The organism is Pantoea sp. ACRSC (genome assembly GCF_022346785.1).
Taxonomy (GTDB): Bacteria; Pseudomonadota; Gammaproteobacteria; order Enterobacterales; family Enterobacteriaceae; genus Pantoea; species Pantoea alvi.
The window spans coordinates 1-55987 of the sequence record NZ_JAKRNN010000020.1; the positions used below are offsets into that span (position 1 = coordinate 1).

The 55987-nt window shown below is 57.8% G+C and carries 55 protein-coding genes and 2 pseudogenes (1 of these 57 cut by a window edge); 30 read left to right on the plus strand and 27 right to left on the minus strand.

All coding sequences use genetic code 11. The annotated features are described in order from the left end of the window. Positions 1-448: 448 nt before the first annotated feature. The 3 genes from MHZ97_RS17230 to MHZ97_RS17240 form a co-directional block, all read right to left on the minus strand. The gene (locus MHZ97_RS17230; RefSeq protein ID WP_239315227.1) at positions 449-625 is read right to left on the minus strand and encodes a hypothetical protein; all 177 of its coding nucleotides are present in this window, start codon (positions 623-625) and stop codon (positions 449-451) included. A gap of 42 nt (positions 626-667) precedes the next feature. Continuing rightward, positions 668-925, minus strand: coding sequence for a hypothetical protein (locus tag MHZ97_RS17235; protein WP_239315228.1), 258 nt, complete (start codon positions 923-925; stop codon positions 668-670). Between the two features lie 97 nt (positions 926-1022). Next, positions 1023-1274 carry a bacteriocin immunity protein gene (locus MHZ97_RS17240; RefSeq protein WP_239315229.1) on the minus strand — a complete coding sequence of 84 codons (252 nt, stop codon included), beginning with the start codon at positions 1272-1274 and terminating at the stop codon, positions 1023-1025. 672 nt (positions 1275-1946) lie between these two features. Here MHZ97_RS17240 and MHZ97_RS17245 point away from each other — a divergent pair. Beyond that, positions 1947-2171, plus strand: coding sequence for a hypothetical protein (locus tag MHZ97_RS17245; RefSeq protein ID WP_239315230.1), 225 nt, complete (start codon positions 1947-1949; stop codon positions 2169-2171). A gap of 437 nt (positions 2172-2608) precedes the next feature. Beyond that, a complete protein-coding gene (locus MHZ97_RS17250; protein WP_103795945.1) occupies positions 2609-2935 on the plus strand; it encodes a four-helix bundle copper-binding protein in 327 nt (108 codons plus the stop codon). A gap of 48 nt (positions 2936-2983) precedes the next feature. Here MHZ97_RS17250 and iraP read toward each other — a convergent pair whose 3' ends face one another. The 3 genes and pseudogenes from iraP to MHZ97_RS22365 all read right to left on the minus strand — a co-directional run. Further along, positions 2984-3349 (minus strand): anti-adapter protein IraP, encoded by a 366-nt coding sequence (gene iraP, locus MHZ97_RS17255; RefSeq protein ID WP_239315256.1) that lies wholly within the window; start codon positions 3347-3349, stop codon positions 2984-2986. Positions 3350-3846: 497 nt separating this feature from the next. Further along, positions 3847-4002: a cold-shock protein gene (locus MHZ97_RS17260; RefSeq protein WP_103796182.1), complete on the minus strand. Its 156-nt coding sequence runs from the start codon at positions 4000-4002 to the stop codon at positions 3847-3849. A gap of 18 nt (positions 4003-4020) precedes the next feature. Continuing rightward, positions 4021-4177 (minus strand): annotated as a pseudogene (locus tag MHZ97_RS22365) (cold shock domain-containing protein); the annotation flags it as partial. A 411-nt stretch (positions 4178-4588) separates the two neighbouring features. Here MHZ97_RS22365 and MHZ97_RS17270 point away from each other — a divergent pair. Next, the gene (locus tag MHZ97_RS17270; protein ID WP_239315231.1) at positions 4589-4801 is read left to right on the plus strand and encodes a hypothetical protein; all 213 of its coding nucleotides are present in this window, start codon (positions 4589-4591) and stop codon (positions 4799-4801) included. 56 nt (positions 4802-4857) lie between these two features. Here MHZ97_RS17270 and MHZ97_RS17275 read toward each other — a convergent pair whose 3' ends face one another. After that, complete coding sequence (locus MHZ97_RS17275; RefSeq protein ID WP_103795948.1) at positions 4858-5067, minus strand: hypothetical protein; 210 nt, start codon at positions 5065-5067, stop codon at positions 4858-4860. A gap of 49 nt (positions 5068-5116) precedes the next feature. After that, positions 5117-6703, minus strand: coding sequence for a PTS transporter subunit EIIC (locus MHZ97_RS17280; RefSeq protein WP_103795949.1), 1587 nt, complete (start codon positions 6701-6703; stop codon positions 5117-5119). A 250-nt stretch (positions 6704-6953) separates the two neighbouring features. Between MHZ97_RS17280 and MHZ97_RS17285 the strand changes: the two genes are divergently transcribed. From MHZ97_RS17285 to pdeR, 5 genes are all read left to right on the plus strand, one after another. After that, entirely contained in the window at positions 6954-9257 is a 2304-nt protein-coding gene (locus MHZ97_RS17285) for an FdhF/YdeP family oxidoreductase (protein ID WP_239315232.1), read from the plus strand. A 122-nt stretch (positions 9258-9379) separates the two neighbouring features. Beyond that, positions 9380-11314, plus strand: coding sequence for an exoribonuclease II (locus MHZ97_RS17290; protein ID WP_239315233.1), 1935 nt, complete (start codon positions 9380-9382; stop codon positions 11312-11314). Between the two features lie 181 nt (positions 11315-11495). Further along, a complete protein-coding gene (locus MHZ97_RS17295; RefSeq protein WP_103795952.1) occupies positions 11496-13562 on the plus strand; it encodes a carbon starvation CstA family protein in 2067 nt (688 codons plus the stop codon). Further along, positions 13555-13839, plus strand: coding sequence for a YbdD/YjiX family protein (locus MHZ97_RS17300; protein WP_103795953.1), 285 nt, complete (start codon positions 13555-13557; stop codon positions 13837-13839). Before MHZ97_RS17295 ends, MHZ97_RS17300 begins: the two co-directional genes overlap by 8 nt. A 159-nt stretch (positions 13840-13998) precedes the next feature. After that, entirely contained in the window at positions 13999-15984 is a 1986-nt protein-coding gene (gene pdeR, locus MHZ97_RS17305) for a cyclic di-GMP phosphodiesterase (protein ID WP_239315234.1), read from the plus strand. A gap of 12 nt (positions 15985-15996) precedes the next feature. Here pdeR and MHZ97_RS17310 read toward each other — a convergent pair whose 3' ends face one another. The 3 genes from MHZ97_RS17310 to araD all read right to left on the minus strand — a co-directional run bounded on the left by MHZ97_RS17310 (position 15997) and on the right by araD (position 19020). Further along, on the minus strand, positions 15997-16863 hold the full coding sequence (locus MHZ97_RS17310; RefSeq protein ID WP_103795955.1) for a crotonase/enoyl-CoA hydratase family protein: 867 nt from the start codon (positions 16861-16863) through the stop codon (positions 15997-15999). A 140-nt stretch (positions 16864-17003) separates the two neighbouring features. Then, entirely contained in the window at positions 17004-17987 is a 984-nt protein-coding gene (kdgT, locus tag MHZ97_RS17315; protein WP_103795956.1) for a 2-keto-3-deoxygluconate transporter, read from the minus strand. Between the two features lie 331 nt (positions 17988-18318). Continuing rightward, a complete protein-coding gene (gene araD, locus MHZ97_RS17320) occupies positions 18319-19020 on the minus strand; it encodes an L-ribulose-5-phosphate 4-epimerase (protein WP_103795957.1) in 702 nt (233 codons plus the stop codon). Between the two features lie 351 nt (positions 19021-19371). On the opposite strand from araD, the gene osmB reads away from it, so the two are divergent. Continuing rightward, complete coding sequence (gene osmB, locus MHZ97_RS17325; RefSeq protein ID WP_103795958.1) at positions 19372-19587, plus strand: osmotically-inducible lipoprotein OsmB; 216 nt, start codon at positions 19372-19374, stop codon at positions 19585-19587. Positions 19588-19669: 82 nt separating this feature from the next. On the opposite strand, the gene yciH is transcribed toward osmB, so the two are convergent. The 5 genes from yciH to pgpB form a co-directional block, all read right to left on the minus strand. Continuing rightward, complete coding sequence (gene yciH / locus MHZ97_RS17330; RefSeq protein ID WP_103795959.1) at positions 19670-19993, minus strand: stress response translation initiation inhibitor YciH; 324 nt, start codon at positions 19991-19993, stop codon at positions 19670-19672. Continuing rightward, positions 19990-20712 carry an orotidine-5'-phosphate decarboxylase gene (gene pyrF, locus MHZ97_RS17335; protein WP_103795960.1) on the minus strand — a complete coding sequence of 241 codons (723 nt, stop codon included), beginning with the start codon at positions 20710-20712 and terminating at the stop codon, positions 19990-19992. The genes yciH and pyrF overlap by 4 nt, the downstream gene beginning before the upstream one ends. 204 nt (positions 20713-20916) lie before the next feature. Then, entirely contained in the window at positions 20917-22086 is a 1170-nt protein-coding gene (gene lapB / locus MHZ97_RS17340) for a lipopolysaccharide assembly protein LapB (protein ID WP_239315235.1), read from the minus strand. A 6-nt stretch (positions 22087-22092) separates the two neighbouring features. Further along, a complete protein-coding gene (locus MHZ97_RS17345) occupies positions 22093-22401 on the minus strand; it encodes a LapA family protein (protein WP_103795962.1) in 309 nt (102 codons plus the stop codon). Positions 22402-22529: 128 nt separating this feature from the next. Beyond that, positions 22530-23294 (minus strand): phosphatidylglycerophosphatase B, encoded by a 765-nt coding sequence (pgpB, locus tag MHZ97_RS17350; RefSeq protein ID WP_239315236.1) that lies wholly within the window; start codon positions 23292-23294, stop codon positions 22530-22532. A 229-nt stretch (positions 23295-23523) separates the two neighbouring features. On the opposite strand from pgpB, the gene ribA reads away from it, so the two are divergent. Continuing rightward, positions 23524-24120, plus strand: a complete 597-nt coding sequence (gene ribA / locus MHZ97_RS17355; protein ID WP_239315237.1) for a GTP cyclohydrolase II — start codon at positions 23524-23526, stop codon at positions 24118-24120. Positions 24121-24296: 176 nt separating this feature from the next. On the opposite strand, the gene acnA is transcribed toward ribA, so the two are convergent. The 4 genes from acnA to topA form a co-directional block, all read right to left on the minus strand. Continuing rightward, positions 24297-26978: an aconitate hydratase AcnA gene (gene acnA / locus MHZ97_RS17360; RefSeq protein WP_239315238.1), complete on the minus strand. Its 2682-nt coding sequence runs from the start codon at positions 26976-26978 to the stop codon at positions 24297-24299. Between the two features lie 632 nt (positions 26979-27610). Next, entirely contained in the window at positions 27611-27769 is a 159-nt protein-coding gene (locus MHZ97_RS17365) for a YmiA family putative membrane protein (protein WP_239315239.1), read from the minus strand. Between the two features lie 495 nt (positions 27770-28264). Further along, positions 28265-29239, minus strand: a complete 975-nt coding sequence (cysB, locus tag MHZ97_RS17370) for an HTH-type transcriptional regulator CysB (RefSeq protein WP_033746805.1) — start codon at positions 29237-29239, stop codon at positions 28265-28267. A gap of 198 nt (positions 29240-29437) precedes the next feature. Next, the gene (gene topA / locus MHZ97_RS17375) at positions 29438-32035 is read right to left on the minus strand and encodes a type I DNA topoisomerase (RefSeq protein ID WP_239315240.1); all 2598 of its coding nucleotides are present in this window, start codon (positions 32033-32035) and stop codon (positions 29438-29440) included. A gap of 371 nt (positions 32036-32406) precedes the next feature. On the opposite strand from topA, the gene MHZ97_RS17380 reads away from it, so the two are divergent. Next, positions 32407-32655 carry a YciN family protein gene (locus MHZ97_RS17380; protein ID WP_103795969.1) on the plus strand — a complete coding sequence of 83 codons (249 nt, stop codon included), beginning with the start codon at positions 32407-32409 and terminating at the stop codon, positions 32653-32655. A gap of 162 nt (positions 32656-32817) precedes the next feature. Here the strand turns inward: MHZ97_RS17380 and sohB are convergent, their stop codons facing one another. After that, a complete protein-coding gene (sohB, locus tag MHZ97_RS17385; protein ID WP_239315241.1) occupies positions 32818-33867 on the minus strand; it encodes a protease SohB in 1050 nt (349 codons plus the stop codon). A 174-nt stretch (positions 33868-34041) separates the two neighbouring features. On the opposite strand from sohB, the gene MHZ97_RS17390 reads away from it, so the two are divergent. Then, complete coding sequence (locus MHZ97_RS17390; RefSeq protein WP_103795971.1) at positions 34042-34803, plus strand: YciK family oxidoreductase; 762 nt, start codon at positions 34042-34044, stop codon at positions 34801-34803. Then, positions 34803-35393, plus strand: a complete 591-nt coding sequence (gene cobO, locus MHZ97_RS17395; RefSeq protein WP_103795972.1) for a cob(I)yrinic acid a,c-diamide adenosyltransferase — start codon at positions 34803-34805, stop codon at positions 35391-35393. Before MHZ97_RS17390 ends, cobO begins: the two co-directional genes overlap by 1 nt. 34 nt (positions 35394-35427) lie before the next feature. Here the strand turns inward: cobO and rluB are convergent, their stop codons facing one another. Continuing rightward, positions 35428-36312 carry a 23S rRNA pseudouridine(2605) synthase RluB gene (gene rluB, locus MHZ97_RS17400; RefSeq protein ID WP_239315242.1) on the minus strand — a complete coding sequence of 295 codons (885 nt, stop codon included), beginning with the start codon at positions 36310-36312 and terminating at the stop codon, positions 35428-35430. A 226-nt stretch (positions 36313-36538) separates the two neighbouring features. Between rluB and MHZ97_RS17405 the strand changes: the two genes are divergently transcribed. Together MHZ97_RS17405 and MHZ97_RS17410 are read left to right on the plus strand one after the other, a co-directional pair. Then, entirely contained in the window at positions 36539-37888 is a 1350-nt protein-coding gene (locus MHZ97_RS17405; RefSeq protein ID WP_239315243.1) for an MFS transporter, read from the plus strand. Between the two features lie 633 nt (positions 37889-38521). Then, positions 38522-39169 (plus strand): serine protease, encoded by a 648-nt coding sequence (locus tag MHZ97_RS17410; protein WP_199187320.1) that lies wholly within the window; start codon positions 38522-38524, stop codon positions 39167-39169. Positions 39170-39181: 12 nt separating this feature from the next. Here MHZ97_RS17410 and MHZ97_RS17415 read toward each other — a convergent pair whose 3' ends face one another. Next, the gene (locus tag MHZ97_RS17415) at positions 39182-39802 is read right to left on the minus strand and encodes an L-threonylcarbamoyladenylate synthase (protein WP_239315244.1); all 621 of its coding nucleotides are present in this window, start codon (positions 39800-39802) and stop codon (positions 39182-39184) included. 13 nt (positions 39803-39815) lie between these two features. Next, entirely contained in the window at positions 39816-40700 is an 885-nt protein-coding gene (locus tag MHZ97_RS17420; protein WP_239315245.1) for a PHP domain-containing protein, read from the minus strand. Positions 40701-40980: 280 nt separating this feature from the next. Between MHZ97_RS17420 and MHZ97_RS17425 the strand changes: the two genes are divergently transcribed. The 6 genes and pseudogenes from MHZ97_RS17425 to MHZ97_RS17450 all read left to right on the plus strand — a co-directional run bounded on the left by MHZ97_RS17425 (position 40981) and on the right by MHZ97_RS17450 (position 48001). Next, complete coding sequence (locus MHZ97_RS17425; RefSeq protein ID WP_103795977.1) at positions 40981-42543, plus strand: anthranilate synthase component 1; 1563 nt, start codon at positions 40981-40983, stop codon at positions 42541-42543. Then, positions 42543-44137 (plus strand): annotated as a pseudogene (gene trpD, locus MHZ97_RS17430) (bifunctional anthranilate synthase glutamate amidotransferase component TrpG/anthranilate phosphoribosyltransferase TrpD). The gene MHZ97_RS17425 and the pseudogene trpD overlap by 1 nt, the downstream one beginning before the upstream one ends. Positions 44138-44139: 2 nt before the next feature. Next, a complete protein-coding gene (gene trpCF, locus MHZ97_RS17435) occupies positions 44140-45501 on the plus strand; it encodes a bifunctional indole-3-glycerol-phosphate synthase TrpC/phosphoribosylanthranilate isomerase TrpF (RefSeq protein ID WP_239315246.1) in 1362 nt (453 codons plus the stop codon). A gap of 43 nt (positions 45502-45544) precedes the next feature. Continuing rightward, a complete protein-coding gene (trpB, locus tag MHZ97_RS17440; RefSeq protein ID WP_103795981.1) occupies positions 45545-46735 on the plus strand; it encodes a tryptophan synthase subunit beta in 1191 nt (396 codons plus the stop codon). Then, on the plus strand, positions 46735-47541 hold the full coding sequence (gene trpA, locus MHZ97_RS17445; protein ID WP_103795982.1) for a tryptophan synthase subunit alpha: 807 nt from the start codon (positions 46735-46737) through the stop codon (positions 47539-47541). Before trpB ends, trpA begins: the two co-directional genes overlap by 1 nt. Before the next feature lie 145 nt (positions 47542-47686). Further along, positions 47687-48001, plus strand: coding sequence for a BON domain-containing protein (locus tag MHZ97_RS17450; protein WP_103795983.1), 315 nt, complete (start codon positions 47687-47689; stop codon positions 47999-48001). 49 nt (positions 48002-48050) lie between these two features. Here MHZ97_RS17450 and ompW read toward each other — a convergent pair whose 3' ends face one another. Beyond that, entirely contained in the window at positions 48051-48683 is a 633-nt protein-coding gene (gene ompW, locus MHZ97_RS17455; RefSeq protein WP_239315247.1) for an outer membrane protein OmpW, read from the minus strand. A gap of 252 nt (positions 48684-48935) precedes the next feature. Between ompW and MHZ97_RS17460 the strand changes: the two genes are divergently transcribed. From MHZ97_RS17460 to yciA, 4 genes are all read left to right on the plus strand, one after another. Beyond that, the gene (locus MHZ97_RS17460; protein WP_103795985.1) at positions 48936-49352 is read left to right on the plus strand and encodes a YkgJ family cysteine cluster protein; all 417 of its coding nucleotides are present in this window, start codon (positions 48936-48938) and stop codon (positions 49350-49352) included. Positions 49353-49379: 27 nt separating this feature from the next. Next, positions 49380-50114, plus strand: coding sequence for a YciC family protein (locus MHZ97_RS17465; protein WP_103795986.1), 735 nt, complete (start codon positions 49380-49382; stop codon positions 50112-50114). A gap of 59 nt (positions 50115-50173) precedes the next feature. Continuing rightward, complete coding sequence (locus MHZ97_RS17470; RefSeq protein WP_103795987.1) at positions 50174-50713, plus strand: septation protein A; 540 nt, start codon at positions 50174-50176, stop codon at positions 50711-50713. 71 nt (positions 50714-50784) lie between these two features. After that, positions 50785-51207: an acyl-CoA thioester hydrolase YciA gene (yciA, locus tag MHZ97_RS17475; RefSeq protein ID WP_239315248.1), complete on the plus strand. Its 423-nt coding sequence runs from the start codon at positions 50785-50787 to the stop codon at positions 51205-51207. Positions 51208-51235: 28 nt separating this feature from the next. Here the strand turns inward: yciA and tonB are convergent, their stop codons facing one another. Beyond that, complete coding sequence (gene tonB, locus MHZ97_RS17480; RefSeq protein ID WP_239315249.1) at positions 51236-51985, minus strand: TonB system transport protein TonB; 750 nt, start codon at positions 51983-51985, stop codon at positions 51236-51238. Between the two features lie 201 nt (positions 51986-52186). Between tonB and MHZ97_RS17485 the strand changes: the two genes are divergently transcribed. From MHZ97_RS17485 to MHZ97_RS17495, 3 genes are all read left to right on the plus strand, one after another. Then, the gene (locus tag MHZ97_RS17485) at positions 52187-52483 is read left to right on the plus strand and encodes a YciI family protein (RefSeq protein ID WP_103795990.1); all 297 of its coding nucleotides are present in this window, start codon (positions 52187-52189) and stop codon (positions 52481-52483) included. A gap of 77 nt (positions 52484-52560) precedes the next feature. Continuing rightward, entirely contained in the window at positions 52561-52734 is a 174-nt protein-coding gene (locus tag MHZ97_RS17490; RefSeq protein ID WP_199187321.1) for a hypothetical protein, read from the plus strand. Between the two features lie 105 nt (positions 52735-52839). Continuing rightward, positions 52840-53907: an acyltransferase gene (locus MHZ97_RS17495; RefSeq protein WP_239315250.1), complete on the plus strand. Its 1068-nt coding sequence runs from the start codon at positions 52840-52842 to the stop codon at positions 53905-53907. A gap of 28 nt (positions 53908-53935) precedes the next feature. On the opposite strand, the gene MHZ97_RS17500 is transcribed toward MHZ97_RS17495, so the two are convergent. Continuing rightward, a complete protein-coding gene (locus tag MHZ97_RS17500) occupies positions 53936-54109 on the minus strand; it encodes a YciY family protein (protein ID WP_146053829.1) in 174 nt (57 codons plus the stop codon). 160 nt (positions 54110-54269) lie between these two features. Here MHZ97_RS17500 and cls point away from each other — a divergent pair, with 160 nt between their 5' ends. Continuing rightward, entirely contained in the window at positions 54270-55730 is a 1461-nt protein-coding gene (gene cls / locus MHZ97_RS17505; RefSeq protein WP_103795991.1) for a cardiolipin synthase, read from the plus strand. 45 nt (positions 55731-55775) lie between these two features. Beyond that, positions 55776-55987: the 5' portion of an HI1450 family dsDNA-mimic protein gene (locus tag MHZ97_RS17510; protein ID WP_033746744.1), read on the plus strand. Its footprint extends 112 nt past the window's final position; the window shows 212 of its 324 coding nt (coding positions 1-212); the start codon lies at positions 55776-55778; the stop codon falls past the right edge of the window.

Here is a 55987-nt window from a genome sequence, read left to right on the forward strand (position 1 = left end):
ATGGTGCGTGCGCTGAATAAAATAACGAAGGCTGGTATGCCAGAAAGCGTGCGTATTGCCTGAAAACCCGGTCAGCTACAGAGTCACTCGTCCTGAAGCTGATTTATTCAACAAAGCCTCGTTTTAATTGTATTTTCGCTTGGGAGGACCTTGAGACAGCCAAGTGGTTTCGTGGCTTTAGCAGATCTCCGCTATCAACCCCTATCTATGAGGTTCACAGCGATGGCAAAATTCATAAAGGGGATATGTACGTTTACAACGCTCAATGTGGCTCTAGCGAATTTACTTCTCGTCTAGATGCTTATTGGTCAAGCAGTACGCGCGCTGTTAACAATGGCCTTGGTCCTGCGTGGGAGATCTTAGTTGAACTCCCGGCGACAATTGGCAAGCGTGTAGCGTAAACGCCCGGCTCATATCTTGTCTTAGTTATTTGATAACTACCTCAAGATCACTGCGGCACGTATCCCATCTTAAGCACGTCATCCGGCGCGAGGTATACCCAAGCGCCATCTTCCTGAGCAATGCCAATGAAGCCGTTCACGATTTCTGGCTGTGACCGGTTCATCAGGCCAACATGCGTTTCACCTGACTTTGTGGTTACGGTGATGCGGTAGGTATCTGGCATATTGGCTCCAATAAAAAACCGCCCGTAGGCGGCTTGTATGACTTACTTGCCAAGGAAATGGTTCAGGCAAGAATCCTCTATGTCACGAAGAGTATTACCAGGAATGCGCTGGTAAGTGACATGAATTTTATGCCAAACCTCTATCATGCTGGCGCCAAGACCCTGAGATGTAGTGCTGGCAATATGAAAAATATCTGCATGATGCTCGGACGTGGCTAGGTCATAGTAGATTTCGTACTTAGCTGCATGCCCATTAGAGTTCACAAATTTTAGAGTGCTGACTAGCTTAAAACTGCTCATACATACTCCTTTTCCAATGTGATGGGGAGTATACACTTTGCATAACCTTTATTTAACATGGATTGTCAGGTGCACTAGCAAAAACGCCCTGTGATGATTACCTCATAAAATCAGGCAGCCCTTCACCTTTTCGCCACGCCCTGACAGTCGCAATGACTTTCTCAGGCGTTACATCATCATCATCGCTGTAGTAAATCAGATCAGAACCTTCAGGGTGCTCAGTTACTGCAATAAAGTTTTCCAGTAATTCATCCTGGTAGGCTTCACCACCTTCAGCGCTACAAATCTCACTGACTAACTGAGTGAATTCCGCTTCCGTGTAATCTTCAAATTTTGGTTTCAACTTCATCTTCGACCTCTTCCTTTGTAACGTCTTTAATATTACGGCTAAATAACTCGGCTAAACACGTTTTTTACTGCCGGTAATGCTCATATATTCATAAACTAGATTCATCCAAAGAGAAGTTTTTTTTGCTAAAGAAGTTGCGCTTTTCGTCGAAAATAGCGATTAGCAAAAACCATAAAAGCAGAGGAAGCAATGAAAAAGATGTTTTTAGGGATGCTGATGGTCTCAGTAGTAGTAACGTCTTTCACAGCAGATGCTCGCGGTCACCGAGGCGGGGGCGGTCATAGAAGTTACAGTCATAGTTCTGGCTACTCATATCATGCTTCTACGCCAGTAGCTAAAAAGAGATCTTCAAAACCCAGGCGTTCGGCTAAGTATGCTGTTGTTGGTGCCCTTGGGTATGGGGCTTACCAGGCACATAATTACACGACTTCTTATGTGCGCGAGAAAGGACACCAGGCTGCCAGAAGCTCAACACCCAGTAATTATCAGGATCAGCTACAGCCTCAACAGGCAAGCCAGAATACTCTACCAACCTGTTCACCTTTGGCGATGGCAAGTCAACCGGGTTAGACTAATCTCCCTATTTGTCAGGGTGACTTTAAATAGTCTTTCACTCCCGCATCGGCGGATTATCTTTAAGGTCAAAACCTGTTCAGAAAAGGACACTGATAAATGAGCATAATTTTTGTGCCTCCTCTTATTGCCGTGCTGCTCAGTAAAGAGATTGAGAAAGGATTTCCCCTGACTGAGGAAGAGGTGAACACTATTCGAGATAACGCCACAGCTATTGTGGTTGATGCCAATACCGCACTGGCTCTTGTTGAAAACCGTGGGTATCGTGATATCAATCCAGAAAAATGCTGGGAAGAATGGGTTGATTTCAGAAGGGATCGTTAAACTCTTACAGCTAATAGTCGATGAGGTTCACGGGAAGCGGAAGCGGCTAATAGTGCCAGCAGGAATTCCAAATGCATACCCTGATTGCGGCTCAGCTCATCCAGAAGAGCAACGAGGCCCCGCTGGAGTAAAGACGGGTAACTGGATTTGCTTCGATTGCGGAGATAGAGGGTGGATTAAAACTAAACCCTTAGACAAGCCAGTCAGCAAAAGCTGTTAAATTAATTAAACCTGCTCCGGCAGGTTTTTTATTGCCAAAAATCCATAAAAGAACGCATCTATGGCGACACCGAACCCACCCACATTGTCGTCGCTAATAAGACATTATGCGGATTGTTGAGTAGACGAAGCGCTGAAAAACTTATTTACGCATTCTGCATTTGCATAATCAGCCAGGTTTTCCAGGCTTAACAGGTGACTTCAGCCCAGGAGGAAATATGTCAGAAGAGTACAAAAAATGCATCGAAGCCTGTTACCTGTGCGCAGCGGCTTGTGATAACTGTGCGGCATCGTGCCTCGAAGAAGAAAATCTGGAAATGATGCGCCAGTGCATCAAAATGGATATGCAATGCGCAAATATATGCCGACTCGCGGCGCAATTTATGGCGTTAAAAAGTGAGTCAGCCAGCGCGATTTGTCAGATTTGTGCAGATATTTGCCAGAAGTGTGGTGATGAGTGCAGGAAGCATCAACACGACCACTGTCAGGAATGTGCGAAAGCCTGCCATCATTGCGCTGAACAGTGCCGACAGATGGCTGCATAAATAATCGTAACGTTAAAGGCCCGCAGGCTGCGGGCCCGATGAGATGCGTTAATTATTGTCTGACGGCAGTTGGTCTGCCGGTTTACTGACCCCAGCAAGCTCATTAAGACCCTCATGGTTTATTTTTTCATCGGCGCTATCTACAGCACGCGAAATAATAAGCAAATCCTGAAGCTCGCTTAACAGGAGTGCAGCATCTGACTTAAGCACTTCGTCTGAATCGGCAGAATCAATAACCGTATTAATGGCCTTGTTGGCGCCCTCGATCATCTCGGTTACGCCGCCCTGTTTGCTTACGGCCAGCACCAGCGCACTGATCAACAGAGACTGTGCCTCAACGCGTGCTGTGAGTTGTTTCGTGCTCGCATCTATTTGAGAAATTTTGGCAAGCATACTCAGTACAACGTTCTTCATGGCTTTTCTCCCTGCAAAGAGACCATCATATAAGCGTGATTTCGCGCCGGAAATATCAACATTCTGAAAACCGATAACGTCTTCAGGTGAAGCCGCCAGTGAAGCTGTTACGCAGGGCGAACCCGCGCAGCTTTCAGGGTGTGCCTGGCAGGACGCCGAGGAGAACATCAAGAACGTGCTTATAAACGCACCTGATTGTTAGCCGTTTATTATGAGCCGCTTTCGCTCCAGAGCCGGATAGCCCCTGGGGCAGCGCGCCGCTGTTTGCCGGCAAAAAGGTAATGCATCGAGAGGCTCTCCCCTTTTCCAGTACGCGGACAGCGAAGTGATCCCTTGTTTCGTATAACTTTCAGGCTTTTTGCTCAAAACTGAACGGAGGTGGTTAGCGGTGAGTCCAGCCCGCTTTTAAGCGGCAGGCTGAGTGTTTAACCAGAAACGTAAAAAGGCTACCCGGAGGCAGCCTTGAATGGGGAGAGGTTCGGATGAACAAAAGAACATCAGGCAGCCATCGGCTGCGGGTTTATTTGAATCATGGCCGATTTACAAAAAATACATTTAGCGCCAAGCGGGTTTTTGACGTTGATGTCATAAACGGAGCGGCGATATTGCGAGCCCTGACAGTGCGGGCAGCGAAGATAAATAATAGCTGAGATAATTTTTTTGCGTCCTGTGACGTTGGCAGCTGACGGACCTTTTTGGGCCATCCTGCACGGTGAATTCTACTTTCTGCCTCCTGTCTGGAGTGCGGAAATCGTTGCCTTCGATAGCAAAAAGATGCATGACCACATCCTTGCGGCCATCTACTGGCGAAATATAGCCGAAGCCTTTTCTGCGTTAACCTTTAGCCGTGCCGGGCATGTTATGAGAGATAACGTCCCGTTACTTCAAGCCTGTTAATAACTATAGCTGAATTGCAGCGACACATCGGTACGATTGAGATAAAACTCAAACAGGCAGGCTCAGGAGCGGCACTAACGTAAATGAGAGATACGACAGGAGCGAAGGATGAGGTTGTCTGCTGATCAGACCAGGTGGTCATTAACGCATGCATCGACCGCAATTGCAAGCGAGTAAAAAAGCGGAGCGTTATCGCTTTTGCGGCTGCTGAACGCGTAAGCAAATCGGTAAAGCGGAGCGCAAATGCTTTCGCACCACCGTGCTACAGCTTTGCTGTTACACTCTTTACGGCGTCCTGCACCCGGCTACAACTATGCATTGAGCATCGAGAAGGAGAAAGTGGTGAAAAGTAAAATTTATCTTCCGCAGTTCGATATCAGCGCCGACGTGGAGATATTTGGCAATAAGCTTCGGGTCCGCTATGAAGGAAACGAAAACTTTCCCAAGCGCCTGAAGGTTAAAGAGCAATATTTTGTGGTTATCGACGGCAAAGAAACGACGATGGTGCTGGAACGTAAAGCGATCGGTTCCTGGCAATTCTTCCTGCAGTCATGATGGGGTGATTCCCACCTTCACTTACTGACTCAGCAAGGTGGGAATGCGGCGCGGTGCTATTTCTTCTCGCGATCCTCGTAGGGATCTTTTTTGTCATCATTGTGATCGTCACGGGTGCGCGGGATCTCACCGTGTTCAGCGGGCGCATCGGCCGCCGGATGATCGTCCTCTTCATAGGCGTTGTGAACGTGCGGCGTGCTTTCGGGAGCGCTCTTGCTGACGTCCCCTTCCTGTTTACGTTCTTCGTTGGTTTTATGTTTAAACATTTCCGTCTCCTCGTTCGCTTCCAGTCTGTTAAGTGTAGACGTAAATCCTTCAGGCTACGCCAAGCGCGCTTTTTACCTCGTTAGCGATCTTCTCGACCTGCGGGCCATAGATAACCTGGATATCGTGCTCGCTGACGCGGTTAATGCCGTTGGCGCCGGTGGTGAGCAGCGTCTGATCCACCACCTCTTTCATATCTTTTACTCTGACGCGCAGACGGGTAAAGCAGCAGTCAACATCCTCGATATTGGCCTCTCCGCCGAGGCCGCTGATAATCACTTTGGTGCGCTCATCCGCCGCCACCTGCTGCGGCTTCTCATCCTCTGATTCGCGCCCCGGCGTTTCGACGCCCATGCGGGTGATAATAAAGCGGAAGGCGTAGTAGTAGAGCGGCGCATAAATCACGCCGAGCACCAGCGTCCACCACCAGTGGGTTTTACTGCCGCCGAGAATGCCAAACACCACCAGATCGATAATGCCGCCCTGCACGTTGCCGATCATCAGGTGCAGCATCGACATCAGCATAAAGGAGAGACCGGTCAGCAGCGCATGCAGCAGATAGAGCACCGGCGATACAAAGATAAAGCAGAACTCCAGCGGCTCGGTGATGCCGGTGGTGAACGAGGTCAGCGCGCCCGCCATCATCAGCGCCTTGACCCGCTGCTTATGTTCAGGACGCGCGGTGTGGTAGATCGCCAGCGCGGCGGCCGGCAGGCCGAACATCATCACCGGGATTTTGCCCTGGGCGAGAAACTGGGTGGCGTTGCGCAGGGCGTCGTCAGGCACCGAGCCGGGATGCGTCAGCGAGGCGTTGAAGATATTCAGCGCGCCCACCAGCATTTGCCCGTCCACGGTGGCGATGCCGCCAATCGGCGTAAAGCGCACGGTTTCATTAAGGATATGGTGCAGCCCGGTCGGGATCAGGATGCGTTCCGCCGTGCCGAGCAGAAAGGCGCCGTACTGCCCGCTTTTGCCGATCATCTCGCCCACCCAGGCGATGCCCGCGCCCAGCGTCGGCCAGATCAGCGCCAGCAGCACGCCCACCAGCGGCAGGAAAACCACGGTGACGATCGGCACAAAGCGGCGTCCGCCAAAGAAGCTAATGGCGGTCGGCAGCTGCTGCGTATAGAAGCGGTTGTGCAGCAGCACCGTCAGCAGACCGGCGATTACGCCGCCCAGCACGCTCATGTTGTAGGTAAAGATACCGAGCATCTGGATATATTCCGCCGAGGTCATCATCGCCGTGGTCTGGTCCATCCCCGCCTGCTGCAGCGCGGCCGGGGTGGTAGTCGCCGCCGTAAGCCCCTTCGCCGCCAGCGTGGCGCTGATGCCGACGTTCATCGAGATATAGCCGATCACCGCGGCGAAGGCCGCCGTCGGCTTTTCCGCCTTCGCCAGGCCGATGGCGCTCGCCACGGCAAAAAAGACCGGCAGGTTGGCGAAGAGCGCGCCCGCCACTTTGCGGATAAAGCCGATAATCAGCTGCGGCACCTGCATCTGAGCAAAGGCGTCGCCGGTAATCGCCGGGTTCTGCAACGCGGCCGCGAGGCCGAGGAAGATCCCCGCCGCCGCAATCACCGAAATCGGCATCATCAACGCTTTGCCAAACGCATGGATCTGGCTGGTGAGCTGTTTCATGGGGTGCGCCCTTTCAGAAGTGAAGGTGCAAGTATTGACCCGATGCGCCAGTAACTCCCGTTATCAACAGGTTGCCAGAGAGTAAAATTTGAACAGCATCACATTTTCCCGTCTCGCGCGATAAACGCCGGCTATCGCACCATTAAGTCAATCAATTAGACAACTTATGATTGCAGTCGCACACTTCCCTCACCGTCAGGATATATCCTGATAACAAACTTCCTACAAAAAACATAAGCCTGCACTCACCATGAAATTCAAACGTAAAATTAAGCCTTACCGCGCTGCGGCGGGCGGCTGGGGTTCGCTGGAAGCCACCACCCGTTTCGTTTTTGACAGCAAAGCCGCCCTGAAAAATATGCGCAACCTGATGCGTATGAACAAAGCGCGCGGCTTCGACTGCCCCGGCTGCGCCTGGGGCGACGATAACAAAAGCACCTTTAGTTTCTGTGAAAACGGCGCCAAAGCGGTGACCTGGGAAGCGACGCGTCGCGTGGTCGATAGCGACTTCTTCGCCCAGCACAGCGTGACTAAACTCTATGCGCAGAGCGACTACTTCCTCGAATATCAGGGCCGTCTGACCCACCCGATGCGCTATAACGCCGAGACCGATCACTATGAGCCGATCGGCTGGGACGACGCCTTTGCGCTGATCGCAAAGCACATCAAGGCGATGGATAACCCGAACCAGATGGAGCTTTACACCTCAGGGCGCGCCAGCAACGAGGCCTCCTGGCTCTATCAGCTGTTTGGACGCCTGGCGGGCACCAACAACTTCCCGGACTGCTCTAATATGTGTCACGAAGCGAGCGGCGCCGGTCTGAAGCGCAGCATCGGCGTCGGCAAAGGCACTATTCGCCTCGACGACTTCGACCATGCTGACGCCATCTTCGTTTTCGGCCAGAACCCGGGTACCAACCACCCGCGTATGCTGCACAGCCTGCGTCATGCTGCCGATCACGGCGCGAAAATCGTTACCTTCAACACCCTGCGCGAGCGCGGCCTCGAGCGCTTCGCCGATCCGCAGAAGCCGCTGGAAGTGGTCACGTCTAAAGCGGGCACCATCAGCTCCGCCTATTATCAGCCGAATCTCGGCGGCGATATGGCGGCGGTGCGCGGCATGGTGAAAGCGCTGCTGGAGACCCATCGCGCGCGCGTCGCGGCGGGCGAAAAAGGCCTGTTCGACGAAACCTTTATTAACGCCACCACGCACGGCGTCGAAGCCTATTTTGACGCGGTCGACAGCACCGACTGGATGCAGATCGTACAGCAGTCTGGCCTGAGTGAAGCGCAGATCCGCGAAGCGGCGGCGATTTACCAGAGCGCCGATCGCGTTATCGTTACCTGGGCGATGGGCATCACGCAGCACAAACACTCGGTGGACACGGTACGCGAGATCGTCAACCTGCAGCTGCTGTTCGGCCAGCTCGGCAAGAAAGGCGCAGGCCTCTGCCCGGTGCGCGGCCACAGCAACGTGCAGGGCAACCGCACCATGGGCATCGACGAGAAGCCGAGCAAAGCCTTCCTCGACGCGCTCGGCAGCCATTTCAACTTCGAGCCGCCGCGCGAGCACGGCCATAACACCGTTGACGCGCTGAACGCCATGCTGCGCGACGAGATCAAAGTGCTGATCGCGCTGGGCGGCAACCTCGCCGCGGCGGCGCCCGATTCGCCGCGCACCGAAGAGGCGCTGCAGCGCTGCGGTCTGACGGTGCATATCAGCACCAAGCTTAACCGCAGCCATCTGGTACCGGGCGCAGAAAGCCTGATCCTGCCGACCCTGGGCCGCACCGAGCGTGATACCCAGGCGACCGGCAACCAGTTTATCACCGTAGAAGACTCCTTCAGCATGGTGCACGCCTCCGAAGGCATCGGCATTCCGCTGGCGGAGACGCAGCGCTCTGAGACCGCTATCGTCGCGGGCATCGCGCACGCGGTGCTGGGCGATGAGAAGGTGCAGTGGCTGAAGCTGGCCGCCGACTACAACCTGATCCGCGACCATATCGCCGCCACGATCCCGGGCTTCGCCGACTTTAACGAGAAGTGCGATCTGCCGGGCGGTTTCTATCTCGGCAACGCGGCAGCAGAGCTGCGCTTCAACACCCCGACCCAGAAAGCGGAGTTCAGCAGCGCGGCGCTGCCGGCCTCGCTCTTCCCGCAGGACGTCGCGGAAGTGCCCTTTACCCTGCAAACCCTGCGCTCCCATGACCAGTACAACACCACGATCTACGGCCTCGACGACCGTTACCGCGGCGTTTACGGCCAGCGCGAAGTGGTGTTTATCAACCCGGAAGATATGCAGGCGCTCGGCTTTACCGAAGGTCAGCTGGTGGATATTGAGACCCTGTGGAACGACAATATTTCGCGTCGCGTCAGCGGTTTCAAACTGGTGCCCTACAATATTCCGCGCGGCAACCTCGCGGCCTATTATCCAGAAACCAACCCGCTGGTCCCGCTGAACAGCTTTGGCGATATCAGCGGCACCCCCACCTCAAAATCGGTTCCGGTGAAGCTGGAACTGTCGGTTTCCCTGCCGACTCAGCGCATCGCGTAAGCGCAGAGTTTCCTTAGTTAAAAGCCGGTTAATCCGGCTTTTTTACCCCTTTTTGCCTTGCCGCGCGCCCCTGATTCGCGTAAAACTAGCAGCCGCTCTTAGGCCACGAAACTAAACTGACTATGTTCCAGGATAATCCGCTGCTCGCGCAGCTTAAAGAGAAGCTCCACGCGCAGACTCCCCGCGCAGAAGGTGTTGTTAAAGGCACCGAAAAAGGTTTCGGCTTCCTTGAAGTCGACGCGCAGAAAAGCTATTTCATTCCGCCGCCGCAGATGAAGAAAGTGATGCACGGCGACCGTGTCTCCGCCATCATCCACAGCGACAAGGATCGTGAAAGCGCCGAGCCTGAAACGCTGATCGAACCCTTTCTCAGCCGTTTTGTCGGCCGCGTGCAGAAGAAAGATGACCGTCTTTCCATCGTCCCGGACCATCCGCTGTTAAAAGACGCCATCCCCTGCCGTCCGGAGCGTGGCCTGAGCCATGATTTCCAGGCGGGCGACTGGGCCGTCGCGGAAATGCGCCGCCATCCGCTGAAAGGCGACCGCGGCTTCTATGCCGAACTGACCGAATTTATCGTTAAAGCCGACGATCATCTGGCGCCGTGGTGGGTCACCCTGTCGCGCCATAACCTCGAGCGCGAAGCGCCGCAGGTCGGCTTTGGCGAGATGCTGGACGAACAGCTGACGCGCGAAGATCTTACCGCGCTTGACTTCGTTACCATCGACAGCGCCAGCACCGAAGATATGGATGACGCGCTCTACGTCGAAGAGAACGCCGACGGCACGCTGAGCCTGACCATTGCCATTGCCGATCCTACCGCCTACGTGCCTGAAGGCAGTGAACTGGATAAGCTGGCGGCGCAGCGCGCCTTTACCAACTACCTGCCGGGCTTTAATATCCCGATGCTGCCGCGCGAGCTTTCTGACGACGTCTGCTCGCTGCGTCCCAACGAGCGCCGCCCCGCGCTGGTCTGCCGCGTTACCGTGGCGCAGGATGGCTCGCTGGGCGACGACGTTCACTTCTTTGCCGCCTGGATCGAATCGAAAGCCAAACTGGTATATGACCAGGTCTCCGACTGGCTGGAAAACAGCGGCGACTGGCAGCCGCAGAGCGAGGCGATTGCTCAGCAGATCCGTCTGCTGCACCGCATCTGCCTGGCGCGCAGCGAGTGGCGTCAGAACCATGCGCTGGTATTTAAGGATCGCCCGGATTACCGCTTTGTCCTCGGCGAGAAAGGCGAAGTGCTGGATATCGTCGCCGAGCCGCGCCGCATCGCCAACCGTATGGTAGAAGAGGCGATGATCCTCGCCAACGTCTGCGCCGGTAAGGTGCTGCGCGAGAAGCTGGGCTTCGGCGTCTACAACGTGCATACCGGCTTCGACGCCACCAATGCCGAACAGGCCGCCGCCGTGCTGGCCAGCCACGGCATCGCCGTTGACGCCACCGCCATTACCACGCTGGAGGGCTTCCGCCAGCTGCGCCGCGAGCTGGATGCCCAGCCGACGCAGTTCCTCGACAGCCGTATCCGTCGCTTCCAGTCCTTCGCTGAGATCAGCACCGAGCCGGGCCCGCACTTTGGTCTGGGTCTGGAGGCGTACGCCACCTGGACCTCACCGATCCGTAAATCGGGCGATATGATCAACCATCGTCTGCTGAAAGCGATTATTCGCGGCGAGCAAGGCGCGCGTCCGGATGAGGCGTTAACCACCATTATGAGCGAGCGTCGTCGCCTGAACCGCATGGCGGAGCGCGACGTGGGCGACTGGCTCTATGCCCGCTGGCTGGCGCCGCACGCCGGTACCGACCGCAAGTTCAGCGCTGAGATTATCGACGTCTCCCGCGGTGGCATGCGCGTGCGCCTGCTGGAGAACGGCGCGGTTGCCTTTATTCCGGCGCCCTTTATCCACGCGGTACGCGACGAACTGGTGTGCAGCCAGGAGAACGGCACCGTGCAGATCAAAGGCGAAGTTGCCTTCCGCGTGACCGACGTTATTGACGTGACCATCGCCGAAGTGCGCATGGAAACGCGCAGCGTCGTGGCGCGCCCGGCCGTCTAAGCATCAAACCCTGCGGGATAATCGCCGTTATCCCGCATTTTCACTTCTCTCTTTACACAAATGTTATATTTGTTCCCCGCTTCACACTTCTTAACACATTAACTTTCACTTACATTCCATTACATTACCTTTGACTCGTTGTCTTTGAACGTCCCTTTCGGTTCATACAAGGAGTGAGGTCATGAAGAACGTCAAAACCAGCGTCATCTGGTTAGCAGTGGCGTTAGTCGGCGCGGGCGCATTCGCCATGCTGGCGTTAAATCGCGGCGAGCACGTTAACGCCGTCTGGCTGGTGGTGGCCGCGGTCGCCTGCTACAGCATCGCTTATCGCTTTTACAGCCTGTTTATCGCCCGCAATATTTTCGAGCTGGACGATCGTCGCCGTACGCCCGCCGAGCGTTTCAACGACGGCCTCGACTATGTACCGACCAACAAATGGGTGCTGTTCGGCCACCATTTTGCCGCTATCGCCGGCGCCGGGCCGCTGGTCGGGCCGATCCTCGCGGCGCAGATGGGCTTTCTGCCAGGCACCATCTGGATCCTTGTCGGCGTAATGCTGGCGGGCGCGGTGCAGGATTTCCTCGTGCTGTTTATCTCTACCCGCCGCGACGGCCGTTCGCTGGGCGAAATGGCGCGTCAGGAGCTGGGTGCCTTTGCGGGCGTGATTACCATGCTCGGCGCGCTCGGCGTGATGATTATTATCCTCTCCGCGCTGGCGCTGGTGGTGGTGAAAGCGCTGGCTAACTCGCCGTGGGGACTCTTTACCATCGCCGCGACCATTCCCATCGCGCTGCTGATGGGCGTTTATATGCGCTTTATCCGCCCCGGCAAGATAGCGGAGGTGTCGCTGATCGGCTTTGTGCTGATGATGGCGGCGATTATCTACGGCGGCAACGTGGCGCAGGATCCTTACTGGGGCCCCTTCTTTACCCTGAAAGGCACCTCGCTGACCTGGGTGCTGGTGATCTACGGCTTTGTCGCCTCGGTGCTGCCGGTCTGGCTGCTGCTGGCGCCGCGCGACTATCTTTCCACCTTCCTGAAAATCGGCGTGATCGTCGGGCTGGCAATCGGCATTCTGTTCGCCATGCCGGAAATGAAGATGCCAGCGGTGACGCGCTTTATCGACGGCAGCGGCCCGGTCTTCTCCGGCCAGCTCTTCCCCTTCCTGTTTATCACTATCGCCTGCGGTGCCATCTCTGGCTTTCACGCACTGGTCTCCAGCGGCACCACGCCGAAGCTGGTAGAGCGCGAGAGCCATATTCGCTTTATCGGCTATGGCGCTATGCTGATGGAATCTTTCGTCGCCATCATGGCGCTGATCTGCGCCTCGGTCATCGATCCCGGCGTCTACTTTGCCATGAACTCCCCGGCGGCGCTGATCGGCACCACGGTAGAGAACGCTTCGCAGGTGATTAACGGCTGGGGCTTTGTGGTGACGCCTGAAATGCTCTCTGGCATTGCGCGCGACGTCGGCGAGGCGTCGGTATTGTCACGCGCCGGCGGCGCGCCGACCTTTGCGGTGGGCATGGCGCATATCATTACCGACGTCTTTAACAGCCGGGCGATGATGGCCTTCTGGTATCACTTCGCTATCCTGTTCGAAGCGCTGTTTATTCTCACCGCGGTGGATGCCGGCACGCGCGCCTGTCGCTTTATGGTGCAGGACCTGGTTGGCACGGTGGTGCCGTCGCTGGCGAATAACCGCTCGTGGGCGGGCAATATGGCGGGCACGGCGGTCGCGGTGGCCGGCTGGGGCTTCTTTGTCTACCAGGGCGTGGTCGATCCGCTGGGCGGCATCAATACCCTGTGGCCGCTGTTCGGCATCGGCAACCAGATGCTCGCCTCTATGGCGCTGATCCTGGGCACCGTGGTGCTGTTCAAGATGAAGAAGCAGCGCTACGCCTGGGTAACGATTCTGCCGACCGCCTGGCTGTTTATCACCTCGATGACGGCGGGCTGGCAGAAGATTTTCCATGAGAAGCCCTCAATCGGCTTCCTGGCGCAGGCGAATAAGTTCCGCAAGGGGATCGACGAGGGGGTCATTATCGCCCCGGCGAAGAGCGTGGCGGATATGCAGACCATCGTCTTCAGCAACCAGATCAACGCCGTGCTGTGCGGCTTCTTTATGCTGGTGGCGGTCACCATGCTGATCGCCGCCTTCTTTGTGATTCGCCGCGCCCTGCGCAGCAGCGTGCCAACCACGCACGAGGCGGAGCCGTCGCTGCGCAAGGAGGTACGCCATGTCTGATGCAATTCATCGCGCCGCCCGTCCGGCGCGCCTCGAGGCCATTCACCGCTGCCGCCCGCTCGACGCCCCCCGGCGCTTTCGCTGGCGGACGCTGTGGCGCGGCCTGCAGCAAAGTTTTCGTCTGATGGTCGGGGTGCAGGATTATCAAAATTATCTTCAGCATATGCAGCGTCAGCACCCGGATCTTACCCCAATGAGCGAGCGCGATTTTCACCGCTACTGTCTTGATGCCCGGTTCCCCAGTCAGGCCGGCAAGCTGGGTAAATGTCCTTGTTAAGCCGGTAATTTAGCCCCGCGACGCGGGGCTTTTTTGTGCCATTGGTTACCAGACTGGAAAATATATTTGGCTGGCATCTTGTACTGAAGTGAGATGCCGAATACTGTTGATAAAATAATGAGATAACGCCAGCAGAGCACTCCCCCGGAGGACCTTTCCATGACCGATGAACAAGGGCAAACGTTGCTGTATACCTTGTTTGGCACGACCAGCCCTCATTGGCGCCTGACCACCGACAGCGATGCCCTGCATTTCGCAGAGGATGAAAACGCGCACACCAATATCGCCGTTGCGCTGACGCCCGCGCAGGCCAGCCTGCTGCGCGCCATGACGGTAATCACCTCCAGCGTGAACCTGACGCTGCCGCTGCACGGCACGCCGGTGCCGATGCACTTTGTCGGCCGCAAGGTAAACCAGTCGAGCTGGGCCGGCACCGCCTCCGCCTGGGGCGATACCTCCGCCGTCGCGCGCGATCTGACGCAGGGCCTCTCTTTCGCCGAACAGGTGGTATCTGAAGCCAACTCGGTGATTGTGATTGTCGATCAGCGCGGCAATATTCAGCGCTTTAACCGCCTCAGCGAGGAGTACACCGGCCTTAACGAGCACGAGGTTATCGGCCGCAACGTGTTTCAGCTGTTTATGACCAAACAGGAGGCGGCCGCCTCGCGCCGCAATATCGCCGGCTTCTTCCGCGACGGCAATTCCTATGAGGTGGAACGCTGGGTGAAGACCCGTAAGGGCCAGCGACTCTTTCTGTTTCGTAATAAGTTCGTTCACAGCGGCAGCGGCAAAAATGAAATTTTCCTCATCTGTTCCGGAATGGACATAACCGAGGAGCGACGGGCGCAGGAGCGCCTGCGGGTGATGGCAAACACCGATACCGTGACCGGTTTGCCCAATCGCAACGCGATCCACCAGCAAATTAGCCTGGCGCTGGAGCTGGCGAAAGAGGATGAGACCGGCGTGGTCTACCTCGATCTCGATAATTTCAAGAAGGTGAACGACGCCTACGGTCATATGTTCGGCGATCAGCTGCTGCAGGCGGTGTCGCTGGCGATCCTCAGCTGCCTGGGCAAAGACCAGACGCTGGCGCGCCTCGGCGGCGACGAGTTCGTGGTGCTGGCAGAGCACACCAGCCAGGCGGCGCTGGAGGCGATGGCGTCGCGCATTCTCGAACGCCTGCGCCAGCCCTTCCGTATCGGCCTGATTGAAGTCTACAGCGGCTGTTCTATTGGCATCGCGCTGGCGCCGCTGCACGGCGAGGACCGCGAGAGCCTGATCCGCAACGCCGACACCGCGATGTATCACGCCAAAGAGAACGGGCGCGGCAAGTTCTGCGTTTTCGCTGCGGAGATGAACCAGCGCGTGTTTGAGTATCTCTGGCTCGACACCAACCTGCGCAAGGCGCTCGAACAGGATCACCTGACGGTGTTCTATCAGCCGAAGCTCGATCGCGACGGCGCGGTGCGCAGCGCGGAAGCGCTGGTGCGCTGGAATTCGCCTGAGCGCGGCATGGTTTCGCCCGCCGATTTTATTCCCTATGCCGAAGAGTCAGGGCTGATTGTGCCGCTCGGCCGCTGGGTGATGCTGACCGTGCTGCGACAGATTCTGGCCTGGCGCGAACAGGGCATTAACCTGCGCGTGGCGGTCAACGTCTCGGCGCGACAGCTGATTGACCAGAGCATCTACAGCGATCTCAAGCTGGCGCTGATGGACAGCGGCCTGACGGAGTGCCCGATCGATATCGAGCTCACCGAAAGCTGCCTGATTGAGAACGAAGCGCAGGCGCTGACCCTGATGAAGCAGTTCCAGGAGCTGGGCGCGCAGGTGCATCTTGACGATTTCGGCACGGGCTACTCTTCGCTGTCGCAGCTCGCGCGCGTGCCGATCAACGCCATCAAGCTTGATCAAAGTTTTATTCGTAATATTAATGAGCAGCCGGTTTCCCAGTCGCTGGTGCGCGCCATCGTTGCCGTCGCCAAGGCGCTGACGCTGGAGGTGATCGCCGAAGGCATCGAGACGAAAGCGGAAGAAGAGTTTGTCCTCCTCAACGGCGTAGACGGGCGTCAGGGCTACTTCTACGCAAAACCAATGCCCGCGGAACAGTTTGGGCATTGGCTGGCTAAGCATCCTGCCCGCGTTTAAAACTCCGCGTTATTAACCCGCTTTACGCAAGGATGCGCTATGGCGGTTTTGTAACTGCACCAGACGTTCCATATAGGCGATATCTTTCGGCTCCAGCGTAAAGGCATAGTCGACCCAGTCCTCAGTGATATCCATCAGCTCGGCGCGCGACAGCTGCAGCACGCGCTGGCGCGCTTTCAGCATGGCGCGCACGCCGTTGAGCTTCGGCCGCAGCGTATCGATAAAGGTGCGCGTGCAGCGGTAGCTTTCGCCGGGCTGGAACACCTTGTCCACCAGGCCGCGCGTTTCATACCATTCTGCGCTGTGTGACTCCCCTTCGCATATCAGCTCTTCCGCCAGCTTCATACCGGCCCGACGCGCCACCAGAGAGTAGCCGCCCATGCCGGGGAACAGGTTAAAAGCGATTTCCGGGAAGCCGAGCCGGGCGTTGTTTTGCGCCAGGATAAAGTGGTGCGCCAGCGCGGCTTCAAAGCCGCCGCCCAGCGCGCTGCCCTCAATCATCGCCAGCGTCACCGCGCCGGTGTCAAAACCGCGCGCCGCCGAGTGAATGCAGTCGACGCAGGCCCGGGCATAGGCGCGCAGCGCTTCGCGGCGGTTGTTGCGAATGCACTCGACGAAGAAGCGCAGATCGCCGCCCGCGTTGAACATCTGCGGCACCAGCGAGCCGGTGACCCAGAAATCGATCGGCAGACCGGAACGCTGTGCCGCATAGCTCAGGTTCATGATCTCCTCGATTAATTCGTGGTTAAAGCTGGGGCGCGGCTGCGCCCGCAGCATCATCCACATGGTGCGGCGGCCCTCTTCGTAGTACGCGGCAAGTTGAGTAGTCTGTCCCACTTCGGTGAACAGTCGGCAGGTTGGTTGGTTAATTACTGTCATCGTCTCATCCTCTGTTTATTTGATGCGTTAAACGCCACATCAGCGTAATGCAGAGAGAGGCCAGACCAAATGAGAGATTGATTTATAAAGTAAAATCCAGAGATATCCCCGACTTAGTGGCCGGGGATGTTTAAGCGGGCTTACTTAATCGCCGCGCGCTGGCCAACCGCAACGCGCGAACGCTTAATGCGTTTTGAATAGACAGCAGTTATCACTGGCACCAGCACCGAGGTAACAATCACCGATGTCGCCACCAGCGCAGTGGCGGCTGGCGCGACCGGTTTAAACTGCGGCAGCATTTCCGCTATCAGCACCGGCGTCGCCACCGCTGCTCCCGCCGTGCTCGACGCGGCGATGCCTGCCGTGCCGTCGCCGCCGCCAATCAGGCGGTCGGCGATAATCAGCGGAATACCGGTGACGATAATTACCGCCACGCCCAGCAGGATACCCAGCAGGCCGGTTTGAGCGATAACCGTGAGATCGATGGTGTTGCCCAGCGCGAAGGCGAAGAAAGGAATCAGCGTATGTACCGCTTTAGCGAAAAATTCCCGCAGTTCTGGATCCAGATTGCCCAGCGCAAAGCCGATCAGAAACGGCAGAACCGCGCCGACGAAGACGTGCGGTTCAAAGGAGGCGATGCCGGCCGTGCCGAGGATCACCATCGTCATCAGCGGCCCCGACTCCAGCGACATCAGCACAAAGGCACCCGCCTCTTCTTTGCTGCCGTACTGCTGCATGATCGAAGCGTACAGGCCGCCGTTGGTCATATCCATCGCGGCGACCAGCGCCAGCGTCGAGAGGCCAGCGAACATGCCAACCTCGACGCCGTTCTCTGGCACCACGCGCGCGGCGATCGCCGCAACAACCCACGCCACCGCGATTTTGGTGATGACCAGCGTGCCCGACTTGCGCAGGACCGCGCCGGTGGCGCTGAGCCTGATGGAGGCGCCCATGCAGAAGAACCAGATGGCGAGGATCGGCACCGTACCGGTCATCAGGCCATTGCTGAAAGAGCCGAGGTATTTGCCCGCGCCCGGCGTCAGGGTGTGGCAAAGCGCGCCGAGAAAGAGCGGAATAAGCATCATGCCGCCAGGGATTTTATCGATAGCACGTTTGATATGCATAAGGGATCACCTTTGCTGTCCAGAGGGAGGTGCGTTTTTATGCCCGAGGGCGTGACAGCAAAGTACGGGGGGCGGCGACGGAAAACAGTGATCTCCCCACAAAATTGAAACGCTGTTTTATTTTTTGTTGTGGGTATGTTTCGTTATTTTGACCGCCGTCGCCATACCAGAGGGATTGGCTTCGTCCGCTGCGCTGGATCCGATGCGAACGCAGGCGGCATAACCGATAGCAATGCTGTCTGCGCTTCTCTGGCGCGAGACGCTTTGCTTTTCGATCGTGCCGCCTGCGTTAATGACGCTGGCGTGTTTTCAGGCGCGCGGGCGCGGCGGGTTACGCTTTTTGCCCGTACCAGGCGTTTTTGCCGTGTTTGCGCAGGTAGTGCAGATCGAGCAGCGTCTGATTGATGGGGGGCAAATCGGCGCGCAGCTGCTGGCTAAACAGTCCCATATAAGCCACCTCCTCCAGCACCACGGCGCTGTGTACCGCCGCGTGGGCGTCGCTTCCCCAGGCGAAAGGCCCGTGCGAGTTCACCAGCACCGCCGGTATGGCGCTGGGAGAGAGATCGCGCTGGGCGAAGGTCTCGATAATCACGCCGCCGGTATTCCATTCGTAGTCGTGCTGAATTTCGTCGTCGCGCATGGCGCGAGTACAGGGGATCTCACCGTAAAAATCGTCTGCGTGCGTCGTGCCCCAGGCTGGAATTGCCCGCCCCGCCTGCGCCCAGATGGTGGCATGACGCGAATGGGTGTGTACGATGCCGCCGACCTCTGGCCACGCCAGATAGAGCGCGCGGTGGGTAGCGGTATCGGACGACGGGCGCTTGTCGCCCTCTATAACCGCACCGCTGGCGAGATCCACCACCACCATATCGTCGCGCTGCATGCTGGCGTAGCTGACGCCTGAAGGCTTGATCACCAGCAGGCCCTGCTCGCGATCCACCGCGCTGACGTTGCCCCAGGTAAAGGTGACGAGGTTGTAGCGCGGCAAATCCAGGTTCGCTTCCAGAACCTGCTGTTTGAGTTGTTCCAGCATTGTTTTCTCCTGCTCAGATTGATCTCTGAATTGTGAAGGCGCTGGCTAAAAAGGTTATGGAGAGAGTGGCTGGAAAAGCGGCGGAAAACGGCTGATAAATGAAAAATGTGGCGTGAATTAGGAATCTTCCATCTTCGGAAAATTTGCATAAGGCTTAGAATTCACTCATGCAATGGGCGGATCTGTTTGCCGACTGCATTTATCTGCCCGAGACAACATTGTCCATAGTGAAAGGCATATCGGCATCTTCAGGGAAGAAGCGATGGCGTAATACGGGTAGAGATAATAACAGAGGAAAAAACCACCTATACTTAGGGTGTTGCCTCTGTGAGCACAACCAAGGAGAAGTTTATGACAACAAATATGAAACGTATTACCGCAGCTGTTTTGGCTACCACTTTAGTTGTCGCGCTGAGCGGCTGTTCAAACTGGTCAAAACGCGATCGTAACACCGCTATCGGCGCAGGCGCCGGCGCAATTGGTGGTTCGGTGTTAACGCACGGCAGCGCGCTCGGCACCCTGGGCGGCGCAGCAGTCGGCGGTGTCATCGGCCATCAGATCGATTAATGATCGAAAGGCAAATTTAATAATAAAGGCTACACAGCGTATTAATCTAACCATCGGGCTACAGACGTAGCCCGATTTTTATTTACCCGCCCGCCAGTTTTACCTTCAGGCCTTTGGCTTCCAGCAGCTGCTTAAGCAGATCGCGTTTGTCGCCCTGAATCTCAATAACGCCCTCTTTTACCGAGCCGCCGCAGCCGCATTTTTTCTTCAGCTCCGCGCCCAGCTTATTCAGAGCCTCGTCGTCAAGATCGAGCCCGGTAATCAGGCACACGCCTTTGCCTTTGCGGCCGCTGGTCTGGCGCTGAATGCGCACGATGCCGTCCCCTTTTGGACGTTCGACCTTCTCCTGCGGCGGCGCGATGCGGCCTGCGTCGGTTGAGTAAACCAGCGGATTGTCGCGGCTCATGCGGACTCCTTAAGCGAGGTTAAAATAGCTGACAGCGTGGCGGCGGGATCGGCCGACTGGGTAATCGGACGCCCGATCACCATATAGTCTACACCCGCCTGCTGCGCCTGCTGCGGCGTCATAATGCGGCGCTGATCGCCGGCGTCGCTGCCTGCCGGACGGATGCCCGGCGTGACCAGCGCAAAATCGGCGCCGATAGCGGTTTTAAAACGCGTGGCTTCGTGCGCGGAGCAGACCACGCCGTCGAGGCCGCACTCGCGGGTCAGCTTCGCCAGGCGCTCCGCCTGCTCGGCGGGCGACAGGGTAATGCCCAGGCCGCGCAGATCGTCGGCGTCCATGCTGGTTAATACCGTGACGGCAATCAGCAGCGGTGCATCCTTGCCGAACGGCAGCAGCGCTTCGCGCGCGGCGTTCATCATGCGCGCGCCGCCGCTGGCGTGTACGTTCACCATCCAGACGCCCAGATCCGCCGCTGCGGCAACCGCATGGGCGGTGGTATTGGGAATATCGTGGAATTTCAGGTCCAGAAAGACCTCGAAGCCGCGCTGCTGCAGATCTTTTACCAGCGCGGGGCCAAACAGGGTAAACATCTCTTTGCCGACTTTTAAGCGACAGCTCTGCGGATCAATCTGGTCGACAAAACGCAATGCGCTGTTGAGGTCGTGATAGTCGAGCGCCACCAGAATGGGCGACGTGGTCACGGTTGACGATAAAGGCATGGCATTTCCTCGTAATTGACGGCGGCAGGCAAAGGGGACAAACGGCAAGCATTCTACCCGCGCCTTATGCCAGGGACAACGTTTGCGGCGCCCTCGCCGCCTGCGTGGCGAGAAGTTGCACATTGCTGCATGGGCGCAAGTATCGTCCCAATCAGTATGTTGTAACTAAGAGCGTTGCGGTAAGTCAGACCGCGACGGTCAAGATTACTGACCGTCGAGTCCGCGTATCGGTTTCACCGAGGACCAGGTGCGGCAGGAGGGACAGTGCCAGTAGAGCGCATGAGCGGTAAAACCGCATTTCTGGCAGCGGTAGCGCGGCTTGGTGCGGATCTGCTCGCCCACCATATCACGCAGCACCATCAGACTCTCTTTTGCGCGCCCGTCCTCCGCTTCGTGCAGGTGGAAGTCCATCAGGCGATGGAAAACGCGCATGGTAGGATGACGCTGCAGCTGGCGATTGATATAGAGCTGTGCCGATTCCGGCCCTTCCTGACGCTCGAGGATATCGGACATATAGAGCTCGGCCGCCGCGCCGGTGTTCTCGTCCACGCAGCGCTGCAGAAACGCCGCCCAGGCGTCGGGCTGATTTAATCGCTGATAGCAGGTCTCCAGCATCGGCAGGGTTTCGCTCACCAGCTCTTTATCCTGATCCAGCACTCGCTGCAGATGGTCGATTGCTTTGGCGTATTCGCCCTTTTCGATCAGGATGCGTCCCATCATGATTGAGACGCGTGCACTCAGGCGATCGGCCGCCTCGCCCTTTTTCAGCAGGCTCATCGCGCGATCGAGATCGTCGCTGCTCATCGCCTGCAGCGCCAGCTCGCAGTAGAAGTGAGCGATCTCCCCTTTCTGCTTATCTTTACCCAGCTTCACCAGGCGCTCGGCGACGTCGATCGCCTGATGCCAGTCGCTGGTCGCCTGATGGATCAGCAGCAGCTGCTGCAGCGCGCTGATGCGAAAATCGGTCTCATCCGTCAGCTGCTTGAACATATCTTCGGCGCGATCGTACAGCCCGGCGGCCATATAGTCGCGGCCCAGCTGCTGTATCGCCAGCAGGCGCTGGTCGTAGTTAAGCGAGGCGCTCTCCATCAGCGACTGATGAATGCGTATCGCGCGATCCACCTCACCTCGCGAGCGGAACAGGTTACCCAGCGTCAGGTGCGCCTCCACCGTGCCGCTGTCCTCTTTCAGCATATCGAGAAAGAGATCGACCGCTTTATCCTGCTGGTTGGAGAGCAGAAAGTTAACGCCTGCAACGTAATCCCGCGACAGGCGACTCGCTTCCTGTTGCTTGTCCTGTTGCGCGCTGCGTCGCCCCATATACCAGCCGTAAGCCGCGGCGACGGGCAGTAACAGAAACAGCAATTCATGCATGGAGGACTATTCCCGACCCGTGACGGCAGTCGATGCGGCAGCAGGCGGCGCGCTTTTATCCAGCTGGGTCTGCATACGTTTGATTTTGCGCTGCGCATGCGCCAGGGAAACGCGAACGCGCAGCCAGAAGAGACCGCAGATGGCCCAGCCCAGCACAAATCCCGCGCCGAACAGCGAAGCCAGCAGCGTAGAGATACGGAATTCGCCCTGCGCCAGCAGATAGTTAAAGGTGATGACCTGGTCGTTATGCGCGCCTAAGGTGACGGAAATGATAAAAATGACCAATACCACTAAGAAAATCAGCAAATATTTCACAGTGCATCCTGTTGTGAGGTTATCTGGTAGAAGTATGCCAAAAAAGCGGCAACATTGCTGCTCCCTGCGGCGCCAGGCGCGTGGCTTTTAGGCAAGCGCAATCAATAATATGGGGATAAAGATCGCAATTACAATCCGTTTTCCCTCTGCGCCACTTCCTTTCGCTCTTCCGGCGGTAGCGTGAGCGGGCCGCAAAAGCGCTGCGCCAGCCAGGTGGCGAAGGTGACCAGCAGCCAGGAGAAGGCCACCGCCACCGCCAGATCGCCCGGCCAGTGCATGCCGAGCAGCAGACGGCTGGCCATCACCGCACCGGCCCAGACGCCAATCGCCGCGATGGTGATATAGCGGCGACGCGGCCAGAGCAGGCTCAGCGCCAGCAGCGCCCAGCTGGCGGCAAACATCGTATGGCCGGAAGGAAAGGCGAAGCCGGTTTCAAATGCCCAGTGGCGCTTTAGCCAGCCCGGCAGCATCTGGTCGCTGGCGAGCAGCTGATCGACGCGCTGGCCGCGCTCTTTGCGCGTCATGCTGTAGAACTCGCGCGCGTCCAGACCGTGGTTATGCTCCAGCCAGACCACATAAGGACGCGGCTCCTGAACCTGATCTTTGATATAGGACTTGCTGTATTGCCCGGTGAGAATCGTCGCGTTCATGATCAGCAGCAGCAGCAGCGCGGGCTTAAGGCGAAAGCGCAGACACCAGAGCACCCACAGGCTGAGCAGCAGGCTGGTCAGCGTGCCCCAGGGGCGCGTGACGGTTTCGGTCATCCAGTAGAGGACGCGCAGCAGCGCATCGCTTTCGCCCGGCTGCCAGCGCCAGCCGGTCGCCCAGACCACGAGCGGAATGATCATCAGCAGCAGCATGCCTACCGTAGTGCGACGCAAAATCTGCAGCATCCTTTCTCCTCTGATGCGGCCTCTTTCTGCCGCTTGCAAATAACTTTATCTTAAAAAATAATAACATAACTTGTTGCGCATTGGATATTCGTGCTTTATCACTACAATCGCTCTGACAAATTAGCAGCCCAACTTCACGTTGTGGCACAATATTGCCAATTTTTTCAGGCCATACTGGCCTGTGCGCTGTTTTAGAATAGCGCATCCTCTGAAGGTTCTGGAGAGTCACATGCAGCTTAAACGGGTGGCAGAAGCCAAACTGCCCACGCCCTGGGGCGATTTCCTCATGGTCGGTTTTGAAGAACTGGCAACCGGTCACGATCACGTCGCGCTGGTATTTGGCGACATCAGCGATAACACGCCCGTGCTGGCACGCGTTCATTCGGAATGCCTGACCGGCGACGCGCTGTTCAGCTTACGCTGCGATTGTGGTTTTCAACTGGAAGCGGCGCTGAACGCCATTGCCGAAGAGGGCCGCGGCGTACTGCTCTATCACCGCCAGGAAGGACGTAATATCGGCCTGCTGAATAAGATCCGCGCCTATGCGCTGCAGGATAAAGGCTATGACACCGTTGAGGCCAACCACCAGCTCGGCTTTGCCGCCGACGAGCGCGACTTCACGCTGTGCGCCGATATGTTCAAGCTGCTGGGGGTAAACGAGGTGCGTTTGCTGACTAACAATCCGCGTAAGGTAGAGATCCTCAGCGAAGCGGGCATCAATATCGTCGAGCGCGTGCCGCTGATCGTCGGCCGCAACCCAAAGAACGCGCACTATCTGGATACCAAAGCGGAAAAGATGGGCCATCTGCTGTCAAAACTGGAATAACCGCCCTCACCTTCTTACTCACCCATCGTCAGTACAGAGAGGCGGCAGCCAAGGCCGAAGATCAAAGCGGCCTGCGCTATAAATAGCGCAGGCCAGCTGCCTTCTTTTTTGCGGTCGGGCACGGCCGCCCGCGTGAGCGCCGTGCCGCAGTACGCCGGGCGACCCCGGCGTTGCGCTTAGTTGAGCATATTGCGGATCACATAGTGCAAAATGCCGTCGTTACGGTAATAGGTTAGCTCGTTGCCGGTATCGATGCGGCAGCGCGTCTCCAGCGTCTCCTGCGTACCATCCGGGCGCGTCATCGTCACCTGCACCTTGCAACCCGGCTGGAGCTGCGACAGATTTTCGATGTCGAACAGCTCTTCGCCAGTCAGCTGCAGCGTTTTACGCGTTACGCCAGGGGCGAACTCCAGCGGCAGAATACCCATACCGATCAGGTTAGAGCGGTGAATTCGCTCGAACGATTCGGCGATCACCACGCGTACGCCCTGCAGGCGCGGCCCTTTCGCCGCCCAGTCGCGGCTTGAACCTGAGCCATACTCTTTACCGGCAATCACCGCCAGCGGCGTTCCCTCTTGTTGATACTTCATCGCCGCGTCGTAAATGGCCAGCTGCTCGCCGCTCGGAATATGACGGGTATAGCCGCCTTCCACTCCCGGCACCATCTCGTTACGAATACGAATATTGGCGAAGGTGCCGCGCATCATAACTTCATGGTTGCCGCGTCGTGAGCCATAGGAGTTAAAGTCGGCGCTGTCGACGCCGTGGGACTGCAGATAGCGTCCCGCCGGGCTATCAGCCTTGATGCTGCCGGCGGGAGAGATATGGTCGGTGGTTACGGAGTCGCCCAGCATCGCCAGCACGCGCGCCCCTTTGATATCCTCGACCGGTTTCGGCTCCCGTTCCATATCGTCAAAGAAGGGCGACAGGCGAATATAGGTAGAGCCTTCGTCCCACGCGTAGGTGGCCGCTTCACTCACTTTGATCTGCTGCCACTCTTTAGTGCCGTAGAACACCTCGGCGTACTCTTTATGGAACATATCGCTGGTCACCTGCTGCACCGCGGTGGCGATCTCTTCCGGCGACGGCCAGATATCCTTCAGGTAAACATCCCTGCCCTGCGCATCCTGACCCAGCGGGTCGGTCTGCAGATTGATCTTCATATTGCCCGCCAGCGCATAGGCGACCACCAGCGGCGGCGACGCCAGCCAGTTGGTTTTCACCAGCGGATGGATACGGCCCTCGAAGTTGCGGTTGCCGGAGAGCACCGCGCCGACGGTCAAGTCGCCCTGTTTAATTGCGGCTTCAATTTCGTCGGGCAGCGGCCCGGAGTTACCAATGCAGGTAGTACAGCCGTAGCCCACCAGGTTAAAGCCGAGCTTGTCGAGGTAGGGCGTCAGCTGCGCCACCGCCAGATAGTCGGAGACCACTTTTGAACCGGGTGCCAGCGAAGCTTTCACCCAGGGCTGACGCTTCAGACCGCGCTCCACTGCTTTTTTCGCCAGCAGCCCCGCCGCCATCAGCACGCTCGGGTTAGAGGTGTTGGTGCAGGAGGTAATGGCGCTGATCACCACGGCGCCATCTTCAATCTCATGGCTGAGGCCGGTGCGGCTGTCGGTATAGGTGACGGTTTTATGGGCTGGCTGAGTATGATTCACCTCCAGCTCGTTGCTGGCGTTGAACGCGGTGGGCACGTCGCCGAGGGAGACGCGATCCTGCGGGCGTTTCGGTCCGGCGATGCTCGATTCCACGCTCTCCATATCCAGCGCCAGCGAGCTGGTGAAGATCGGCTCGTCGCCCGGGTTGCGCCACAGGCCCTGCGTCTTCGCGTAGGCTTCCACCAGGGCGACCTGTTCGGCATCGCGCCCGGTCAGCGTCAGGTAGCCCAGCGTCACGTCGTCAATCGGGAAGAATCCGCAGGTCGCGCCATATTCCGGTGCCATATTGGCGATAGTGGCGCGATCGGCCAGCGGCAGATCCGCCAGCCCGTCGCCGTAAAACTCGACAAATTTGCCAACCACCCCATGCTTGCGCAGCATCTGGGTCACGGTCAGCACTAAATCGGTAGCGGTAATTCCTGGGCGCAGCTTGCCGGTCAGCTTAAAGCCAACCACGTCCGGGATCAGCATAGAGACCGGCTGGCCGAGCATGGCCGCTTCCGCTTCGATGCCGCCGACGCCCCAGCCCAGCACGCCGAGCGCGTTAATCATGGTGGTATGGGAGTCAGTGCCAACCAGGGTGTCCGGCCAGGCGAACTGTTTGCCGTCGATCTGCTCATGCCAGACCGACTTGCCCAGATACTCCAGGTTCACCTGGTGACAGATACCGGTGCCCGGCGGCACGACGCGGAATTTATTAAAGGCTTTCTGGCCCCAGCGTAAAAAAACATAGCGCTCGTGGTTGCGCGCCATCTCCAGCTCGACATTCTCTTCAAAGGCACTGTCGTCGCCGAAGCGGTCCACGGTAACGGAATGGTCGATAACCAGATCCACCGGCGAGAGCGGATTAACTTTTGCCACATCGCCGCCGAGGCGCTTCACCGCCTCGCGCATCGCAGCCAGATCCACCACCGCCGGCACGCCGGTAAAGTCCTGCATCAGCACGCGCGCAGGGCGATAGGCGATTTCTCGATCGGCATGGGCATTTTGCTGCCAGCCAACCAGCGCCTGAATATCTTCTTCCGTAACGGAATCGCCATCCTGCCAGCGCAGGAGATTCTCCAGCAGCACTTTTAACGATTTGGGAAGGCGGTCGATGTTACCGAGGTGTTGGGCGGCGCGGGGCAGACTGAAAATATGATACTGCTGTTTGTCGACCTGCAGTGTGTCCTGACTCTGCTGGCGTAGGGTGTCCGACATAGCTCCTCCTTTTCTTTCTTATCGTGATCGCGTTAACCTCAGAGAGAACAAGGTTTATGTTAAAGATAGACTACATTTTCTTTAACGTTTTGATTACAACACGAAATGCTACACCATTGTGCAGACAAACGAAAACGCCCCGCAGACTCTGCGGGGCGCTGGCGAAAAGAATAAGGAGAAATACCGCTTTCAGTTTATACAGCAATCCAGACGGCCGCAGCCCAGAATGCAAACGAGAATGCATATGCGCTCAGCCAGGAGATTTTGATGGTATTGATAGTCATATTCATACGTCACTCCTCCCGAATTCGGGCGTAAAAAAGTCCTGCTGTCATCCGTTATGTGATGACACCCTTTTTATATGCTGAGTGTAAAGATTGAGCTTTTAATTTGCTCGCCGGATAACCGGAAAGAGGTATTACACTGGCGAAGCCAGTAGCGCCTGCTGATTATTTGGCTTTCGTGTCCATGAAAGACTCGATGAAGTGACGCTGATTTTCACTCAGTTCCCAGCTATCCGGGATAGTCACTTTGTGTTCCGTCACGCTGCTCTCTTTGCTTTTGCAACCTGGAGCCTGCAGCTGTGGCGCGGATAACGACTGTTTACGGCTGAGTGTGTTCGCCCACATGGTTTAGCCCCATATACGCCAGATCATCAATACTACAACCACCCAGAACAGCGCAGAAGCAGCTATTACGGTTAACCAGGCTTTGCGACGGATGTTACCAGAACGCTCAACCTTGGTGCTTTTTGCCCGGAAGTCCGGTTGTACAGTCAGTCTCGTATCCATAGTTTTTGATAATCACTCTCAATAAAACGATTGATAACATCGATTAAGATTTAGGACGAATCCTAAACTCATTAAGGCCGAAAATCCAGTTATTTTTATTGAGCACAACGATTAAGACTATTAATCAACGTGGCCTGCAAACTTAAGAAATAATGAACCGCGACACATTTCCTTAATTGAATTATTACATTGCAAATTTGAGTTAAATTGCGATTAGGGCCAACTAATTCTTGAGTTAACTTTATAAGCCCTGATAAAAAGCGCTTTCACATCAGGTCTTAACTGGAGTATGGGAATTATCCTGGCAGTGCGCAAAGCGGCAAAGTAAAATTTGTGTACTGTTTCTCATTTAAGTAATGCAAACAAGAAAACATGTGATCGATGTTTCATTTACAAAAAAATAATAAAATTTTTCGACATTGAGGTGGCGCTAACGACTACGCACAAAAAAGGCTGCCCGGGGCAGCCTTTAAAAATGCTAAACGAAACGCGGACTTACTTAAACGGCAGTTTGATGTCTTTAAACATCGCCTCTATATCTTCGTTAGAGCGTAGCGCCACCGCCGCATCCACCACGTCGCGCGTCAGGTGCGGCGCAAAGCGCTGAATAAAATCATACATATAGCTACGCAAAAAGGTGCTGCGCCGGAAGCCGATTTTGGTGGTGCTGTTGGTAAAAATCTCCGCCGCTTCGATGCGCACCAGGTCAGGATCGGCGATGGGATCGACCGCCATGCTGGCGATGACGCCCACGCCCAGCCCTAAGCGCACATAGGTTTTGATGACGTCTGCGTCGGTGGCGGTGAAAACGATTCGCGGCGTCAGTCCTGCGCGGTTGAAGGCGGTGTCCAGCTCTGAGCGCCCGGTAAAGCCGAAGGTGTAGGTCACCAGCGGATATTCCGCCAGCTCTTCGATTGAGACCTGGCCCTTGCCCGCCAGCGGATGATCGGGCGTCACCACGATAGCGCGATTCCAGTGGTAGCACGGCAGCATGATTAAATCGTCATAGAGATGCAGCGCTTCGGTGGCGATGGCGAAATCGGCGTTGCCTTTAGAGACCGCCTCGGCGATTTGCGTTGGCGACCCCTGATGCATATGCAGCGAGACGCGCGGATAGCGCTCGATAAAGCCCTTGATTACGCCAGGCAAAGCGTAACGCGCCTGAGTATGGGTGGTCGCCACGTAGAGCGAGCCTTTATCCGGCCAGGTATGCTCACCCGCCACCGACTTTATCGCATCGACTTTGGACAGGACCTCGCGGGCGATGCGAATGATCTCTTCGCCCGCTGGCGTGACCTGGGTTAAATGCTTGCCGCTGCGCGCAAAGATCTGCACGCCCAGTTCATCCTCCAGCATGCGCACCTGCTTACTGATGCCCGGCTGAGAAGTGTAAAGCCCTTCTGCTGTCGAAGAGACGTTCAGGTTGTGATTAACCACTTCGACGATATAGCGCAACTGCTGCAATTTCATATCTGTTCCATCCCAGTAAGCTACAGAGCGGCATCCCGATTGACATATTTTCGCCGGTTCGGTGAGAAAAGAGGCAAATCACAGGAAGTGTCGGAAATGCTATAACCACTATATCATCGCAGGAAAGAATGTAGAACGTTTTGATATAAGGCTAAGAAAAAGGCCAGCATTGCTGGCCTTAGATAAGGAGGGAGGAGATTACTTTTTCGCTTCCTGCCACTTGCCGTCGATGTAAAACGCAGACCAGCCCGTCGCTTTCCCCTCTTTTTCAGAGGCGACATACTGCTGTTTCGTTTTGCGGCTAAAGCGCACCATGGTCTTATTGCCGTCGGCATCGGTCGCCGGCGCATCAGCCAGGTAACGCAGCTTCTCGGGCAGACGATCTTTAAAGCGCTGCAGCTCTTCCACCAGCGGCGCGCGGGTTTCGCGCGATTTCGGGAAGGTATTGGCGGCGAGGAAGACGCCGGCCGCCCCGTCACGCAGCACGAAATAGGCATCCGATTTCTCACACGGCAGTTCTGGCAGCGGCACCGGATCTTCTTTCGGCGGCGCGACCTCGCCGTTACGCAGGATTTTACGCGTGTTCTTACAGTCGTCGTTGGTGCAGGCCATATACTTACCGAAACGCCCCATCTTCAGGTGCATTTCCGACCCGCACTTCTCACACTCCACCACCGGGCCGTCGTAGCCTTTGATGCGGAATTCGCCCTGCTCGATCTCGTAACCGTCACACTCCGGGTTGTTACCGCAGACGTGCAGCTTGCGCTGCGGATCGATCAGGTAGCTGTCCATCGCCGTGCCGCACTTCTGGCAACGGCGGCGCGCGCGCAACGCGTTGGTTTCGGCGTCGTCGCCTTCCAGCACGTTCAGCACTTCGTTTTCCGGGATCAGGTTGATGGTCTGCTTGCAGCGCTCTTTCGGCGGCAGCGCATAGCCCGAACAGCCGAGGAATACGCCGGTGCTGGCGGTGCGGATGCCCATCTTGCGTCCGCAGGCAGGACAGTCGATAGAGGTAAGCACCATCTGGTTCGGCTGCATGCCGCCCTCTTCCGGATCCTTCTCAGCTTTGTCCAGCTGCTGCGTAAAGTCGCTAAAGAAGTTATCCAGCACCCCTTTCCACTCCGCCTGGTTATTGGCGACGCGGTCGAGGCTGTCTTCCATGGTGGCGGTAAAGTCGTAGTTCATCAGATCGCGGAAGTTCTCTTCCAGGCGATCGGTGACGATCTCGCCCATCTTCTCGGCGTAGAAACGGCGGTTCTCAACGCGCACGTAGCCGCGGTCCTGAATGGTCGAGATAATAGCGGCGTAGGTAGACGGACGGCCAATGCCGCGCTTTTCCAGCTCGCGCACCAGAGAAGCTTCGCTGAAGCGCGCCGGCGGCTTGGTAAAGTGCTGGCTTGGCATCAGCTGCTGCAGATCCAGCGTCTCGCCTTTGGCTACGTGCGGCAGCGTGCGGTCTTCATCATTTTTGCGCAGCGCTGGCATTACGCGGGTCCAGCCGTCAAAGCGCAGCGTGCGCCCTTTTGCCTTCAGCCTGAAGTCGCCGGCGGCAACGGTAAGCGTGGTAGAGTCGTACTGCGCCGGCATCATCTGACAGGCGACGAACTGACGCCAGATCAGCTGATAGAGCTTCTGCGCGTCCGCTTCCATATCCTTGAGCTTTTCCGCCACTACGCTGACGTCAGAAGGACGGATCGCTTCGTGCGCTTCCTGCGAGTTATCTTTGCTGGCGTAGGTGTTCGCCGTCTCCGGCAGATACTTTTTGCCGAAGTTTTTGTCGATATAGCCGCGCGCCATCGCCAGCGCATCCTGGCTCAGGTTGGTGGAGTCGGTACGCATGTAGGTGATGTGGCCCGCTTCATACAGGCGCTGCGCCATCATCATGGTTTTCTTCACGCCGAAGCCGAGTCGCGTACTTGCCGCCTGCTGCAGCGTCGAGGTAATAAACGGCGCGCCAGGCTTGCTGCTGGTCGGTTTATCTTCGCGATCCACGACTTCATAGCGCGCATTTTCCAGCAGCGCGACGGCGGCCTGCGTCTGTTCGCCGTTGACCGGACGGAACGGGCTGTCGTTCTGGTGCGTGACGGACATCGCCAGCAGATCGCCTTTCGCCGTATGCAGATCGGCGTTCAGCTCCCAGTACTCTTCCGGCACGAACGCTTTGATCTCGCGCTCGCGCTCAACCACCAGACGCACCGCGACGGACTGCACGCGGCCGGCGGAGAGACCGCGGGCGATTTTCTTCCACAGCAGCGGCGAAACCATATAGCCGACGACGCGGTCCATAAAGCGGCGCGCCTGCTGGGCGTTGACGCGGTCGATATTAAGTTCGCCCGGCGTTTCGAACGCCTGACGAATCGCATTTTTGGTGATTTCGTTAAACACCACGCGGCTGAAGCGCTTGTCGTCGCCGCCGATCACTTCCCGCAGGTGCCAGGCGATGGCTTCCCCTTCGCGGTCAAGGTCGGTTGCGAGATAGATGTGGTCGGCATTCTGCGCCAGCGCTTTCAGTTCAGAGACGACTTTTTCCTTGCCGGGCAGGATTTGATAATCCGCCTTCCAGCCGTGATACGGGTCGACGCCCATGCGGCTGACCAGCGCAGCCTTTTCATCTTTTTTAACTTTTTTCGCTTTTTTGTCGCCGGCCCCGTCAGCACTCTTTTTCGCGGTTGAACCACTGGTCGGCAAATCACGGATATGACCGACGCTGGATTTCACCACGTAGTCACTACCGAGGTATTTATTGATTGTTTTGGCCTTTGCCGGGGACTCAACGATGACGAGTGCTTTACCCATATGTACCTTTACCTAATGAAAACGTCCTGATAAACGGGAGAGGATTTGATGCCCAGAAACCCATTGGGTTCAATATTGTTGCGCCTCTTTTGCTTTTCAAGGCTGCGGGGTCAATCTCGGGCCAGCTGGCATATGTTTATGCAAGGGTATGAATAAGAGCGACTTTTTCATCTGACACAATCACACATCCCGGTGTGATCTCCCTGAAATCTGAATCGCCCACACTCTACCTGATAAAATTCGTTACGCAACTTAATTAGCACTCAGTTGAATTTTGCGCCAGATTTTCAGACGTTTTGCTGATTTGCCGCGCAGCGCTTTCGGCACGTAATATAGAAAGGATTTTGAGCATGTCAAAAAGGCGATAATTAATGCAGAAAAATACCCAACCCATTTCACGCCAGGCGCTACTGGAAAAAGCCAATTCGCTTATCCGCGAACATGACGATTATTTTGCCGGGATGGAAGCTGACGAGGTGATTCAGCAGGGCGACGTGCTGGTGTTTCGCGGCCCCTTTTTTCTTGATGACGAAGGGCTGCCGACGGCGAAAACCACAGCGGTGTTTAACGTCTTTAAATACCTGGCGCTGACCCTCTCGTCGCGCTATCACCTGGCATAAAAAACCCGGCGTCAGCCGGGTTGGTTTAGCGGGAGGGGGCTGCGCGATGGCTGGCCCCGATGGCACAGCGGCCAACGCCGTCTCCCTGCGTGCGGGTCCCGCACAGACTCTTGCGCGGGACGCCTGCCTGCGGGAGTCCGCTCGCGTCAGCCTGACAACCTGCTAAAGCAGCGGTTTCTCGCCGCGCTGCCACCACTTCATCAGCAGGCGTTCTGCCACCGAGCCGGCGCTGTGGGTCACGCGGTCGATCATCTTGCGGCGGCGCGCATAGTGAACGCCCAGCACATTAAAGAGATCCATCTGGCTAATGATCAGCTCGTCGCTGGTGATGATATCGTCGATAAGATTTAATGCGATCGCCTGTCGGCCATACCAGTGCTCGCCGGTCGCGACTTTGTCGATATCGAGTGACGGACGCATCTGGTGTACAAAGTCTTTAAACAGCAGATGGGTTTCATTGAGATCTTCCTGAAACTTTTCGCGGCCCTCGTCAGTATTTTCACCAAACAGCGTCAGGGTACGCTTGTACTGCCCGGCAGTATGCAGCTCGACGTCGATATCGTTGCGCTTGAGCAGGCGATTGAAGTTAGGGATCTGCGCCACCACGCCGATAGAGCCGAGAATGGCGAAAGGCGCCGCTACGATGCGGTCGGCGACGCAGGCCATCATGTAGCCGCCGCTGGCGGCCACCTTGTCGACCGCCGCCGTCAGGCGCAGGCCGCGATCGCGCAGGCGTTGCAGCTGCGACGCCGCCAGGCCATAGCCATGAACTACGCCGCCCGGGCTCTCCAGCCGCAGCAGCACTTCGTCGCCCTTTTCCGCCACTGCCAGCACGGCGGAGACCTCTTCGCGCAGCGCGGCCACTTCGCCGGCATCCATGCTGCCCTTAAAGTCGAGCACGTAGAGCGTCGGCTTCTGGCTGGCGACAGCGCCCTGCTTCGCGGCGCGCTTCTCCGCTTTCGCCTTCTGCTTTTCCGCTTTCTTATGCTGTTTCAACCATACTTTCTGCACCTGCGGCTTCATTTTAGCCAGCTGCAGATCGTCCTTCATTTGCTGATAGTCGTCGCCCAGGTGCGTCAGCCGCAGCTGACCTGCCGCCTGCCCGCGCTTGCGCAGCGCCGCGTTGACGATAATCGCCACAACGGCGGCGACGGCGACCACCACCGTTACCGCTTTAGCGAGAAATAATCCATAACTGGAGAGTAAATCCATTCTGCCGCCTTATTAAACAGAGAATTAGCACCGATCGGAGAGTTTACCGGGTTTAGCGCCGCGCGTCGCCTGAAATGCCAGCGGCCGGCACAGAAAGCGCCTGAGGATGATTGCGCCCTGCGGCGAATTGAGGCATAAAGCCAAAAACCCGTTTACGCGCTCAAGGACATCGCCGTGCACTATCAACCGAAAAGCGACCTGCTGCAAAACCGCATTATTCTCGTCACCGGCGCCTCAGACGGCATCGGCCGCGAAGCCGCCATTACCTATGCGCGCTACGGCGCGGAAGTCATTCTGCTGGGCCGCAATCTGCCGCGGCTGGAGCAAACGCAGCAGGCAATCGCCCAGCTGGGCCTGCGCCCGGCGCACTGCCTGGTGTTCGATCTGGCGCAGGCGACCCCGGCATCCTGTCAGCAGCTGGCCGATCGGCTGGCGCAGCAGTTCCCGCGCCTCGACGGCGTGCTGCACAACGCCGGCATATTAGGCGAGATCGTGCCGCTGGCCGAGCTGGATCCGCAGGTCTGGCAGCAGGTTATGAAAATCAACCTCGACGCCACCTTCTTTCTGACCCAGGCCCTGCTGCCGCTGCTGCTGAAGTCGAGCGCCGGCTCGCTGGTCTTCACCACCTCCAGCGTTGGCCGCACCGGCCGCGCCGGCTGGGGCGCCTATGCGGTATCGAAGTTCGCCACCGAAGGCATGATGCAGGTGCTGGCGGATGAGTATAAGAATCAGTCGCTGCGGGTAAACTGCATTAACCCAGGCGGCACGCGCACCAAAATGCGCGCCTCCGCCTTTCCGCAGGAAGATGCCGGCAAGCTGAAAACGCCAGCGGACTTAATGCCGCTCTACCTTTATGTTATGGGCGACGACAGCCGCCGCAAAAGCGGCATCAGCTTCGACGCGCAGCCCGGACGCAAGCCCGGAGCGGCAGAGTAATGCGCGACGATCGCCACCAGCAGCGGCAGCAGCGGCTGAAAGAGCAGGTTGATGCGCGCATCGCCGCCGCCACGGAAACGCGCGGTATCCTGATGGTCTTTACCGGCAATGGCAAAGGCAAAACCACCGCCGCTTTCGGCACCGCGCTGCGCGCCGTCGGGCACGGCAAAAAGGTGGGTGTGATTCAGTTTATCAAGGGCGAATGGCCCAACGGCGAGCGCAATCTGCTGTCGCAGCACGGCGTGGAGTTTCAGGTCATGTCCACCGGCTTTACCTGGGAGACGCAGAACCGCGCAACCGACACCGAGGCCTGTCTGGCGGTGTGGCAGCACGCCAGACGCATGCTGGCGGACGAGGCGCTGGATCTGGTCCTGCTGGACGAGATCACCTATATGGTGAGCATGGATTATCTGCCGCTGGACGAACTGGAGCGCGCGCTGGACGCGCGTCCGGCGCACCAGAGCGTTATCCTGACCGGACGTGGCTGCCATCGCGCGCTGACAGAGAGGGCGGACACCGTCACCGAAATGCGGCCGGTTAAGCACGCCTTTGACGCCGGGATACAGGCGCAGCAAGGCATCGACTGGTAGGTAAAAAAAACGCAGCCCGAGAGCTGCGTTTTTATTAGCCGCGTTTGCTGCCGCCGCCGTTGCTGCTGCGTCGACCGCTGCCGCTTACCTGCGTGTGGCGCTTAACCGCGCGACGGATCTGATTCGCCTTGGTGCGGCGACGATCTTTTTCCACCGCCAGCTTGGTGACCGTCTCGTCATCCATCCCCACCAGCGAGCGCAGATAGTTCACCGCCGTCAGATCCATCTCCATCCAGCCGCCGCGCGGCAAGCCTTTCGGCAGGGTGATATCGCCGTAGCGCACGCGCATCAGGCGGCTGACCTGCACGCCGACTGCTTCCCACAGGCGACGCACTTCGCGGTTGCGTCCTTCGGTCAGGGTAACGTTATACCACTGGTTGACCCCTTCGCCGCCGGCGAAGCGCAGCGTTTTAAAGGCTGCCGGACCATCCTCCAGCTGCACCCCTTTGCTCAGCTGACGGATTTTGTCGTCGTCAACCTGACCAAACACGCGCACGGCATATTCGCGCTCGACTTCGCGGCTTGGGTGCATCAGACGGTTCGCCAGCTCGCCGTCGGTAGTAAACAGCATCAGGCCGCAGGTATTGACGTCAAGACGCCCTACCGCAATCCAGCGCGAGCCGCGCAGGCGCGGCAGACGATCGAACACCGTTGGGCGCCCTTCCGGGTCGCTGCGGGTGCAGAGTTCGCCTTCAGGCTTATAGTAGGCCAGCACGCGGCACACTTCCGTCGCCGACTCGGCGATAGAGACCAGATGGCCGTCAATGCGGATTTTCAGGGATTTATCATTTTCAATGCGGTCGCCCAGGGTGGCGAGTTTGCCATCGATACTGACGCGACCGGCGGCGATTTTTGCTTCGATTTCACGACGGGAACCGTGGCCTGCACGTGCCAGGACTTTCTGTAACTTTTCGCTCATAGCGGCCTCACTGTCGCCTTCCCAGGCGTCATTTGGGTTAATTTTCTTTAAAATCAACAACTTAAGTTATGACATTCCGCCCATTATACCTGTAATTTACCGACTTGTAACCTGCTTAATCAGGATAGACGCCGCGCACCTTATTTAACAACTGTGATCCTCTTCGCAACAGAATGTCATGCAGACTTGTATGGTAGCCTCACTTCTGACTAACAGGCGACTTGATATGACCTCTCTCTCCAGCCAGTCTGCACGCGCTAGCGCCGCGCGCGCCGACAACAACAGCGTAATACGCCGGGTTGCCAGCGCATCCGCCATCGGCACCGCTGCGGAATATTATGACTTTTTCGCCTACGGCACCGCTGCGGTACTCTTCTTCGGCCACCTTTTCTTTCCCAGCGATAATCCGCTGGTCAGCACCCTGGCCGCCTTCGCCACCTACGCCGTCGGCTTTCTGGCGCGGCCGATCGGCGGAATTATCTTCGGCCATATCGGCGATAAGGTGGGCCGTAAAAAAGCGCTGGTGGTCACTATTTTGATCGTTGGCCTGGGCACCTTTTGCATCGGGCTACTGCCGACCTACGCCACCATCGGTATCTGGGCGCCGGTATCCTTGATCGTTATCCGCCTGCTGCAGGGCTTCGGCGTTGGCGGCGAGCAGGCGGGTGCGGTGCTGATGACGGCGGAGTATGCGCAGCCCGCGAGGCGCGGCTATTTTGCCAGCTGGGTGCAGATTGGCGCGCCGACCGGCTTTCTGCTGCCGCTGGCGCTGTTCGCAAGCCTGAATGCGCTGCTGACGGCGGATCAGATGATGAGCTGGGGCTGGCGCGTGCCTTTTCTGCTGAGCGCCCTGCTGGTGATCGTCGGCCTGTTTATTCGGCTGCGCATTGACGAGTCGCCGGTTTTCGCCGAGATCCGCGCCACCAAAGCGGCAGAATCGCGGCCGCTGAAAGAGGTGATGCAGACCTCGCCGGGACTGGTGCTCAGCGGCGTGGCGGCAAAGCTGATTGAAGCCTGCGCTTTCGCGCTGTTTACGGTGATTATCCTGGCCTGGGGCAAAGCGAATCAGCTCGACAGCTCTGTACTGATGGAGAGCATGATCGTGGCGGTGATTCTGGAAATCTTCGCCATTCCGCTTATGGGCGCGCTTTCCGATCGCATCGGTCGCAAACCGGTCTTTCTGCTGGGTGCGCTGCTGATCGTGCTGTCAATCGTGCCCTTTTTCCTCGCCCTGCAGCAAAACAGCTACTGGCTGACGCAGATCGCCATGATCGTGGCGCTGACCCTGGGCCACAGCATGTGCTACGCGCCGCAGGCGTCCTGGTTTCCCGAACTGTTTCCCACCCACATCCGCTGCAGCGGCATTGCCGTAATCTGGCAAATCGGCTCGTTAATCGGCAGCGGCATCCTTGGCCTGACTGCGGTAAAAATCCTGCAGGTCACGGACGGCCACTGGTATGGACTGGCGATCTATGTGGGGGTGCTGGGGCTGATTTCGCTGGCGGGGCTGGCGCGGCTGCCGGAGACCGCGCCGGGACGGCGTAATGCAGAATATCACAGCTGGCAGCGGCGTTGACCCGACCTGGTTAACCGCAACGGCCCTCTGCGCGCGGCAATGATTAATTTGCCGCGCGGCAGCGCGGTGAGCGGATTTTCGCCAACCTGCTGAAGCAAAAATGCTTTTAGCCGCCGCAGCCTCTGATTGCTGCCGCTAATATATGGCGTTAGCACGGGATCCATTAGAGATACGGGACAATTAAAAGAGCGTTAAGCTTTACCCCTCTTCCCGCAGCATTTTTTTCATCTGGCTTCCCCACCCCCGCCAGTGAATTATTCTGAAAATTTGCTAAACAACGCCTCGATGACAGCGTTGATTCACTTAACACCCGTCTTTAAAACCGCAGATTGATTTAAGGCCCTATTTATTCACATTTCTCTTTAAGATTAATCTTAATCGATTGTTCGCCGATTATTTGCAGGTAAAATCAGAGCCAGAAACGCAAACAATCACTTTCGTATTATTAATCTTACAGTGTTGCTTCAGCGAAAGTTATTAACGGGATTTTAACTTACTCTTTGCGATTTCTTTAAAAAATAAACCGGCGCTACCGGAAATGCAGCGTTAATACGGCTCAATGATGAGTCTGAAATTGCATGTCAAAAGTCTTCACCAGGGATTTTCCGACATGCCAGCATGAAGATAATCACCATGAGAAAACTGTTCTTATGGCCGGCGTTTGCTGCGCTGGCTTTAAGCGGTTGCTCTGTGGGCCATACCGAATACAGCCGTACGGCAATGCAGCACGTGGACTTAAGTTTCACCGGCATTCCTACGGTTCTCGGCCTTGGCACGCTGGGCAGCAGCATTCCCATCACGCCTGAATATAGTCTGACGGCAGCACACGTGGCGAAATTTGCCGTGCAGCGCGTTAAGGCTTATCACCCCTATTGCGATCTGGCAATTATTTACCACAAAAACGACGCGACCACGCTGGCGAAATTCCGCAGCGGTGCCATCGGCGATCCGGTAAAAATGTACGGCTACAGTTTTATTTCCGCTATGCCGGTCGAGTCGTCAGGCAGTAATTTAGCGCGCACCGCTATTCGCAACAGCTGGAATAAAAAACCCTGTATGGCGATGGCGTCAAATGCCGGCGTAGTAAAAGGTATGTCGGGCGGCGCGGTCTATAACGCGGATAATACGCTGGGCGGCGTGATTGTGGGCTTTAGCGACGAAATAAAAAGCAGCAGCAGCGGCAGAGTGGTATTAAAAGATGTATCGCTTTATATCCCTTATTCCGACTTTAAAAACTGGCTGAAACAGAATATTGAACAGACGCCGCAGAGCGGCGCCTGAACAGCCAGGCTGCTACAGGAACGGGCGGGGATCGCCTGAGCCTTCGCGCACGATGGCGGGCGCATCGCTGGTAAGATCGACCACCGTTGTCGGCTGCTGGCCCAGCGTGCCGCCATCGATAATTAAATCGACCAGCTTGCCGATGCTGTGCTGAATATCTTCCGGGTCCGATTCGGTAAAATCGTTGCCCGGCAGGATCAGCGAGGTCGACATCATCGGCTCGTTGAGTGCCTCCAGCAGCGCCAGCGCGATCGGGTTAGAGGGCACGCGTAGCCCGATGGTTTTGCGCTTATCGTTCATCAGACGACGCGGCACCACCTTGGTCGCCTTGAGGATAAAGGTGTAGCTGCCCGGCGTGTTGTTTTTCAGCAGGCGAAACGCGCTGTTATCCACCTGCGAATAGTTGGAGATTTCCGACAGATCGCGGCACATCAGCGTGAAGTTGTGATTGCCGTCCAGCTGACGAATGCGGCAGATGCGCTCCAGCGCGTTTTTCTCTTCCAGACGGCAGCCCAGCGCGTAGCCGGAATCGGTAGGATAGACAATCACGCCTCCCTTATTGAGGTAGTCGACCGCCTGCGAAACCAGGCGCGGCTGCGGATTGTCCGGGTGAATATGAAACAGTTGACTCATAACAAACCTCGTATCACCTGTCCGCGTCAGAGCCTGCGGGCGCCAGCGCCGGGAAACGTTCCCATACCGGCTCCACGCCGGCCGGCAGCCAGAGTTTGCGGCCCAGCTCAATCCACGGACAGGGTTGGTGAAAATCGGAACCCTGCGATCCAGCCAGATCGGCGTCGCGGGCGTACTGCGCCAGCTGCGTGCGCTCATTTGGCGCCTGCTGACACTGCGCCACTTCCATGGCGTCGCCGCCCGCTTCGCGGAAATGTGCGATTAGCCGCTTGAGCCACTTAGCCGACAGACCGTAGCGGCTAGGGTGCGCCAGCACCGCGCAGCCGCCAGAATGGTGAATGGCATCAATGGCTTGTTTAATTGTACACCATTGCGGTGGAACATAGCCGGTTTTGCCGCGCGCCAGATAGCTTTTGAAAACCTGCGCCACCGTGTCGGCTTTACCCTGCTCAATTAAGAAGCGCGCGAAGTGGCCGCGCGTAATCACGCCGCCATCCGCCAGCCGCGCCGCACCCGCCAGCGCGTCGGGGATGCGCGCCTTCTCCAGCCGCTCGGCGATCTGCGCCGCACGCGCCTGACGGCAGCGCGCCTGCTCCGCCAGAAAGGCGATCATCGCCGGGTGGCTGATATCGATGTTCAGCCCGACGATATGAATCTCATGGTTTTCCCACAGCGTCGATGCCTCCACGCCCGCCAGCACCTTCAGCGGCAGCGCCTGCTCGCTGACGGCGCGCTGCGCTGCGGCAACCCCCGCCACGCTGTCGTGATCGGTAATCGCCAGCACGCCGACGCGCATGTCGACGGCGCGCTGCACCAGCGCCTCGGGCGTCAGTAGCCCGTCAGAGGCGCGGGTATGGCTATGTAAATCATAAAGAGGAAAACGGGCAATGTCGTTCAAATGGCACTCCTGCTGCACGTTGAAGCGGCCAGCATGATAACGATTTTATGCGCGGGTGAAAAAGCGTATTGACTTTTATGTCCTGAACCCGTTAACTAGTACACAAGTTCACAACTAAACGGGTCCTCTCTCATGACGACGATTTTTATGCTTTCTGCAGGCTGGTGGCGCGATGTTTCCCCTGACGGGCGACGTCCAGTCCCTCTTGCGTAAACTGATGCAGAGACCCGGAGCCCGCTTAAAGCGGGCTTTTTTTTAGGCGAATTTCAGAGAGAACATCATGCCAAATGCGAAACCTACAGTGAAGTTGATTACCGGGACCGCGCCTTATCGCGAAGATCCGGCCGCAGTATTTCACCAGTTATGCGGCGCACGTCCGGCAACGCTGCTGCTCGAGTCGGCGGATATCGACAGCAAACAGAATCTGAAGAGCCTGCTGATTGTCGACAGCGCTCTGCGGGTCAGCGCGCTGGGATCCTGCGTGACGGTGCAGGCCCTTTCCGAGAACGGCCGCGCGCTGCTGCCGCTGCTTGATGCGGCACTGCCCGACAGCGTTAAGATTGAACCGCGCCCGGATGGCCGCGAGCTGCACTTCCCGTCCGTCGAGGCGGTGCAGGATGAAGATTCGCGCCTGCAGGCGCTGTCGGTTTTTGACGCGCTGCGCCTTATTCCACAGCTGGTCAATGCGCCAGCGGATGCGCGCGAAGCGGTGCTGCTCGGCGGCCTGTTCGCTTATGACCTGGTGGCGGGCTTTGAAGCGCTGCCCGCGCTGGAGAATCAGCAGCGCTGCCCAGACTACTGTTTCTATCTGGCCGAGACGCTGCTGGTGCTGGATCACCAGACGCGCAGCGCCACGCTGCAGGCAAGCCTGTTCTGCCCTTCCACCAGCGAATTCCAGCGCCTGCAAAGCCGTATCGAGCAGCTGCACGGTCAGATGCTGCAGCCCGCGCCGGCGCTGCCGGTGCAGAAGGTTGAGCGCATGACGCTGAGCCTTAGCCAGAGCGACGAAGACTATTGCGACACCGTACGGCAGATGCAGGAAGCGATTCGCATCGGCGAAATTTTTCAGGTGGTGCCGTCGCGCCGCTTTTCGCTGCCCTGCCCGTCGCCGCTCGCCGCCTATGAGACGCTGAAAAACAGCAACCCCAGCCCCTATATGTTCTTTATGCAGGATCGCGACTTCGCCCTGTTCGGCGCCTCGCCGGAGAGTTCGCTGAAGTATGACGCCACCACGCGCCAGATCGAGATCTACCCGATCGCCGGCACGCGCCCACGCGGCCGACACGCCGACGGCTCGCTGGATCGCGATCTCGACAGCCGCATTGAGCTGGAGATGCGCACCGATCACAAAGAGCTGGCCGAACACCTGATGCTGGTGGACCTGGCGCGCAACGATCTGGCGCGCATCTGCGTGCCGGGCAGCCGCTACGTCGCCGATCTGACCAAGGTCGACCGCTACTCCTTCGTGATGCATCTGGTGTCGCGCGTGGTCGGCACGCTGCGCGAAGACCTCGACGTGCTGCACGCCTATCGCGCCTGTATGAATATGGGCACCCTGAGCGGCGCCCCGAAAGTGCGCGCCATGCAGCTGATCGCCGCGGCGGAAGGCACGCGCCGCGGCAGCTACGGCGGCGCGGTCGGCTACTTTACCGCCAGCGGCGACCTCGACACCTGCATCGTTATTCGTTCTGCCTGGGTGGAAGATGGCGTCGCCACGGTGCAGGCGGGTGCCGGCGTGGTGCTCGACTCTAATCCACAGGCCGAAGCGGACGAAAGCCGTAATAAAGCGCGCGCCGTGCTGCGCGCCATCGCGACCGCCCATCACTGCAAGGAGATTTTCTGATGGCCGATATCCTGCTGCTCGATAACATCGACTCCTTTACCTATAACCTCGTTGACCAGCTGCGAGCCTTCGGCCACAACGTGGTGATCTATCGCAACAACGTCCCGGCGTCGGTACTGACCGAACGGCTGCAGCGCATGGAGAATCCAGTGCTGATGCTGTCACCCGGTCCGGGCGCGCCGAAGGATGCTGGCTGCATGCCGGAGCTGCTGCAGACCCTGCGCGGTCGCCTGCCGATTATCGGCATCTGTCTCGGCCACCAGGCGATTGTCGAAGCCTACGGCGGCCATGTCGGCCAGGCGGGCGAGATCCTGCACGGCAAAGCCTCGGCCGTTAATCACGACGGCGAAGCGATGTTCGCCGGGCTGAGCAATCCGCTGCCGGTGGCGCGCTATCACTCGCTGGTGGGCAGCAATACGCCGGCGGAGCTGACGGTTAACGCCAGCTATAACGGCATGGTGATGGCGGTACGCCACGACGCCGATCGCGTCTGCGGCTTCCAGTTCCATCCGGAATCCATCCTGACCACTCAGGGCGCTCGTCTGCTGGAGCAGACGCTGGCCTGGGCGCTGGCGACATCACAGGGAGAATGATCATGCATGCCATCCTGGAAAAACTTTATCAGGCGCAGTCGCTTACTCAGGGCGAAAGCCATCAGCTGTTCAGCGCTATTATTACCGGTCAGCTGGAGCCCACCCAGCTCGCCGCCGCGCTGATCGCCATGAAGGTGCGCGGCGAATCGCCGCAGGAGATTGCCGGTGCGGCCAGCGCGCTGCTGGAAGATGCCCGGCCTTTTCCGCGGCCGAACTACGCCTTTGCCGATATCGTCGGCACCGGCGGGGACGGCAGCAACAGCATCAATATCTCAACCGCCAGCGCCTTTGTCGCTGCCACCTGCGGGCTGAAAGTGGCGAAGCACGGCAACCGCAGCGTCTCCAGCAAGTCGGGCTCCTCCGATCTGCTGGCGGCGTTCGGCATCAGCCTGGATATGCCCGCTGAGCAGGCGCGCGCGGCGCTGGACGATCTCAACGTCTGCTTCCTGTTCGCGCCGCAGTATCACACCGGCTTTCGCCACGCCATGCCGGTGCGCCAGCAGCTGAAAACCCGCACGCTGTTCAACGTGCTCGGCCCGCTGATCAATCCGGCGCGGCCGCCGCTGGCGGTGATTGGCGTCTACAGTCCCGAGCTGGTGCTGCCGATCGCCCAGACGCTGAAGGTGCTGGGCTACCAGCGCGCCGCGGTGGTACACGGCGGCGGCATGGACGAGGTGGCGCTGCACAGCGAAACCCACGTTGCCGAGCTGCGCGATGGCGAGATCACCCGCTATCAGCTCACGCCGGAAGACTTTGGTTTCGGCTTCCATCCCAAGGAAGCGCTGGCGGGCGGCACGCCGGAAGAAAACCGTGACATTCTGACGCGTTTACTTCAGGGTAATGGCCAGCAGGCCCATGAGGAAGCGGTCGCCGTCAACGTGGCGATGTTATTAAAAGTGTTCGGCCATGAAGATTTGCGTGAAAACGCGCAGCGTGCGCTTCAGGCTATCCGCAGCGGACAGGCCTATGAACGCGTTGTCGCTCTGGCAGCAAGAGGATAACCATGCAAGGTACAATTTTAGAGAAGATTGTTCAGGACAAAGCGCAGTGGGTTGAAGCGCGTAAGGCACAGCAGCCGCTCGCCTCCTTTCAGAATGACGTGCAGCCCGCCTCTCGCAGCTTTTATCATGCGCTGCAGGGTGCCCGCACCGTGTTTATTCTGGAGTGCAAGAAAGCATCCCCTTCTAAAGGGCTGATCCGTGAAGATTTTGATCCGGCGGCTATTGCGGGTATCTATCACCACTACGCCTCTGCCGTATCGGTGCTGACCGATGAGAAATATTTCCAGGGCAGCTTCGATTTTCTGCCGATCGTCAGCGCGGCGCTCACGCAGCCGGTGCTGTGTAAAGACTTTATTATCGACCCTTATCAGATCTATCTGGCGCGCCACTATCAGGCGGACGCAGTGCTGCTGATGCTCTCGGTGCTGAATGATGACGAGTATCGCCAGCTGGCTGCCGTGGCGCACAGCCTGAAGATGGGCGTGCTGACCGAGGTCAGCAACGAAGCGGAGCTGGAGCGCGCCATTGCGCTGGAAGCGAAAGTTGTCGGCATCAATAACCGCGATCTGCGCGATATGTCGATCGATCTCAACCGCACGCGCCAGCTGGCGCCGCGCCTGTCGCACGGCGTCACGGTGATCAGCGAATCGGGCATTCATAACTATGCACAGGTGCGCGAGCTGAGCCACTTCGCTAACGGCTTTCTGATCGGCTCGGCGCTGATGGAAGAGCGCGATCTGGCGGGCGCGGTGCGCCGCGTGCTGCTGGGCGACAACAAAGTGTGCGGCCTGACGCGTGCGGAAGATGCGCGCGCTGCCTTTGAGGCTGGCGCGCTTCACGGCGGCCTGATCTTCGCCGAAGGATCGCCGCGCCGCATCGACGCAGCGCAGGCGCGGCAGGTGATAGCGGGCGCGCCGCTGCGCTACGTGGGCGTGTTCCGCAATGCCGCCATCAGTGACGTTGTCACGCTTGCCGACACCCTTCAGCTCAGCGCCGTTCAGCTGCACGGCGACGAAGATCGCGACTATGTGGCGCAGCTGCGCGCCGCACTTCCGGCCACCGTCGCCATCTGGAAAGCACTGAGCATTCAAAGCGCGCTGCCCGCGCGGGACTGGCCGCACGTCGACCGCTACGTTTTTGACAACTGCAACGGCGGCAGCGGCGAACGTTTTGACTGGTCGCTGCTGCAGGACCAGGAGTTAAGTAATGTGCTGCTTGCTGGCGGCCTGGGGGCGGATAACTGCGTCGAAGCGGCGCGCCTCGGCTGCGCGGGCCTCGACTTCAACTCCGGCGTAGAAAGCGCGCCCGGCATTAAAGATGCCAGCAAAATCGCGGCGGTTTTCCGCACGCTGCGCGCCTACTGATTTGTCAGGTCCGCTGCGGCGGGCCCAAAAGGAAGATATCACCATGACTTTACTGAACCCCTATTTTGGCGACTTTGGCGGCATGTATGTGCCGCAAATCCTGATGCCGGCGCTGCAGCAGCTGGAAGCGGCCTTTGTCGAGGCGCAGAAAGATCCGGCATTTCAGGCGGAATTCACCGACCTGCTGAAAAACTATGCGGGCCGCCCGACGGCGCTGACCCTCTGCAGCAACCTGACCAAAGGCACCAAAACGCGCCTCTACCTGAAGCGCGAAGATCTGCTGCACGGCGGCGCGCACAAAACCAACCAGGTGCTGGGCCAGGCGCTGCTGGCGAAACGCATGGGTAAAAACGAAATTATCGCCGAGACCGGCGCGGGACAGCACGGCGTCGCCTCGGCGCTGGCGTGTGCGCTGCTCGGTATGAAGTGCCGCATCTATATGGGCGCAAAAGATGTGGAGCGTCAGTCGCCCAACGTCTTCCGCATGCGTCTGATGGGCGCAGAGGTGATCCCGGTGCACAGCGGCTCCGCCACCCTGAAGGATGCCTGCAACGAGGCGCTGCGCGACTGGTCCGGCAGCTACGAAACCGCGCACTATATGCTCGGCACCGCCGCCGGTCCACACCCCTTCCCGACCATCGTGCGGGAGTTCCAGCGTATGATCGGCGAAGAGACCAAAGCGCAGATTCTGGAGAAAGAGGGTCGCCTGCCGGATGCGGTTATCGCCTGCGTCGGCGGCGGCTCCAACGCCATTGGCATGTTCGCCGACTTTATCAATGATGAGAGCGTCGGCCTCATCGGCGTCGAACCGGCCGGACACGGCATTGAGTCCGGCGAGCACGGCGCGCCGCTCAAGCATGGCCGCGTCGGCATCTATTTCGGCATGAAGTCGCCGATGATGCAGACCGAAGAGGGTCAGATCGAAGAGTCCTACTCCATCTCCGCCGGGCTCGATTTCCCCTCTGTCGGCCCGCAGCATGCGCACCTTAACAGCATCGGCCGCGCCGACTATGTGTCGATTACCGACAATGAAGCGCTGGCCGCCTTTAAAGCACTCTGCCGCGCGGAAGGCATTATTCCGGCGCTGGAGTCTTCTCACGCCCTTGCCCATGCGCTGAAGATGATCCGCGAGAACCCGGAGAAAGAGCAGCTGCTGGTGGTTAACCTTTCGGGCCGCGGCGATAAAGACATCTTTACCGTTCACGATATTCTGACTGCGCAGGGAGAGATCTGATGGAGCGTTATCAACAGCTGTTTACGCGTTTACAGGCGAGTAAAGAAGGCGCCTTCGTGCCCTTCGTCACGCTGGGCGATCCCTCGCCCGCACTGTCGCTGCAGGTCATCGACGCGCTGGTGGCCGGCGGCGCCGACGCGCTGGAGCTGGGCATCCCCTTCTCCGATCCGCTGGCGGATGGCCCGACCATTCAGAACGCCACCCTGCGCGCCTTCGCGGCTGGCACCACCACCGCGCAGTGCTTCGAGCTGCTCAGCAGCGTGCGTCGCAAATATCCCGATCTGCCCATCGGCCTGCTGATGTACGCCAACCTGGTGTTCGCTAACGGCATCGACGCCTTCTATGCGCGCTGCGCTGAAGCGGGCGTGGACTCGGTGCTGGTAGCGGATGTGCCGGTGGAAGAGTCAGCGCCTTTCCGTCAGGCGGCGCTGCGCCACGGCATCGCGCCGATCTTTATCTGTCCGCCCAACGCCAGCGACGATCTGCTGCGTGAAGTCGCCTCCCACGGCCGCGGCTACACCTATCTGCTGTCGCGCGCAGGGGTGACCGGCGCGGAAAATCGCGCCAGCAGCCTGCCGCTGCAGCGCCTGATCGACAAACTGCGCGAGTATAACGCCGCGCCGCCGCTGCAGGGTTTCGGCATCTCTGAACCCGCGCAGGTGAAAGAGGCGCTCGACGCGGGCGCAGCGGGCGCGATCTCCGGCTCGGCTATCGTGAAGATTATTGAGCAGCACCATGCGCAGCCGGAAGAGATGCTGGCAAAACTGACCGCTTTCGTCAGCAGCCTGAAAGCCGCCACCCGCTGATCTTTTCATGCTCTCTCCGCTGAGGGAGCATGATTTTTCACTCTTTTTTACATCCCGACGTTGCCGCTTTCGCTTTTCCCGCCCACACTTGATTTGCGCGCCGTTATGGTAACGGCGCATCTTGTTCGAGACAGGGAGAGAAGCAATGAAACTGTTTAAAGTCCTTGCAGGCGCACTGGTCGCCGTTGTGGTCGCGCTGACGCTGAGCGCTTGCGCGCCTACCGCGAAGGAAGAAGGCACCGGCGGTTATATCGACGACACGGTGATCACCACCAAAGTCAAAGCACAGCTACTGAATGACGATGAACTCAAATCACGCGAGATTAACGTGGAAACCTTTAAGGGCCGCGTGCAGCTGAGCGGTTTTGTCAGCTCGCCGCAGATGGCCAGCCGCGCGGTAGAAGTGACCCGTACCGTGAAGGGCGTGAAGTCTGTTGTGAACAATATGCAGATAAAATAACCTGAACGCAGAAGCTAAAAGGCCGCGAGCGATTCGCGGCCTTTTTTTATCAGAAGCGGTAACCGGCACCGAAAAAGAAGACAAAAGGATCGATGCGCGTATCGATATTCTGCTGCTTGCCCCCCGCCTTAAACTTCACTTCCGTGTCGATATCCATATACCAGAGCGAGGCGTTCAGCATCCAGTCGCGGTTAATCTGATAGTCGAGCCCGACCTGTCCGGCCACGCCCCATGAATCTTTCACGCTGAGATCGCTTAGCCCTGCATCACGACCGGTCTGATTGAAGTCCGTGTCGAAAAAGGTGGTGTAGTTGATACCCACGCCGACGTAGGGACGCACCTTGCTCTGGCTGTCGAAGAAGTAATACTGCGCCATCAGGGTCGGCGGCAGCTGACGCACCGTCGCCAGGGTGCCGGTCGCGCCCAGGCCTACTTTGTGGCGGAACGGCGTCGCGGCGAGCAGTTCGACGCCGATATTGTCGGTGGCCATCCAGGTAAAGGTCAGGCCGAGCTGGGTATTATTGCTGACGTCGAAGCCGCCCATGCCCAGCACATTATCGGAACCCTCGGTGGGGCGAACCGTGGCGCTGCCCGCGCGCATAAAGAAATCGCCTGCTTCATGAGCCAGAGCCAGTTGCGGCAGAGTCATTGCCAGTAATAAAGCGCATTTTGCCAGTTTCATGATCACTCCTTTGCACAAAAAAAACGGGGGGAATTATGGTGTGACGTTGTGGACAACGTTCTAGCGTGATTTCGCAAAAAATGCACCCTAATCAATCGCAATAAAGCGCTTAAAAAACAATGAATTGATTCAGATCAATTTTAGCCCGGCAGAGTGCGGTGAAATTTCCCTTGAAGAAAGTTAGCGGCATGATTAATTTATTTTTTTCCGTGTTGATTTTGGTTCGATGCCTCAGGAGTGGCGGGCGATCAAATGAGCGATAACATAAATCCTTGCATGACCTGCGGCGCCTGCTGCGCCCATTTCCGCGTCTCTTTCTACTGGGCCGAAGCCGATGACGCCGGCGGCGTCGTTCCGGTCGACCTTACCGAACCGTTAAGCCTGCTGATGCGCAATATGCGCGGCACTAACGCGCGCGAGCCGCGCTGCGTGGCGCTGCAGGGCGAGCCGGGCGGCTGCACCGCCTGCGGCATCTATGCGCAGCGTCCGTCACCCTGTCGTGAATTTGCCATGTCGGGCGAAAACGGCATTTATAATGAAGCCTGCGAGCGCGCCCGCGCTCGCTATGGGCTACCGCCTCTTTTTCACCCTTCTTTACCTTCCATGACAGAAAGTTATCGCGCTGCGGGTGCCAGCGCCGGGCCAGACCATGTACAATCGCCGGGTTAATCAACCCGGTTCCACCAAGGAGAGTACATGTCTATCACGGCAAGCTCGTTATACCGTGACACAGGAAATTTTTTCCGCCACCAGCTGCTGACCATCGTGCTGATGTCGTTACTGACGGCGTTTATCACGGTCATTCTGGTGCACGCCTTTACCCCAGGCGGCGACCAGCTGGCCCAGCTCCAGCAGAGCGATAGCAGCGCCTCTTCGCTGTTTGAGCTGGTGCAAAATATGTCGCCTGAGCAGCAGCGAATTCTGCTGCGCGCCTCTGCGGCCGGCACCTTCTCTGCGCTGATCGGCAATACGCTGCTGCTGGGCGGCATGCTCTGCCTGATCCCGATGGTCTCCGCCGGACAGCGCATCAGCGCGCTGCGTGCCATCGGCGCGTCCGCGCCGCTGCTGCCGAAGCTGCTGCTGCAAACCTTTCTGATCACCCTGGTGGTGCAGCTCGGCTTTATGGTACTGATGGTGCCAGGCATTATGCTGGCGATCCTGCTGTCGCTGTCGCCGGTAATACTGGCGAGCGAAAAAAGCGGTATTTTCGCCTCAATGCGCGCCAGCTGCCGTCTGGCATGGAAAAATGTCAGGCTCATCGCCCCGGCGATTATTCTCTGGCTGCTGGCGAAAATGGCGCTGCTGTTCGCCTCCTCCTCGCTGACGGCGCTGCCGGATAACGTGCTGGCCATCGCCATTACGGCGATCGGTAACCTGATCTCCGCCCTGCTGATTATCTATCTCTTCCGGCTCTATATGCTGGTTCGTTAAGCACGCTGCGCCCTGCGGGGCGCGCGGCTTTGTGTTGTTTTCGCTGAACTGGAATGACTATGAAGCAGTTACTCGATTTCCTTCCCTTAGTGGTCTTCTTTATTTTCTATAAGCTTTACGACATTTTCGTCGCGTCTGGCGCGCTGATTGTCGCGACCGGCCTCGCGCTGGTGGTGAGCTGGGTGCTCTACCGTAAGCTGGAAAAAATGACCATTTTTACCTTCGCCCTGGTCGCGATATTCGGCACCCTGACGCTGGTTTTCCATAACGATGAGTTTATTAAATGGAAAGTCACGGTGATCTACAGCCTGTTTGCGCTGGCGCTGCTCTACAGCCAGTTCTTTATGGCGCAGCCGCTGATCAAAAGCCTGCTGGGCAAAGAGATCCAGCTGCCGGAAAGCAGCTGGCGCCGTCTGAATGTCGCCTGGGCGATCTTTTTCCTCGCCTGCGGCCTGGCAAATATCTACGTCGCGTTTTGGTTGCCCGAAGCCTTTTGGGTTAACTTTAAGGTATTCGGTCTGACCGCACTTACCCTGCTGTTTACCCTGCTTAGCGGACTCTACATCTGGCGACAGATGCCGCAACAAGAAGAAAAATAAACGCGGCCTGGTGCAGTACAGACCGGGCCTCACGGGCGCAGCGCGCCTTCACCTGCATAAGAAGTCGAGCAATGGGCGAAAGACATAAGCTGCCGCAAGGCGAAATGGTGTTGCGTACCCTGGCGATGCCGGCGGACACCAACGCTAATGGCGATATTTTCGGCGGCTGGCTGATGTCGCAGATGGATATCGGCGGTGCCATTCTGGCGAAGGAGATCGCGGAGGGACGCGTCGTAACGGTGCGCGTTGACGGCATGTCATTTCTCAAGCCGGTAGCGGTCGGCGATGTGGTGAGCTGCCATGCGCGCTGCATCCGCACCGGCAACAGTTCCATGACCATCAACGTCGAGGTGTGGATTAAAAAGGTGTCATCGGAGCCGATTGGCCAGACCTACTGCGCTACCGAGGCGGTGTTTATCTATGTTGCCGTGGATAGCGAAGGCAAATCGCGCCCGCTGCCGCCGGGACGCGCGAACCTCGAACCGGCGGAGTAGTGAAAAGCGGTCAGATGACCGCTTTTTTTTATTCGATGCTGGAACCGCCGTTGATTCTGAAGACGATATTCATCTTCAGATTTTTGCCGGGGCGGCCGGGCTGATAGCGCCACTGCTTCATCGCCTGCTTAACATCGCGCTCGAACATATTGCGCGGCTGCGCGGAGAGAATGGTGATATTTTCCACCCGCCCGTCGTCGCCGACGTCAAACTGCACCTGCACGCGCCCTTCAATGCGCAGCGCCTGCGCGCGCATAGGATAGCCCGGCTTCGCCACGCTAATCGCCTTCGGCCCCTGCGAGGTTGACTGCGAGGAGGTGGGGGCCGGACTGGCTTTGGGCGCGGTCGTCGGCTTCGTCTGGCTGGCCGGCGCGTCCTGTTTAAACGGGTTCGCCTGCGGTTTCGCCTCCTGGCGCGGTTTCACCTCGCGCTTGTGCTCCACTTTCGGTTTCGGTTTGGGCTTTGGTTTGGGTTTCGGCTGCGGCACCGGGCTCGGCACAGGCTCGGCCCTGGGCGGCTCCGGTACGGGCTGAGGTTCCGGCACGGGTTCTGGCTCAGGCTGGGGCGTCGGCTGCGGCTGCTCAACGACAGGCGCGGGTTCAGGCTGCACTTCCGGCGCGACCAGGCTGACGCTGATCGGCTGCGATAGTCTGGGTACGTTGATTACCTGATGAAACGAGGCATAGAGAATGCCGGCGATAACTGAACCGTGCAGAACAACGGAGAGCAGCACGGAAACAGGCGTACGTTTTAAAATGGGCATCGTCAACGTGGTCATAACAGTCGCAGTCAGAGAATGAAGCTGTGATTTTAAATGCAAATAGCAATCAGTTTCAATAACTGCCGGAAAATGGTCAGAAAACGCCGTTTTTTAACCAGGCCTGCTTCGCCTTATCCATTAGGCCATCTTTCGTTTGCACTCTTATTTCCGATCCCTTACCGTGTTGCGAAAATATGATGAGCCAATGGGGGCTTTCAAGTGCTGTACATCATCTACGCCGAAGATACCGCTGATTCTCTGGAAAAACGCACCTCGGTGCGCCCTGCCCATCTGGCTCGCCTGCAGCTGCTGCAGGATGAAGGCCGCCTGGTCATTGCCGGACCGATGCCCGCTGTCGACAGCAACGATCCTGGCGTCGCCGGATTTACCGGTTCAGCTATCATCGCGGAGTTCAGTTCGCAGGAAGCGGCGCAGGCATGGGCAGAGGCGGATCCCTACATCGCGGCCGGCGTTTACAAAAACGTCTCGGTTAAGCCCTTCAAACGCGTCTTCTGATCCTTAGCCCGATGCTGTCACTACGGCTTCCGCGTCCGCGCAGAAGCCTTTTTTATTTTCAGAAGGGAGTGAAGGCTATGCAATGGCTGGTGATTGCGCTACTGGTGCTGGCGATCGGGCTGATCGTTAATGCGCTGCTGATCTGGCGCCGTGACGGCTGGAGAGAGAAAAAGCAGCTTATTGTAATGATGATCGTGATCGCCGCGGCGGCGCAGCTGGTGAATGTGGTGCTGGTTACCCGCCAGCTTTAAGGCGAAACGTCAGCCTTTTGTAAAGAATATGCTGGCCTGACATTAAGGATTTTCTCAATAACCGTTATACTGCGCCTCTTTTGAACGCTACGGCGCGGATTCGTTATGGAAAATAAACAGATAAATTCTGTTCAGGCATTGCGAGGCATCGCTGCGCTTGCTGTTCTGGCCTTTCACTATCGCTATACCATCAATATGCAGTTTCCTGGCATGGGCGATCGCCTGTTCGGCTGGGGCGCTATTGGGGTTGATCTTTTCTTTGCCCTTAGCGGTTTCGTAATCACACTCTCTGTTTCGCGAATGTCTACCGGGCCACAGGCAGCATGGCGCTTTATTCAGCGTCGTCTGCTACGTTTACTGCCAGCCTATTATCTGTTGCTGTTACTCAGCTTTGCACTGGGCGGCGGCATGAGTCTTTTACACTACCAGGATAAGCTCGATAACCTTATCAGCGCACTGACATTCACCACCGTCAGCGCTGATAATGGCCCTTTTTACGTAGATGATTCTGGGTTGTACGGTATTCGATGGACGCTCAATTATGAGATGTGGTTTTACCTGCTGATGGCCTGCAGCCTGTTGCTGCGCCACCGCTGGATAATGCTCGCCGCGCTGTTAACAGCCTCGCTGATCCTTTTCCCGTTATCACAGGGCCAGACGTTATCGCTTCAGACGCAGGGTTACGCATTTCGCCACGGTATGCTCAACCTGATAACCAATCCTGTTATCTGGGAGTTTGCGGCCGGTGTCGCGGCAGGACTTGCCTGGCCCAGGCTGCTGCGTTTACCGGCGCTTGTTCGTCGGCTGATGCTTATCGCTATTCTGCTCTGGACGATCTGGCATATTGTCGATCGGTCGCATGTGGCGCACGGCCTCACCTACTCCGGTGGCATAGTCAGCCTGCTGCTCATCGCGGTAGCGATCAATGACGATTTACTGACCAGGCTGACGCCGCGCCTGTTGATTTGGCTGGGCGATATCTCTTATTCGCTCTACCTGATCCATAACGTCATTATGCGTATGGTAGATAAAAGGATTCCTGTACACGGCGTAATGCAGTTTCTTGTCGCGCTGGCCATCTCTTTGCTTGTCGCCTGGCTGTCGCAGCGCTATATCGAACCGCTGGGATATCGACTCTTTGCCTCCCGATCGGGTCGGATGAAAACAGCATAAAACAAAGCCGCCCTTGAGGCGGCTCTGGTCAGGCATTCTGCGTAATAAACAGAATCGAACGGCGCTGCTGCTGCGCCAGCTGATGACGAATCGCATGGATCCGGCTGTAGCGACGCGACTGACCTTCCAGCCAGCGGGCGCGACGGCGATGCGCCTGCCGCAACATTCTCCAGCGCGCTACTTCATTTCTGCTTTTTCTCATCACCTTCTCTCCAGCTTCGACATCACGCGGCCGCATTATAAAGATCTCCACGCTAATGCCAACTCGGATCTCTTATCGATCCCGGCGGCGATTGGGGGTTTCGTTGTCGCCTGCCAGCACGTAAACTTCTCTGACCAAGCGCGAACGGGATGTCCACTTAATGACCACCTTTTACACTTTAATCAGTTGGTTGCTGCTGTTTGGCTACTGGTTGCTGATTGCCGGCGTCACGCTACGCATATTGATGAAGCGCCGCACGGTGACGTCCGCCATGGCCTGGCTGCTGATTATCTATATCCTGCCTCTGGTGGGCATCATTGCGTATCTCTCGTTCGGCGAGCTCCATCTGGGGAAGCGGCGTGCGGAGCGCGCGCGCACCATGTGGCCCGCGACGGCGAAATGGCTGAGCGATCTGAAACAGCGTAGCCATATTTTTGCCACCGAACACAGCGACGTAGCGCGTTCGCTGTTCCAGCTTTGCCAGAATCGCCAGGGCATCGCCGGCGTAAAGGGCAATCAGCTGCAGCTGCTCACCAGTTCGGACGACGTGATGCATGCGCTTATCCGCGATATCCAGCTGGCGCGCCACAATATCGAGATGGTGTTCTATATCTGGCATCCCGGCGGGCTGGCGGACGAAGTCGCTGAGTCCCTGATGGCGGCGTCGCGGCGCGGCGTACACTGTCGCCTGATGCTTGACTCGGCGGGCAGCGTCACCTTTTTCCGCAGCCCCTGGGTCGGCATGATGCGCAATGCCGGCATTGATGTGGTGGAGGCGCTGCAGGTCAGCCTGCTGCGCGTGTTTCTGCGCCGCATGGATCTGCGCCAGCACCGCAAGGTCGTACTGATCGATAACTATATCGCCTATACCGGCAGCATGAACCTGGTGGATCCGCGCTATTTTAAGCAGGATGCGGGCGTCGGCCAGTGGGTCGACCTGATGGCGAGGATGGAAGGTCCGGTCGCGACCACCATGGGCATCGTCTACAGCTGCGACTGGGAGATTGAAACCGGCAAGCGCATCCTGCCGCCGCCGCCCGACGGCAATATTATGCCGTTCGAACGCGAGAGCGGCCATACGGTACAGGTCATCGCGTCGGGGCCGGGCTTCCCGGAGGATATGATCCATCAGGCGCTGCTTACCGCCGTCTATTCGGCGCGCGAGCAGCTGATTATGACCACCCCCTACTTTGTACCAAGCGACGATCTGCTGCACGCCATCTGCACGGCGGCGCTGCGCGGCGTCGAGGTGAGCATTATCGTGCCGCGCCACAACGATTCGCTGCTGGTGGGCTGGGCGAGCCGCGCCTTTTTCAGCGAGCTGCTGGAGGCGGGCGTCAGGATCTATCAGTTTGAAGACGGCTTGCTGCACACCAAGAGCGTACTGGTAGATGGACAGCTCAGCCTGGTCGGCACGGTCAATCTCGATATGCGCAGCCTGTGGCTCAATTTTGAAATTACGCTGGTGGTGGACGACGCCGGCTTCGGCAGCGATTTAGCCTGCGTGCAGGATGACTATATTGCGCGTTCGCGTCTGCTGGATGGAAAACGCTGGTCAAAACGTGCCTGGTGGCAGCGCATTGTTGAACGACTGTTTTACTTCTTTAGCCCTTTACTGTAAAACGAGCGGAAATTGCAACGCGCCTCAGGGCAGACAGGACCGATCATGGATTTAAATAATCGCCTTACCGAAGACGAAACGCTGGAACAGGCTTACGACATTTTTCTTGAACTGGCAGGCGACAACCTCGATCCGGCGGATATTATTCTTTTCAACCTGCAGTTTGAAGAGCGCGGCGGCGCCGAGCTGTTCGATCCGTCAGAAGACTGGAAGGAGCACGTCGATTTCGATCTTAACCCGGACTTCTTCTCTGAGGT

What these genes read in the sequence shown, in the direction of transcription:
- cobO (WP_103795972.1), top strand. Translation starts at nt 34,803, where the DNA reads ATGCGCGACGATCGCCACCAGCAGCGGCAGCAGCGGCTGAAAGAGCAG.
- trpCF (WP_239315246.1), top strand. Translation starts at nt 44,140, where the DNA reads ATGCAAGGTACAATTTTAGAGAAGATTGTTCAGGACAAAGCGCAGTGG.
- MHZ97_RS17410 (WP_199187320.1), top strand. Translation starts at nt 38,522, where the DNA reads ATGAGAAAACTGTTCTTATGGCCGGCGTTTGCTGCGCTGGCTTTAAGC.
- MHZ97_RS17275 (WP_103795948.1), bottom strand. Translation starts at nt 5,067, where the DNA reads ATGTTTAAACATAAAACCAACGAAGAACGTAAACAGGAAGGGGACGTC.
- lapB (WP_239315235.1), bottom strand. Translation starts at nt 22,086, where the DNA reads ATGCATGAATTGCTGTTTCTGTTACTGCCCGTCGCCGCGGCTTACGGC.
- yciA (WP_239315248.1), top strand. Translation starts at nt 50,785, where the DNA reads ATGGGCGAAAGACATAAGCTGCCGCAAGGCGAAATGGTGTTGCGTACC.
- MHZ97_RS17235 (WP_239315228.1), bottom strand. Translation starts at nt 925, where the DNA reads ATGAGCAGTTTTAAGCTAGTCAGCACTCTAAAATTTGTGAACTCTAAT.
- MHZ97_RS17290 (WP_239315233.1), top strand. Translation starts at nt 9,380, where the DNA reads ATGTTCCAGGATAATCCGCTGCTCGCGCAGCTTAAAGAGAAGCTCCAC.
- MHZ97_RS17380 (WP_103795969.1), top strand. Translation starts at nt 32,407, where the DNA reads ATGCAGAAAAATACCCAACCCATTTCACGCCAGGCGCTACTGGAAAAA.
- ribA (WP_239315237.1), top strand. Translation starts at nt 23,524, where the DNA reads ATGCAGCTTAAACGGGTGGCAGAAGCCAAACTGCCCACGCCCTGGGGC.
- MHZ97_RS17460 (WP_103795985.1), top strand. Translation starts at nt 48,936, where the DNA reads ATGAGCGATAACATAAATCCTTGCATGACCTGCGGCGCCTGCTGCGCC.
- cysB (WP_033746805.1), bottom strand. Translation starts at nt 29,239, where the DNA reads ATGAAATTGCAGCAGTTGCGCTATATCGTCGAAGTGGTTAATCACAAC.
- iraP (WP_239315256.1), bottom strand. Translation starts at nt 3,349, where the DNA reads ATGAAGAACGTTGTACTGAGTATGCTTGCCAAAATTTCTCAAATAGAT.
- trpB (WP_103795981.1), top strand. Translation starts at nt 45,545, where the DNA reads ATGACTTTACTGAACCCCTATTTTGGCGACTTTGGCGGCATGTATGTG.
- pgpB (WP_239315236.1), bottom strand. Translation starts at nt 23,294, where the DNA reads ATGCTGCAGATTTTGCGTCGCACTACGGTAGGCATGCTGCTGCTGATG.
- trpA (WP_103795982.1), top strand. Translation starts at nt 46,735, where the DNA reads ATGGAGCGTTATCAACAGCTGTTTACGCGTTTACAGGCGAGTAAAGAA.
- acnA (WP_239315238.1), bottom strand. Translation starts at nt 26,978, where the DNA reads ATGTCGGACACCCTACGCCAGCAGAGTCAGGACACACTGCAGGTCGAC.
- yciH (WP_103795959.1), bottom strand. Translation starts at nt 19,993, where the DNA reads ATGAGCCGCGACAATCCGCTGGTTTACTCAACCGACGCAGGCCGCATC.
- MHZ97_RS17495 (WP_239315250.1), top strand. Translation starts at nt 52,840, where the DNA reads ATGGAAAATAAACAGATAAATTCTGTTCAGGCATTGCGAGGCATCGCT.
- MHZ97_RS17500 (WP_146053829.1), bottom strand. Translation starts at nt 54,109, where the DNA reads ATGAGAAAAAGCAGAAATGAAGTAGCGCGCTGGAGAATGTTGCGGCAG.
- pyrF (WP_103795960.1), bottom strand. Translation starts at nt 20,712, where the DNA reads ATGCCTTTATCGTCAACCGTGACCACGTCGCCCATTCTGGTGGCGCTC.
- pdeR (WP_239315234.1), top strand. Translation starts at nt 13,999, where the DNA reads ATGACCGATGAACAAGGGCAAACGTTGCTGTATACCTTGTTTGGCACG.
- MHZ97_RS17365 (WP_239315239.1), bottom strand. Translation starts at nt 27,769, where the DNA reads ATGGATACGAGACTGACTGTACAACCGGACTTCCGGGCAAAAAGCACC.
- rluB (WP_239315242.1), bottom strand. Translation starts at nt 36,312, where the DNA reads ATGAGCGAAAAGTTACAGAAAGTCCTGGCACGTGCAGGCCACGGTTCC.
- MHZ97_RS17250 (WP_103795945.1), top strand. Translation starts at nt 2,609, where the DNA reads ATGTCAGAAGAGTACAAAAAATGCATCGAAGCCTGTTACCTGTGCGCA.
- MHZ97_RS17310 (WP_103795955.1), bottom strand. Translation starts at nt 16,863, where the DNA reads ATGACAGTAATTAACCAACCAACCTGCCGACTGTTCACCGAAGTGGGA.
- MHZ97_RS17490 (WP_199187321.1), top strand. Translation starts at nt 52,561, where the DNA reads ATGCAATGGCTGGTGATTGCGCTACTGGTGCTGGCGATCGGGCTGATC.
- MHZ97_RS17280 (WP_103795949.1), bottom strand. Translation starts at nt 6,703, where the DNA reads ATGAAACAGCTCACCAGCCAGATCCATGCGTTTGGCAAAGCGTTGATG.
- MHZ97_RS17295 (WP_103795952.1), top strand. Translation starts at nt 11,496, where the DNA reads ATGAAGAACGTCAAAACCAGCGTCATCTGGTTAGCAGTGGCGTTAGTC.
- MHZ97_RS17405 (WP_239315243.1), top strand. Translation starts at nt 36,539, where the DNA reads ATGACCTCTCTCTCCAGCCAGTCTGCACGCGCTAGCGCCGCGCGCGCC.
- kdgT (WP_103795956.1), bottom strand. Translation starts at nt 17,987, where the DNA reads ATGCATATCAAACGTGCTATCGATAAAATCCCTGGCGGCATGATGCTT.
- MHZ97_RS17415 (WP_239315244.1), bottom strand. Translation starts at nt 39,802, where the DNA reads ATGAGTCAACTGTTTCATATTCACCCGGACAATCCGCAGCCGCGCCTG.
- MHZ97_RS17240 (WP_239315229.1), bottom strand. Translation starts at nt 1,274, where the DNA reads ATGAAGTTGAAACCAAAATTTGAAGATTACACGGAAGCGGAATTCACT.
- MHZ97_RS17425 (WP_103795977.1), top strand. Translation starts at nt 40,981, where the DNA reads ATGCCAAATGCGAAACCTACAGTGAAGTTGATTACCGGGACCGCGCCT.
- MHZ97_RS17450 (WP_103795983.1), top strand. Translation starts at nt 47,687, where the DNA reads ATGAAACTGTTTAAAGTCCTTGCAGGCGCACTGGTCGCCGTTGTGGTC.
- topA (WP_239315240.1), bottom strand. Translation starts at nt 32,035, where the DNA reads ATGGGTAAAGCACTCGTCATCGTTGAGTCCCCGGCAAAGGCCAAAACA.
- ompW (WP_239315247.1), bottom strand. Translation starts at nt 48,683, where the DNA reads ATGAAACTGGCAAAATGCGCTTTATTACTGGCAATGACTCTGCCGCAA.
- cls (WP_103795991.1), top strand. Translation starts at nt 54,270, where the DNA reads ATGACCACCTTTTACACTTTAATCAGTTGGTTGCTGCTGTTTGGCTAC.
- MHZ97_RS17230 (WP_239315227.1), bottom strand. Translation starts at nt 625, where the DNA reads ATGCCAGATACCTACCGCATCACCGTAACCACAAAGTCAGGTGAAACG.
- araD (WP_103795957.1), bottom strand. Translation starts at nt 19,020, where the DNA reads ATGCTGGAACAACTCAAACAGCAGGTTCTGGAAGCGAACCTGGATTTG.
- MHZ97_RS17245 (WP_239315230.1), top strand. Translation starts at nt 1,947, where the DNA reads ATGAGCATAATTTTTGTGCCTCCTCTTATTGCCGTGCTGCTCAGTAAA.
- tonB (WP_239315249.1), bottom strand. Translation starts at nt 51,985, where the DNA reads ATGACCACGTTGACGATGCCCATTTTAAAACGTACGCCTGTTTCCGTG.
- sohB (WP_239315241.1), bottom strand. Translation starts at nt 33,867, where the DNA reads ATGGATTTACTCTCCAGTTATGGATTATTTCTCGCTAAAGCGGTAACG.
- MHZ97_RS17465 (WP_103795986.1), top strand. Translation starts at nt 49,380, where the DNA reads ATGTCTATCACGGCAAGCTCGTTATACCGTGACACAGGAAATTTTTTC.
- osmB (WP_103795958.1), top strand. Translation starts at nt 19,372, where the DNA reads ATGACAACAAATATGAAACGTATTACCGCAGCTGTTTTGGCTACCACT.
- MHZ97_RS17470 (WP_103795987.1), top strand. Translation starts at nt 50,174, where the DNA reads ATGAAGCAGTTACTCGATTTCCTTCCCTTAGTGGTCTTCTTTATTTTC.
- MHZ97_RS17285 (WP_239315232.1), top strand. Translation starts at nt 6,954, where the DNA reads ATGAAATTCAAACGTAAAATTAAGCCTTACCGCGCTGCGGCGGGCGGC.
- MHZ97_RS17300 (WP_103795953.1), top strand. Translation starts at nt 13,555, where the DNA reads ATGTCTGATGCAATTCATCGCGCCGCCCGTCCGGCGCGCCTCGAGGCC.